We start from the raw sequence: 53,285 nt of genomic DNA, 5'->3' as shown, positions 1-53,285 counted from the left end.
AATCGACCCGGACCGGCTGACCACCGCCGACCTGGTGTTTTTCGGCAGCCGCGGCAGCGTCAGCCATGTCGGCATCTACGTTGGCGAGGGGCGATTCGTGCATGCGCCGACCACCGGCGGCACGGTCCGCCTGGACCATCTGGACGGCCCGTACTGGCGGGACCATTACAGCGGAGCGAAGCGCGTCCTCCACTAAACTGAATACGCGACGCGGCAAAAATGTGAACAAAAACATCCACTTCCGCGTATTCATAAAACAAAACCTTAACTTTCTACCGGGCTGCGTGGGGCACCATCACGCCACTTTGACGCCCGTGAAAGAAGCGTGACGAATAACGACCCTGCCTCCGGCCAACCGGCCGACCGCTCCGCCGCCGCGCATCGCACGCTTCCGCGCTCACTTCTCCTTGCTGTCCTGCTCTCCGTCCCAGCCCTGCCGGCGCTGGCCGACGATGCCGGCACCCTGAGCGCAGCGGCCGCCCTGACTCCGGTCGCGGTCAGCGATCCGATCCCGATGGCCGACCGCTCGATGCTGTTTGGCGCCGACCTGGAACAGCTGATCGCCAGCCAGCCCACTACGGCCAAGCCCGAACCGGCGCCCAAGGTCAGCGATCGCGTGCAGACGGTGCTGCGCCGCGCCCTGGCCCTGCTCGGCACCCCCTATCGGTGGGGCGGCACCTCCGAGAACGGCTTCGACTGCAGCGGCCTGGTCGGTTACGTGTTCAAGACCGCGCTGGGCATCGAACTGCCGCGGGTGTCACGCGAGATGGCCAACAGCGGCGAGCAGATCGAGCGCGCCGCCCTGAACGCCGGCGACCTGGTGTTCTTCAGCCGCCGCGGCAAGCGCGTCGACCACGTCGGCATCTACGTGGGCAACGGCCAGTTCGTGCATGCCCCGCGCACCGGCAAGGACGTGATGGTCTCCAGCCTCGACACCGGGTACTGGAGCCACAAGTTCCTGAAGGCGCGCCGCGTCGCCGGCATCTGAGATTTCCCGCGCATCGATCCTGGTAGGCCGCCGCAAGGCGGCCTTCTGCATTCCGGCTGCCGGACGGCGACCATTGCTGGCGCGCCATGTGGGAGCGACCCCGGATCAGGTCCGGGCAGGCTCTTGGTCGCGAATGCCCTGGCTCTTCGCAAACAGCATTCGCGCCTGAAGGCGCTCCCACAGGGCCAGGAGCTTGCCTCGGGCCGCCCCGCAAACGCAGCTGCACTACTCCGGGTCGCAGCGCCGGCCTTCGTACTCGTGCCGGTCCGGCACATATGCGCTGCCGTTCCAGCGCAGCACCGGGAAGCAGAAGCCTGGGCCTCCGACCGAAATATCCGGCCAACCGCCCTCGCCGACGGTGTCCAGGAACTCGGGGACACCGCTGTTGAAGTCGATGACCTTCCAGCTCGCGTCCGGCTGGCGTCCCAGCAGGGTGTAGCCGGTTCCGGCAGCACCGTGGCAGAAGCTTCCCTCCTCGACCACCACGGCTTCGGGACGTCCGTCGCCGTTGAGATCGCGCACCTGCTCGATGACCGCGCCACTGGTCGCGGGATCGTCGACACAGATCACCCAGCGGCCGTCGCGCTGGACCGCACCGGCTGCCTTGAAGATGGCGACCCGGTCGGCGCGGTCGATGGCCGGCTCCTGCGCGGATGCGCTGGACGGCAGGATCGCGCCCGCCATCGCGATGGCCAGTATTGCGGCCGAGCCGTGCATGCATATCCCCTGGGGCTTTCCCTTCCGCCACAACGCGCGGCACTGCCCGCGCCGGCCACGCGGGTTGCGGCCTAGGACGCCTTCTGCCCAGCCTCGCGGTAGCGCGCCACCGTTTCCTCGATACCCTTGCTGAGCTCCATCACCTTCATCGCGTACTCGGCCAGGCGCTGGTCCTCTTCATCCTGGGGCACCCAGGTCGGGACTGCGGTCGGCTTGCCTTCCACCCCGTCCAGGGCAACGAACACGATCACGCAGTGCGTGCACAGGCGTTCGCTGCCTTCCTGCATCGGGTCGCGGGCGCGCACGTCCACCGAAAAATGCATCGAGCTGGTGCCGGTATGCACCAGCTTGGTGGACACGGTCACCAGGTCGCTGATCCGCACCGGCGCCACGAAGCGGATCCCGCCCACCGCCACGGTCACGCTGTAGCGTCCGCTCCAACCGACCGCGGCCGCATAGCCGACCTGGTCGATCCATTTCATCACCACGCCGCCGTGCACCTTGCCGCCGTAATTGACGTCGGTGGGTTCGGCCAGGAAGCGGAATTCGAGTTCGCGCTGACGTCCGCTCATGCGATTCTCCGGTGGCTGCAGGGCGAAGGGCGGCCAGCATACTTGCAGCCGCGCGCGCACGGCGCGATGCTCTTGCCCACATCGACGGATCGAACGGAGCAACGGAATGCGCACCACACTGGGAATCCTCATCGGCATCCTGCTGGCCGCCGGCGCGCTGGCCGGTTGCGGGTACCTGCTCATGCAGCTGCATCCGCTGCCTGCGGGCTTCCAACCGCTGTCGTTGCGGCAGCTGTCCGATTATGTGGAAGGCGCGCCGCGCGGGGCATTGGCCGTGATCTGCGTCGCCGCCGGCGTGGCCGCACTGATCGGCGCCTGGCCGGCGGCCCGCATCGCACGCGGGCATCGCGGCGGCGCGGCCCTCACCATCGGCGCGCCACTGACGCTGCTGGTGATCGTGGGCGCCACCCTGGTGCCACAGCCCGAGTGGGTGCCGGTCCTGGGTATGTTGCTGCCGATCCCGCTGGCCGTGGCCGGATGGCGCATGGCCATTCCGCGGGCGGAAGTCTGATCGCCGTTAACGCGCAGCACTCCGTTGCGCGGTATGCGCGGGCCCGGCCGCAGACGGCCGCGGACGTGAGTCTGCCGGGCGAGCGCTTGCGCGCCGCGTTCGGCAGCGCGATGCTCGCGCCGGGGACATTGCCAGGGGATTCGAATGGGACGCACGCTTCTTGCCGTCATCGCAGGCGCCGTGGTCATGTGGCTGACAATCTTCGCGCTGGAATTCGTCGGGCACGCCCTGTTCCCACCGCCACCGGGTCTCGACCCGCAAAACCAGGCCGACCTGGCCGCGATCATGGCCCAGGCCCCGGCCGGCGCGATGGCCATGCTCGTCGTCGCCTGGATCGCCGGCGCATTCACCGGCGGATTGACCGCCGCCAAACTGTCGCACCGGCACAAGCGCGGCGCCGCGATCGCAGTGGCACTGCTGGTGATGGCCGGCGTGTGCGGAATGATCTACCTGGTTCCCGACCACCCCGTCTGGGTGTCGGCTCTCGGCCTCATCCTCCCGATCCCGGCGGCGCTGCTGGCAGCTCGAGTCGTTACGCGCCTGAAAGTCAGTGCGTAACGTTTACGCCTCGCGTTACGCCTTCAAATTTGGAACGTAATAGTAGTTAGGCCGCTATGGCAATTAGTCGTCAGCCAAGGATCATCCTATCGTTCGCCGCTCTCGGTGCAGTGATTGCGCTTGCTATCTGCATAGCGGGACAATTTCTTCCGTTCCATCCTTATTGGGTGTCCAACGTTGTTGTAGTTGCTTGCCCTCCATCGCTAATGCTCATGGCAACAGAAGGCTGTGCCGGGATTCTCAGCTGGTGTTCCATGCAGATAATTCTGCTCGTTATCCTGTCCAACGCGATCTTTTACGCCACTCTAGGCGTTATCTTTGTTTCACTTGTGTCTCTGGTAAGCAGGCTTCGTCGTGGCGCCGCCTAACAATTCGTTCAAGCCGACGCCGCTTCGTTCCGGCACCAGGCATGGCAGAGAAAGCCTGCCATGCCTGCAGCCTCCACTACGCAGCGCGGCTTAACTCAGGCGTTAGGCGGCGCCCGAACATTCTGCAGTCTGAAACCTATGAAGATCGGCGAACTCAAATCGTTTGGCCATAATGTCGCGGACTCTCTAGCTAGCGGGATCTGCTTCATGATCGGTATCTATGACGTGGACATCTACGCTGAAGCATCCTCCTCACCGGAAGGCCATGTAGTTGTGGATTTCATTACTGGCTCTACATCTGGCAGTCCTGTCTCTGCGGATCTGCAGCGCGCACTCGATTTCTACTCGGAGGCGTTGCCGGACCTTTGTAGAAAACATGGCATTGACCTGTCGGAGATCAAGGTTCTATCGGCCAGGTTCGGTACCGACTCCATAGCGGGTCGTCACTTCGCAGTGACAGTTGAAGCTTCTGATGGCCGGCGATCGATTGATCAATACGTAGGCACTCCCGGCAGGCGTTTCAGCAAGTCCCGCAAGAGTGGACGCGCCGCCTAACAATTCATTCAAGCCGAACCCGCTTCGCGGGTCGGCTTAATTCAGGCGTCAGGCAGCATGTCCATTGTCTCGAACATCCTAGAAGCACTTCGCCGAATCGGATCCCCTTCCGAAAAATCAGCCCTACGGCGACAAGATCAACAACTCCATGGCATGAAGGTCTTAGAGCGTGGACGCGTGATCGCCCGGCACGGAAAAGAGACCGCTACTGGATTTCATGCAACTGTCGAACCTTATCCAGAAGATGTAACTGAATTAACAAGCGCCGAGATCGAGCCAATCAATAGCAATGCTTCGCTTGCTTCATCGCTATATGAGCAATTCAATGTAGATCCTGCAGCGCACATGCTAGACAAGCTTGACCAAGCATTTGAGAACTGGCTCGATGCGCCCGATCGGTTCGGATTTCTAGATGAAGATGTCGTAGAGATTCTTGGCGCGTCTTTCGGGAACTACTGCAATGAAACCCTTGAAATGAAGTGGGTCAAAGTTTCTGACCAGTACGGCGTGAGCATCGCAATCGACGGAAATGAGTTTGAGTTTAGGGGATATCCTTACGACTCAATTCGTAAACGTATCGCTGATTCGGAGCACACATTCTTTCGGGGAGTTTATGTTGCTCTGGCACACCAAAAGCAGAGTTCTCGGCGGCGTGCAGATGCCGCCTAACAATTCATTCAAGCCGAAGCCGCTTCGCGGCCCGGCTTAGTTCAGGAGCTCGGCTTCGCATAACACCAGGAGGAGTCATGGAAGAAGAAGTTCTCGGTGGTATCGATAAAGATCGGGGCCATCCCCGTGCGATTCAAATCATTCCAGACGAGTTCTTCTGGGACTGCACCGATGAACTTGCTCCATTTGGCTCGGACGAGGGCGACACCGCTCTTTCCGAGTACCGCGATTGGCGCAAGGAAAACCCGGATGAACCGCTAGAGGAGTGCCTCATCTGGACAATTGAGTCGGTCGGAGAGATTGATGCATCCGAGTACTCAGACGCAATCTTCCATGAGCCAACCGTTCGCGAGCAGATCGAAGATCCTGATTTCGATGATCAACAGCTGATCTACACAACGGACGTGTCGGTAATAGCTACCGCTTTTGGTCAGCTCGCGGATGAGGGAAAGATTGATGCCGCCGCAAAACCGTATGCAGCACGCGCGCTCAAACGCCAGGCAGTTTGGGCCAAGCTTCAGCCAGATTGGGCGCACGCTGATGAGTACATCGGCAAGCTTTCGCGGCTTCAGGCAGCACTGGCTGAAGCTTGACATTTCATTCAAGCCGAAGCCGCTTCGTGGCCCGGCCGAATTCTGGCGCTGACCATCATCAGGATGGCGAGGGGAAATGAAGAAGGTCGATCTGAAGAAGGAACTGAAGGGCCTCTACAAAGCGTCCGCCAAGGATGTTGCGCAGGTCGACGTCCCTGCGTTCAAGTTCCTTATGTCCGACGGAGAAGGGGATCCGAACACGTCCGAGGAATACGCGCAGGCAGTGGAGGCGTTGTTCTCCGTGTCCTATACGACCAAGTTCATGGTCAAGAAGGGCCCGGAAAGGATCGACTATTCGGTCATGCCGCTCGAAGGGCTTTGGTGGGCCGACGAACTTTCGGCATTCGTTGCCAACGACAGGGCGAACTGGAAATGGACGATGATGATCATGCAACCCCATTTCGTTGCGGAGGAAGTCGTCGCAGCAGCCATTGCTGCGGTCCGAAGCAAGAAGCGGCTTCCCGGCCTCGACAAGCTGCGCCTGGAGGAATTCACCGAAGGTCGTTGCGCGCAAGTGCTGCACGTTGGCCCGTTCTCTGACGAGGGGCCGACGATTGAGCGCGTGCATGCGTTCATCGATGCCCGATCCGGCTTGAGCGGAAAGCACCATGAGATCTACCTGAGCGACATACGGCGTGCAGATCCGAAGAACTGGAAAACGATCATTCGCCAGCCGATGCGATGACGGCCAAGCAGTCGTTGCGGGGCACCGACCTCCGGCCAGTCGCTGAACTCCGTCGTTAGGCCGCAGAGGAAGCATCCTTGTCGTTTCTTGCAGAACTTCTCTTCGAGTTCGTCATCCAGTTCGTACTCGAGATCCTGGTTGAAATTGGGGCCCACACGGTCAAGCGCGATCGAGGGCCGATCCATCCTGCGCTTGCTGCAGCCGGTTGTATTTTCCTCGGGGGTCTGCTGGGTTGGGTCTCGTACCTGATCTTCCCGCAGCACCTGATTTCCCATCCCTATGCCCGGATCGCCAACCTGGCGATCACCCCCATCGCCGTCGGCCTGGCATTGGGTGCCCTTGGCGCCTGGCGAGCCAAGCGGGGTACGGAGCTGGTGCGACTGGACAAGTTCGCTTACGGCTACGCCTTCGCGCTCGCGTTCGCGTTGGCCAGGTTCTGGCCTGGCGCCGCCAGCTGACGATGCGCGGAAGGCATCGCAGTTCATTCGTGCCGAAGCCGCATCGCCGTGCGGCATAATTCTGGCATTGATCTGACACGCACTTACAGGGGAATCGAGCAATGAAGCGAGTGCTAATGGCGTTCATGGTGACGGCGGCCGGGGTAACCGCCGCTGCGCATGCCGCAGGATCGGCGCCCACGATCGAAGTGGCGAACGAACTTGTCAGCCTGGTCAAGCCTCACGAGCAGGAGGCGCTGGCGATCCGATTCATGATTGCGGTCACACCCATGGATATGCCACCTGGATTGGCGGACTGCACCGTGAAGGAAGCGACGCCTGTCATGCGTTCGTACTTCGCGTCGCAGTTCGCCGAGAACATGAGTGAGCGCGAGTTGCGGGAGTCCATCGATTTCTTCCAAAGCCCTGCCGGGCAGGCTGTTGTGGCGCTGCGCCTGGAGCACGAGCAGAGTCTGTTGGAAGCGGCAATGAGAAAAGAGCAGATCGCCGACGAGCAGCTGCATTACCCTGCCCCGTTGCAACAAGAGCTCGATGCCTTTGGCGCCACGGCGGCCGGGAAATTCTTCGTCGGGGATGAGCTGCTGGCGCGCGAAGCGATCAGGACGCACGCGTCGGACCTGCGCTCTGAGGCCATGGCGAAGTGCTTGACTTCGTCGAAGTAGCAACGGGCCCAGGGGTCCACTCAAGGTGAGTATGCGACCAGTTACGATTCCCACTGCTGTGCTTGTTGTTCCGTTGGCGGTGTCCGTCATCGCCATCGCTGCGCTCAGCGGCTTGCCGCATGGCGAGCTGGTCTGGCAGTTTGGTGCCTGGGCCTTGGTCGTCGCGGCACTCGTGTTGCTCGTCGGGCTGCCTGTCGCGGCGTACGCGCTGGTCAGGGACGCCAGGACGAGAACGTGGCCGCGAAGCATCGCGTTCGCGGCGGGCACGCTTTACATGACGCTGCTGGTCGTCGGCACCCTGCTCTGAGATTCTGGGGCCTGGGCCGGATGCAAGGTTTGCGGCAGGCTGGCCGTGTCCGCCCGCATCGCCCTCAGTCGTTGATCCAGGCGAACCTGCCGCAGAAGGCTTGCTTCAGAATCGGGAGTGATCCGTGCTGATTCGCCAAGCGACGCAAGCCGATGCCGCCGCGCTCGCCAGGCTCGGTCGGGCGCTGGAGCAACCTTGGGACGAGATCGGCGTGTCCACGGACATTGCCGCGTACGGCGCCGGCTTCTACGTGGCGGAGACGGAGGCCGATCTCGTCGGATGCATCGTGCTGCGCACCGGACATGTCCCCGAGGACGTCGATGGGCACTCGCCCATCCAGCTCTGGCGCATCTTCGTTGCCCCGGAACACCAGGGCACGGAGATTGCCTCAAGCCTTCTCGCACAGGCTTTCGCGCATGCACGCGTGAATGGTCACGACGCGATCTGGCTCGGCACGTCCGAGGACAATGCCCGCGCCATTGCCTTCTACCGCAAGGGCGGGTTTCACCCGGTCGGAACGGCAGAGTTGCATCATGGCCATGAGTCCCATCGGGATCTGATCATGTCGCGCAAGCTACCCTGACGATCGCCATCCGCGCCTCGCGAAGCGTTCGCGCGACCGGGCCCAGAGGAACCGCCATGCATCACTCCCGACTTTGCGCCGTGCTCATCGATTGCAATACGCCCGATGTCGACCAGGCGGCCGGCTTCTGGGCCCAGGCACTGGGGCGCGCGGTCGACCCTGATCATCCGGGCACGCGCGGCCCCTACCGGATGCTGGAAACGCCGCCCGACGAACCCATCGTCCAGATCCAGCGCGTCGGGCACGAGAGCCGGGTGCATATCGACATCGAAACCGACGACATCCCGGCGGAAGTCGCGCGCCTGGAGGCCCTTGGCGCCACGGTGGTGGACCGGTTGGAGCGCTGGGTGGTGATGCAGGCGCCCACTGGTCAACGCTTCTGCGTCGTACGGGTGCAGCGTCCGGGGTTTCCCAAGAACGCCAACCGCTGGGACTAGCGCATACGAATGGTGGGTGCACGCCATTTCGATGGCGCCATGCCGGAGCCGGCAGGTCCAACCCGCTTCCCTGCAGGCTTCATCCAGACGTCAGACGCGGGCGAATCCGATTGCACTGCTCGACGAGGAGGTGGCTGATGTACAGATATCCATGCGTTGCCGCGCTTTTCTTCTGCACTGGGCTTGCGCTGGCCCAGACTCCGCCCGCAGAACCTGCGCTCACCAGGACCTTCGAGGACCCAGCCCTGGCGTGGGGTCCGTGCCCGTCGTTCCTGCCGGAGGGCTGCGCGATCGCCGTGCTGCACGGCGATCCGGCGAAGGAGAATGCGGACATCTTCTTCAAGGTGCCGGGGAAATCCGCGATCGACCGGCATTGGCACACCTCTGCAGAGCGCATGGTGCTGGTCTCGGGCGAACTGCACGTGACCTATGACGGCCAGGAGCCGGCCATCCTCAAGCCGGGCACGTACGCCTATGGGCCCGCGAAGGCGCCGCACAAGGCGCTCTGTGCAAGCGCCGAGCCTTGCGTCCTGTTCATCGCGTTCGAGGCGCCGGTGGACGCGTTTCCCAGCGAGGACTAAGACCACGCGGCTTGCGCCCGGGGTGAGGTTGGGCAATGCGAGACACGGCCGGCAAGGTGCCGGCCGTGTCGGCTGCCGCAGGCGAGCGCAGCAAGCTGCATCCGTGCAGTATCTATTTGTCCTGCGTCTGGAAGGTGCCGTAGGGCTTGAGTTGGTCGTCGATGGCCTTGCCATCGCCCACGACCACGATCGAGTGCTGTTCCGGGTCGAAGTACTTCCTGCCCATCGCACCCACCTGCTCGGCGGTGACGGCGCGCACCTTGGGCACGTATTCGCCGAGGAATTCGGCCGGCAGGCTGACCAGCCAGTTGTTGGCCAGGGTGGTGGCGACCGCGGCCTGCATCTGGTTGCTGAGCAGGTAACCGCCGGCGACATAGCGCTTGTTGTCCTCCAGCTCCTGCGCGGGCACCGGCTCGCTGCCGATGCGCGCCAGTTCGCCCTGGAACTCCTTGAGCGCCGCGCCGGTGACTTCGTTGCGCACGTCGGCCGAAGCGCTGACGCGCCCACCCTGGCGGGCCACGGCGATGCCGCCGCGCGCGCCGTAGGTATAGCCCTTGTTCTCGCGCAGGTTCTGCATCAGGCGCGAGCTGAAGCCGCCACCGAGGATGGTGCCGGTGAGCTGGGCCGGGATGTAGTCCGGATGGGTAGCCGCGATGCCGGGTCGGCCCAGACGCAGCGCCGACTGCACGCTGCCGTCGCGCTGGATACGCACGAAGCTCGGCGCCGCCTGGCCGCGCGCCGGCGGCGCGTCGGGTAACGGATCGCCACTGGCCTTCCAGTCGCCGAAGGCGGCTTCGGCGAACTGCAGTGCCTGCGCTGCGTCGATCTTGCCGGTGATCACCAGCAGCGCACGGTCCGGGCGAAAGCGCTGCGCATGCGCATCGCGCAGCGCCTGCGGCGTGATCGCGGCAATCGAAGCTTCGGTCTGCTGCGAGCGCGCGTAGGGATGATCGCCGTAGATCGCCACTGCCAGCGCGCGTTCGGCCTTGAAGCCGGGCTGCGCCTCGGCGGCCTTGAGTTCCTGCAGCTGGTTGCCCTTGGCCAGTTCCACTTCCTTGTCCGGGAACGAGGTTTCGCGCGTGACCTCGGCCAGCAGCTCCATCATCGGCCCGGCATGCGAGGACAGCGCATTGGCCATCACCATCATGCCGTCGGTGGTGGCATTGCCGCCGACGCTGCCACCCATGCCCTGGGCAAGCTCGGCGATCTGTTTCGAATCGTGCTTCGACGTACCCTCGTTGAGCATGTAGGCCAGGGTGCTGGCGAAACCGGGGGCGTCCTTGGCGTCGTGCGCATAACCGGCGTTGCGGATCGCGAGCACGTAGTCGACGCGTGGCAGGCCGTCGCGCGGGACGACCCAGACTTCCAGCCCATTCGCCAGGGTCTGCTTCTCGATCTGGGGGACCGGCAGCGGCTTGTCGGCCGCGTAAGGTGGCAGGTCCGCTGGCAGCGGTGCTTCGGTGGCGGCCAGGGCCGGGCCGGCGATCAGGGCGCAGATCGCGAGCGCGATCGTCGAAGGATGCAGTTTCATGATCGGCACTCCTTAGTCGTTGCCGCTCGCGGGCTGCGCGGGCTTGGCGGCGGGCGCGCTCTGCAGCATCGCGGCCGGCTTGCGGTCGATCACGGTGCGGTTGGCGCTGGCGAGATAGGTGCGCGCCGCGCGCTGCACGTCCTCGGAAGTCACCGCTTCGATCCATGCAGGGATCTTGTTGACCACCTCGGCATCGCCCCACAGCAGCTGGAGTTTCGCCAGTGTGTCGGCACGGCTGATGAAAGCTTCCAGGCCGTCGTACCAGGACGCCAGCATGCCGGTCTTGACCCGCGCCAGCTCCTCGGCGCTCACGCCTTCGCTTGCGACCTTGGCGATTTCCTCGTCCATGGCCCTGAGCACGGCGTCGGCATCGGTGGTGGGCTTGTACAGCGCGAACACCGTGAACAGCGTGGGGCCGTCGTATTCCCATGGACTGGTCAGGCCGTAGAGCGACTCCACGTTGAGCGCCAGTTCGCGGCCCTTGACCAGCCCCAGGTAGAAACGCGAGGCCGAGCCGCCGGCCAGCACATCGCCCAGCACCGCCATCGGCGCCTGGTCCTTGCTGCCGCGGTCGGGCATCTTCCACGCAGCGGCGATGGCGGGCACCTGCGCCAGCGCGTCGGACTGCTGGATGCGCTTCTCCTGCGTGTTCAGCCCTTCGCTGTAGTCAGGCGCGGGTGGCGTCTTGCGTGCAGGGATGCCGCCGAAGTACTTCTCGGCCAGTGCGAAGCCCTGCTCGGGGGTGACGTCGCCGGCGATGCCCAGCACCGCATTGTTGGGGCCGTAATAATCGCGGTGGAAGCCGCGCACGTCCTCCAGGCTGGCGCCTTCGAGGTCCTCGAAGCTGCCGTAGCCATCGTGGTTGTTCTCCCATTTGGAGAACGCCTGCTGACCGATGTCGATCCACATGAAGCCGCCGTAGGGCTGGTTCTTCACGTTGACCCGGATTTCCTCCTTGACCACATCCTGCTGGTTCTTGAGCGTGGTGGGATTGAAGTCCAGGGTCTTCATGCGGTCGGCTTCCAGCCACAGCATCGGCTCGAGGGCGGACACCGGCGCCATCTCGATGTAGTTGGTGAAGTCCGGGCGCGTGGACCCGTTGTTGCGGCCGCCGCCACCGGTGATGACGCGGTCGAACACGCCTTCCTTCGCATTGGGCGTGCCCTCGAACATCAGGTGCTCGAACAGATGGGCGAAGCCAGTGCGGTTGCGCGGTTCCAGACGCATGCCGACGTGGTAGACCACGCTGACGCCGACGGTCGGCGAGCTATGGTCCTCGGACACGACCACGGTCAGGCCGTTGTCCAGCTTCCTGACTGCGACCGGCACGTCCCAGCGGTCGCTGCTCCTATCGGATGTGTCGGCGGCGCGTGCCGTGGAACCGGCGAGCGCGAGCCCAAGCAATACCGGGCCGGCCACGAGCGCGGCGATGGCGCACAGGCGCATGCGCATTCCCCTTGCGTTGGAAGACCGGGCCAGTGTAGCGCCCACCTGCGGGGCGACGGATGGCCGGAAGTCATGGAGACTATGCGTCCCCTCAAGACGGAATCCCGGATGGACCGCAAACGCAACTTCGTGCCCTGCGTGCTGGCCTTGCTGCTGGCGCCGGGCGTTGTATCCGCTGCCGAGCCGGTGCTTCCGCAACTCGAAGCTTATGAAGTCAAGGAGAGCTGGCGCCAGCCGGTGACGCCGTTCCGCATCGCCGATCACACCTGGTACGTGGGCACCGCCGGCCTGAGCGCGGTGCTGGTCAAGACCGATGCAGGCGCGGTGTTGATCGATGGCGGCATGCCGCAGGCGGCCGATATGCTGCTGGCGCGGTTGAAGGCGCTGGGCGTGGCGCCGGGCGAACTTCGCTACCTGCTGCACAGCCACGCGCACGCCGATCACGCGGGGCCACTGGCGGCGCTCAAGCGCGCGACCGGCGCGCAGGTGCTCAGCAGCGCCGAATCGGCCTGGCTGCTGGCGCGCGGCGGCAGCGACGATATCCATTTCGGCGACGCCATCGTGTTTCCGCCGGTGCAGGCCGACCGCCTGTTGCACGATGGGGAAACAGTGGCGATCGGCGACATCGCCCTCACCGTGCACTTCACGCCGGGGCACACGCCCGGCAGCATGAGCTGGGCCTGGACCGATACCCGCGATGGCAAACCGGTCCGCATCGCCTATGCCGACAGCCTGAGCGCGCCGGGTTATGTGCTGCTCGGCAATCCGCGCCTACCGCAGCTGGTCGACGATTACCGACGGGCCTTCGACATCGTGCGCGGCCTGCCGTGCGACGTGCTGCTGACGCCGCACCCGGATGCCACCGGCTGGGCGCCCGGCGATGCCGCGGCGCCACACGCCATCCCAACGACATGCAGGTCGTACGCGGACAAGGCCGAACAGGCCTTCGATGCGCAGTTGGACAAGCAGCGCGCGGACGCACGCTGATGCCGTATACGCCCATCGTCGCGACTCTCGGCTATGTGCTTTCTCCGGACGGGCGCCGGGTGCTGCTGGTCCATCGCAATGCGCGACCCGATGATCACCAGCTGGGCAAGTACAACGGTCTGGGCGGCAAGCTCGAGCCCGACGAGGACGTGCTGGCCGGCATGCGTCGCGAAATCCATGAGGAAGCCGGCATCGACTGCACCGCACTGCAGCTGCGCGGCACGATCAGCTGGCCTGGGTTCGGCAAACAGGGCGAGGACTGGCTGGGATTCGTGTTCCTGATCACTGCGTTCTCCGGCACCCCGTTCGAGCGCAATCCCGAAGGCACGCTGGAGTGGGTAGCGCTCGACAGCGTGCACACGCTGCCGATGTGGGAAGGCGACCGCGAGTTCCTGCCGCTGGTGTTCGACGGCGATCCGAGCCCGTTCCATGGCGTGATGCCGTACAGGGATGGGCGCATGGTGTCGTGGAAGTTCTCGCGATTGTAGTCACGTCGCTTCGGCACGATGCGAGGTGAGGCGCAGCCGGGGGATGTATCGAAATCGAAGGATGGGTCAGGCCGGTTCGCACGCCCCTTTCGCTGCAGCTTGGCTCCTGGAGCAAATGGTGAAGGCTCGCGACTGACGTCGCTCCTACGGGCACTTAGGACGTGCGCGGGGCGATGTATTCCATATTGACGGTATGCGGCGTGGTTTCGAGGAACCCGAACTTCTCGTACAGGTACTTCGCGTCGCCATCGGCGGCCAGCGAGACATAGGCCGAAGCAGGCACGTTGGCGCTCAGCCAGGCATCGAGCGCGGCCATGATCCGCTTGCCCAGGCCCCTGCCCTGGTACTCGGGAAGGACGGCGATATCGACCACGATGAAGAAGCAGCCGTTGTCGCCGATGATCCGGCCCATGCCGATTATTTCCGCCCGATCAGCCTGGGCCTGTAGAAGGGCGCCGCGGCGCAGGTGAACGCCGTACAGGGTGTTGGGCAGGCCGAGGCGCGCGGCATCCAGGGTCTTGGGCGACATGCCCGCAGCTGCACGCAGGGCACAGTAGGCCTCCGCATCCGGAAACCGTTCGACCAGCACGATCTCATCGTCCATCCTCTACGCTCCAATCGTTCATGCGCTAAAGCGTGTACGCCATCGCGACGGCGCGCTGCAGTTCCACGAAACCGAACTTCTCGTACAGGTATCTGGCATCGCCATCCGCGATCAGCGAGACGTGTGCCGTGGCCGGTGCATTGGCCCGGACCCAGGCGTCGAGCGCCTGCATGATGCGGCGCCCGAGGCCGCGGCCCTGCAGCCCCGGCTCGACCGCAACATCCACCACGAAGTAGAAGCAGCCGCCGTCGCCGATTACACGCCCCATGCCGACGACCTCGCCTTCGCGCAGCAGGCTGACGCCGTACAGCGTGCCGCGCAGGCCGCCTTCGGCTGCTTCGGCGCCCTTGCGCGAAAGTCCGGCGGCGGCGCGCAGGCGCCGGTAGTCGCCGGCATCCGGAAAGCGTTCGACCCGTGTTCATGCCGCCTCGCGGCCGGACTCGGCGACCTCGCCTTCGACCATCCCGACGTTACTCGATGCCGCTTCGTACACCTGCCTGTCGAGCAGGCCGGTTTCCCTGGCCACGAGTACCGGCACCAGCATCTGGCCGGTGACATTGGTCATGGTCCGCATCATGTCCAGCACGCGGTCGATGGCGTAGAGATAGCCGATGGTTTCCAGGGGCAGTCCCGCGGCGCTGAGCACCACCGTGGCCATGATCACCGCCGTGCCGGGCACGCCGGCGGTGCCGAAGCTGCCCAGCACCGAGGCGAGCATGACGATGAAATACTGGTCCGCGCTCAGCGGCATGCCGGTGTACTGCGAGATGAACAGCGCGCACAGGGCCGGATAGATCGCGCCGCAGCCGTCCATCTTGATGCTGGCGCCCAGCGGCACGGCGAAGCTTGCATAGTTCTTCTCGACCCCGAGGTTATGGGTGATCGAGCGCATCGCCGCCGGGATCGAGGCGAAGCTCGACGAGCTCACGAACGCCACCTGCATGCCCGGCGCGGCGCCGCGAAAGAACTTGAGCGGGTTCAGCCCGTGCACCAGCAGCAGCGCGCTGTACACCACCACGATCATGATCGTGCAGGCCACGTACAGCGCGATGACGAACTTGCCCAGCGGTAGCAGTTTGTCGAAGCCGTAGGCGCCGACCAGGGCGGCGATCAGGCCGAACGTGCCGATCGGCGTGACTTCGAGCACGAAGCGCGTCACCTGGATCATGACCTCGCTCATCTCGCTGACCAGTTTGCGTGCGCCGGCCACGCGTTCGCCCAGCTTGACCATGGCGAAGCCGAGCAGCGCGGCGAAGAAGATCACCGGCAGGATCGATCCGCGTCCCGCAGCCAGTACGGTTTCACCCGCGGCATTGGTCCTGGTGCCGATGCCGGCGAGCGCATAGAACGGATTGGACGGCACCACGTCCAGCAGCACCCTGACCGGGCTTGGAACATCGCGCGGCACGTAGGTGGGATCGACCTGCAGCGTGCCGACACCGATGCCCGGCTGCATCACCGTCCCCACCGCCAGGCCTACGCCAACCGCCAGCACCGCGGTCAGCGCGAACCAGGCGAAGGTGCGTCCGCCCAGCGCCGCGATCGACTTCTGCCCATGCAGCGAGGCGATCGCATTGATCACCGCGAAGAACACCAGCGGGATCGCGATCATCTTGATCAGGGTTACGTACAGGTCGCCCAGCGGCCCGAACCAGGTCTCGGCTGCGGGGCCCATGAGCCAGCCCGCGAGCGCGCCCAGGGCGAAGCCGGCCAGGACGCGCTTCCAGAATCGGATACGGAACCACCACTGGAACATCGGACCCGCCTGCGGATACGGAAACGTCGACGATAACGCAGCAGGCGCCCGCCCGCAGGCCGCGATGGGAAAATCAGTGTTCCGTGAGCCGGCACTGCGCGAGCCGATGGCTGGAAGCCCTGGCCAACGCGGTCCTGCGGATCAAGGGGAATCGATCAGCGCCTCGAGTGCGAGGAGGAGGACGCAGGAAGACACGGCAACGCAAGGCGCCGGCCACGAGCCAATGTCACGCTTCCGCAGTGCCCGTCCGCCATAATCGCCCGGTATCCCCACGGAACGCTCCATGCGCCTGCTGTCGATCGCCTGCCTCGCCACCTTGTGCAGTGCCTGCGCCACCTCCCCCGACTTCCATGATTCCACTTCCACCGCGGGCACCGTGCACGTGGAGGTACCCGCGATCACGCATCCTGAAGGCGAATCCGCCGCCTGGTGGTTCCGCGACGGCGCCGCGCAGGCCGCCGGACGCGGCGCGATGCGCGGGCGGGCGAAGAACCTCATCGTGTTCCTCGGCGACGGCATGAGCCTGACCACGGTCGCCGCGGCACGCATCTTCGAGGGCCAGCGCAAGGGTGGGCCGGGCGAGAACAACCGTCTGGCATGGGAAGTCTTTCCTGGGACCGGCCTGAGCAAGACCTACAACACCGATGCGCAGACGCCCGATTCGGCGGGCACCATGAGCGCCATCGCCACCGGCGTAAAAACGCGCGCGGGCGTGCTGAGCATCGGCCAGGGCGCGGTGCGCAAGGACTGCAAGGGCGCGCTGGCCGCACCGATGCTGACATTGTGGGAACTGGCCTCGACCGGCGGCATGGCGACCGGCGTGGTCACCACCGCGCGGGTGACCCATGCCACCCCGGCCGCCACCTTCACCCACTCGGCCGAACGCAACTGGGAGAAGGACGTGGATCTCCCCCCCGAAGCGCGCGCGGACGGCTGCGTCGACATCGCGCGCCAACTCGTGGAAACACCGTATGCGCGCGGATTCGATGTGCTGATGGGCGGCGGACGCAAGAACTTCATGCCGGTGTCGCAGCGCGATCCGGAATACGACGACAAGGTTGGCGAGCGCCTCGACGGGCGCGACCTGATCGCCGAGTGGCGGCAGCGCCACCCAGGTGCCGTGTATGCCTGGAACCGCCAGCAATTCGAAGCCGCAGCGCCCGACAAGCCGCTGCTCGCCCTGTTCGAGCCCGACCACATGCAGTTCGAACACGACCGCGCGCGCGATCGGGCCGGCGAGCCGTCCCTGGCGGAGATGACCCGGGCCGCGATCGCGCGCCTGTCGCGCAACCCCAACGGTTACGTCCTGCTGGTGGAAGGCGGGCGCATCGACCACGCACACCACTACGGCAATGCATACCGCGCGCTGACCGACACAGTGGCGATGAGCGATGCGGTGCGGGCCGCCGACGAGGCGACCTCGACAGAAGACACCCTGATCCTGGTCACTGCCGACCACGCCCACACGCTGACCTTCGCCGGTTATCCCAAACGCGGCAATCCGATCCTGGGCAAGGTGCGCGGGAGCAGCGGCGAGGACGAGGGCGGCGACCTGGTCACCGACGCGATCGGCCTGCCGTACACCACGCTCGGCTACGCCAATGGCCCCGGATATGCTGGCGCCAGCAGTGCGCAGCCTGCCGGGCCGAAACGGTATCTCCACACCGGTACCGGTTTCCAGCCGGCGGACAGCCGGCCGGAACTGCAGCACGTGGATACCGAGGATCCGGACTACATGCAGGAAGCGGCCATCCCGCTGCCCAGCGAAACCCATGGCGGCGACGATGTCGGCATCTGGGCACGCGGTCCGGGCAGCGACGCGGTGCGCGGCAGCGTGGAGCAGAACGCGATCTTCCACATCCTGCTGCAGGCCACGCCGCGGCTGCGCCAGCGTGCATGTGATGCCGGGCTGTGCAATGCCGATGGGGTGCCGGTGGAGTTGCCGGATATCGCGGACTTCGCACCGGAGCGGTGAAATTCCGTGCGGGAGCGCCTCTCTATCTCTGGCGCGACCCGCGGCGCGCGGGATCGTACGCACCATCGCTTGATCGTCGCCAGCCTGGCACGCGGAACGTTGATCGCGGATTGCACGGATCCCGCCTGAGCCGGTGGCGCCTGGGGAGGCGCTCCTGCAAGAGCCTGGTCTCATTGGACGAAAGGACATCGCCTTGCCTGCCTTCCTCGCTTATCGTGCTCACGTCACCTGAGGATTCGTACTCATGAACACCCGACTCAACGGTAAAGTCTGCGTCGTCACCGGCGCCGCCAGCGGTATCGGCAAGCGCATCGCCGAGGTCTATGCGCAGGCCGGTGGCAAAGTGGTGATCGCCGATCTCAAGCTCGATGCCGCCGAGGCCGCCGCGCAGGAGCTGCGTGACGCCGGCCACGAGGCGCTGGCGGTGGCGATGGACGTCAGCAACGAGCAGCAGGTCGTGGACGGCATCGCCAGGGCGGTCGCCACCTATGGCCAGGTGGACGTGCTGGTATCGAACGCCGGCATCCAGATCGTCAACAAGGTCACCGACTTCAGCTTCGCCGACTGGAAGAAGATGCTGGCGATCCATCTCGACGGCGCCTTCCTGACCACGCGCGAATGCATGAAGGACATGCTCGCCCGCGGCGAAGGCGGCGCGATCATCTACATGGGCTCGGTGCACTCGCACCTGGCCTCGAAGCTGAAGGCGCCCTATGTCACCGCCAAGCATGGCCTGCTGGGCCTGTGCCGCACCGTGGCCAAGGAAGGCGGCGAGCATGGGATCCGCGCCAACGTGATCTGCCCCGGCTTCGTGCGCACGCCGCTGGTCGAGAAGCAGATCCCCGAGCAGGCCAGGGAATTCGGCATCAGCGAGGAAGAAGTCGTCAGGAACGTGATGCTGAAGGACACCGTGGACGGCGAGTTCACCACCGTCGACGACGTCGCCAACCTCGCCCTCACGCTTGCTGCCTTCGAGACCAATGCGCTGACCGGACAGAGTCTTGTGGTCAGCCACGGCTGGTACATGCAGTAGGCGGGCGCCGTGCCGGCGACCGACATGGTCGAGGAAGCGATGCCTTCGAGCAGCAAGCGGCAGGCCAGGACCCGACCTGAAGGCAGGACGCAGGCTCCGCGTACATCGCTACCGGAGCTGGTCGCGCAGTATCCGGTCGTCGCACTGGTGCTGCAGGGCGGCGGCGCGCTCGGTGCCTACCAGTGCGGCGTGTACGAGGGCCTGCACGAAGCCGGGTTGCGGCCCAACTGGCTGGCCGGCACCTCGATCGGCGCGATCAACGCCGCGCTCATTGCCGGCAATCCGCCCGATGCGCGTATCGCACGCATGCGCGAATTCTGGGAGACGGTGTGCGAACCGGGCGGCGCCCTGTCGTGGCCAGCCAGCGCCTTACGCAGCGCCTTCGCCGCACTCCCCCAGACCCCGGAACTGGAAGCCGGCGCAGCTTCGCTCAGCGCACTCGCCGCGCTATGGCAGGGCCAGCGCGGCTTCTTCCAGCCGCGCGCGGTGTCGCCATTCATCCTGGCCGACGGCAGCGCGCACGCCACGAGCTTCTACGATCCGGCGCCGCTACGCGCAACCCTGGAGCGCCTGGTCGACTTCGACCGCATCAACGGCGACGGCGCAGTCCGCCTGAGCATCGGCACGGTCGAGATCGCCACCGGCAACGTGCGCTACTTCGACAGCCACAGCAGCCGCATCGGACCCGAGCACGTGATGGCCTCGGGCGCGCTGCCGCCGGCATTTCCGCCGGTCGAGATCGAAGGCCGCGCCTACTGGGATGGCGGGCTGGTGTCGAACACCCCGCTCGAATACCTGTTCGAGCAGTGCGCGCGACAGGACACCTTGGCGCTGCAGGTCGACCTGTGGAGCGCGCGCGGACCGCGTCCGAAGACCATGATGGACGTGCTCGAACGCATCAAGGACATCCAGTACTCGAGTCGTACCCGCCATGCGACGACCCACGCCACCCGCACCCAGCGGCTGCGCACCGCGCTGACCGACCTGATCGGGCGCCTGCCGGACGGCAGGCTGCCGGACGACCTCGTCGAAGCGTTCGCACCGTGGCTGGACGATCGCGTGCTCAACATCGTGCACCTGATCTACCAGGCCAAGCCGCACGAGGAGCCGTTCAAGGATTACGCCTTCGGCCGGATCGCGATGCAGGCGCACTGGCAGGCCGGACAACACGACACCCGCCTCACCCTGGCGCATCCGCAATTCTTCGCCCTGCCCGACCGCGACAAGGGGTTCGCGGTGCACGACGTGCACCGCATGGCACAGGCGCCCAGCTAGAACGGCTTTGCCAGCACCAGGTACACCACCACCACCAGCAACAGCACCGGCACTTCATTGAACCAGCGCAACGCCTTCGATGAAGGCAGCGGCCTGCCTGCCTGCACGCCCTTCAGCCACCGGCCCGCAAGCGTGTAGTGGGCCAGCAGCAGCGCGACGAAGACCAGCTTGACGTGCAGCCAGCCGCCGGCGATATCGAAGTGCAGCCACAGCGCCAGCCCTAGCACGAAGGCCAGCCCGAACATGATGTGACCGAACCGGTACAGGCGCCGCCCCATCAGCAAAAGGCGATCGCGCACGGCTGGCACGTCGCCGGCTTCGACCAGGTTCACCAGGATGCGCGGCAGGTAGAACACCGTCGACATCCATGCGATCACGAACACCAGGTGTGCGGTCTTGGTCCAGAGGTAGGCCTGCATGCGGGCATCCTTCGCGGGAATCGCGCTAGCATGACGCCCCGCACGAGGGACCTGCAATGACCGCACGCACGATGCCGGTGCTGTTCGTCGGCCATGGATCGCCGATGAACACGATCGAACACAACGCCTGGTCGGATGCCTGGCGGCTGGTCGGCGCCGCGCTGCCGCGGCCGCGCGCGATCCTGTGCGTGTCCGCGCACTGGGAAACCGCAGGTCCGCAGGTCACCGGAAGTGCGTCGCCCGCCACCATCCACGACTTTTACGGCTTCCCGCAGGCGCTGTTTGATGTGCGCTATCCGGCGCCGGGCGATCCCGCGCTGGCCCGTCGTGTCGTGGAACTGCTGGGGGCGGAAGCCGGCATCGATCCGGAACGCGGCCTCGACCACGGCGTCTGGAGCGTGCTGGTGCCGATGTTTCCCGAGGCCGATATTCCGGTCGTGCAGCTGGGCATCGACACCCGTCGCGACGGCGCCTGGCATTACGCCGTGGCGCGGCGCCTGGGTGCGCTGCGCGATGAAGGCGTATTGATCCTGTGCAGCGGCAACATCGTGCACAACCTGCGTTTGTACGATCCGCGCGCAGCGGAGGGCGCGGCGTGGGCAGTGCGGTTCCGCAACCAGGTCAACGCGCTCTTGCGCGATGGCAACCACCGGGCCCTGATGGACTGGCCGAGCCTGCCGGACGCGCAACAGGCGATCCCCACACCCGAGCACTACATCCCGCTGCTGTACGCGCTCGCCAACGGTCGCGCCGGCGACAAGGTCACCGTGTTCAACGACGACGTGGCGAGCACGCTGTCGATGACCTCGCTGCTGATCGATGTGGCGTGAGTGCCAATGCACAAGACCTATGACGCACAGTACTTCCAGCGCTGGTACCGCGACGGCGGGATCGGCGGAAGCCAGCGGCTGGCGCGCAAGGTGGCGCTGGCAGTGGCCACGGCCGAATACCACCTCGAACGCCCGATCCGCAGCGTGCTGGATATCGGATGCGGCGAAGGTCCCTGGCGTGCGCCGCTGCTGAAGCTGCGTCCGCGGGCGCGCTACCTGGGCTTCGACGGCAGCGAGTATGCGGTTGCGCGTTACGGGCGCAGCCGCAATCTGCACCTGGCCGCGTTCAGCGAATTCGCGCTGCTGCGCCCGTGCCCGCCGGTCGACCTGCTGGTGTGCAGCGACGTGTTGCACTACCTGCCGACGCGCGAGCTCGATCGCGGGCTGCCGGGGCTGGCCGAACTATGCGCTGGCGTGGCCTTCCTCGAGACCTTCACTGCGAAGGATGCGGCCGAAGGCGATGAACACGAGTTCCACGCGCGCAGCGCGGCGTTCTACCGGATGCGATTCGAGTCGCTCGGCTTTCGCCAGCTCGGCTCGCATTGCTGGCTTTCGCCTGCGCTGGCCAATACCGCGACCGAGCTGGAAACATCCGCGACGGCCGAGCGCAAGCGGCGGACGCGGCGGTGACCGATCCCGTGGCGCAGGGCGGCTGCCAGTGCGGAGCGATCCGCTACGCGCTGCATGCCCGGCCGCTGGCGATCTTCGTGTGTCACTGCACCGAATGCCGCAGGCAGTCGGCCTCGGCGTTCGGGATTTCCGTGCAGGTACCACAAGCGGCGCTGTTGCTGAAGCGAGGGGAGCCGAGGCTGTGGTCACGTCCCACCGCAAGCGGACATACGCTCGACTGCTGGTTTTCTGCCCCCACTGCGGTACCCGTCTGTGGCACCAGCGACGCGGTGCGACGGCGACGCTCAACATCAAGGGCGGTTCGCTGGACGAGGCGGTCGATCTGTCTGAGGCCATCCATATCTGGACGCGAAGCAAGCTTCCGGGCGTGGTGATTCCGGATGGCGCGCGTCAGTTTCCGCAAGAGCCCGGCTGACCCGCTCGCCGCAAATCCTCTGGGAACGGGCCTGGCCGCGATTGCAGTTGATCGTTGCCCCCGGCTAATCGTGAGACGGGACGAATCAAGGGCAGTCGCGGCCAAGGCCGCTCCCACAGGCCGCTCCCACAGGCATCTTCGGCTCAGGTTCCGCCGCGCTTCCGCGTCCGACTGCGCGCGGGCTTCGCAGTCGCCGCGCGCACCGCCGCTTCCAGCGCCAGGCGCGCCCACGGCTGCATCGCTTCGGCGGAATCGAGCGCGGCCTCTGGCACCGACCAGTAGCTCATCGGCACTTCGCGCCCCTTGGTGCGATAGACGAACGGCCGGCATCCGGCCTGCTCGAACACGGCGCGCGTTGCCGGATCGGTCTTCAACAGCAGCTCGCCGTCGATCACGATCGCAACCATCGGCCCGTCGGCGTAGACGCCCCAGCCGCCGAACATCCGCCGTGCGGTCAGGGGGCCAAAGGGCTCGAGCAGCTCGAGCAGATGATCGATTTCAGAGGTGTCCGTGGCCATTGACCCACCATACGCGCGGGCCGGGAGCGTTTACACGTCAGACAAGGCGATCCGGTATGCTGCGGTGCAGCATCAGCCCGGACCTCCCATGTTCCTGTATCAGTACCATGAACTCCTGCGCGCCTGGATGGCACCGGCCACCTTCTGGGCAGAGGCCGGCTCGCGCACGTTTTCGGCACCGGGCAGCTGGTTGTCGTCGGTGCCGGGCGCGCAGCGCCTGGCCGCCGGATACGAGCTGTTCTACCGGCTGGGCAAGGACTACGAGAAGCCGAAGTTTGACATCCACCAGGTCGAATCCGGCGGCCGCGAATACCCGGTGGTCGAGCGTCAAGTACTGGCGAAGCCGTTCTGCCGGCTGTTGCGCTTCAAGCGCTTCAGCGACGAAGCCGACGGTGTCCACGACCTGAAGTCCGACCCGAGCGTGCTGGTGGTGGCACCGCTGTCTGGTCACCACGCGACCCTGCTGCGCGACACCGTGCGCACCCTGCTGCGCGACCACAAGGTCTACATCACCGACTGGGTCGATGCGCGCATGGTGGCCAAGGAGCATGGCGCGTTCACCCTCGACGACTACGTCGCGTACATCGAGGAATTCATCCGCCATATCGGCGCAGACAACCTGCATGTGATCAGCGTGTGCCAGCCCACGGTACCGGTGCTGGCCGCGGTGTCGCTGATGGCCGCGCGCGGCGAGACCACGCCGCGTTCGCTGGTGATGATGGGCGGCCCGATCGACACCCGCGAGTCGCCCACGGCGGTGAACAACCTGGCCACGCAGAAGCCGCTGTGGTGGTTCGAGACCAATGTCATCCACACCGTCTCGGCCAACTATCCCGGACGCGGCCGACGCGTCTATCCGGGATTCCTGCAGCATGCTGGCTTCATGGCGATGAATCCCGAGCGCCATTTCCAGTCGCACTGGGATTTCTACCAGGACCTAGTCAAGGGCGACCTGGACGACGCCGATTCGCACCGCCGCTTCTACGACGAATACAACGCGGTGCTCGACATGCCTGCGGAGTACTACCTCGATACCGTCCGCGTGGTCTTCCAGGAACACCTGTTGCCGCGCGGGCTGTGGACAGTGCGCGGCGAGCGCGTCGACCCGGCGAAGATCACGCGCACCGCGCTGATGACCATCGAAGGCGAGCTGGACGACATTTCCGGTGAAGGCCAGACCCGCGCCGCGCACGCCCTGTGCACCGGCGTCGCCGCGAAGGAGCGCGAGCATCTGACCGTGCCCGGCGCCGGGCACTACGGCATCTTCAGCGGCCGACGCTGGCGCACCCAGGTCTATCCGCAGGTGCAGTCCTTCATCGCCCGGCATTCAGCGCCCGCCGCTCCGGCCAGAGGGTCGAAGCGCAAGGCGACAACGCGCAGAAAGCCTTAGGCCGGCGCTACGGCTCTTCCTCACGACCCTTGATCCAGGTCAGGCGGTTTGCGCCGACTTCACCAGCAGACGCTTGGCCAGCGATCCGTGCAGCCTGCCGATGCCGCGGGCCACATGCAGGGTCACGAACAGCAGCACGAATCCACCGACGAACAGCACCGGCAAGCCCCAGTAGGGCACGTTCGTGTACAGCACGTCGTTCTGGAGATTGATCAGGGTCCATCCGTCCACGCTCATGCCCACGTCGGCGAACCCGGTCCACACCAGCACCGGCGCGGCGATCGAGGCCAGCGACGTCACGATCAGCACCGTCGCCAGGGTGAAGTAGAAGATCCCCAGCGGCAGCATCAGCACGAAGTACAGCATCGTGCTCCACATGCGCGGATCGGTGAACAGCTCCTTGATGCGTTCCATCAGCGGCAGGCTGCGATCGGCATACAGCGGCCTGCGCGGCATGCGCTCGCCGAGCATGACTTCCACCAACCGGCCCTCGACCAGCGACAGGATCCGGACCGATCCGAAGAACAGGATCAGCAGCGGGATGCCGATGATCGTGATCGACAGGCCGAGCGAAAGCGACAGGCCGGTCACCACCCACACGAAATAGAAGATGCCGGTGGCCAGCGCCAGCACCATGTAGAACAGCGACGCGTAGGTGCGCGGATCCGCGACCACGCCGAAGAAGCGCCCGAGTGCGGACTTGCGCCGCGGCGGCGCCGGCGGCCGCAGCGCGGTCTGCACCTTCACCTCGGTATCGCGATAGATGTCGGCGACCTCATCCGGCGCGCCGTAGCTCGACGCGACCGCGGCGATGACCTCGGCCTCGGACTTGCCCGGGTTCTCGGCCAGTTCCGAGCGCAGGTATTCCTCGGCGTCGTAGAGCGCGTCCTGGACCAGGGCGGGGTCCGCGCCGGCCAGCGCCTCGCGCAAGCGATCGAGGTAATCGGGAATGGAGCGCGGAAGCGAAGCGTTCATGCGGAAGTCCCCTGCGGGAGGAGGTCGTTCAGGACCGAATCGACGGAGTCACGGGTGGCACGCCAGGCCGCCGCCCACTCACCCAGGGCGATGCGACCGATCGGCGTGATGCGGTAGTAGCGGCGCGGCGGACCGCTTGTGGAGGGCTCGACGAAGCTGTCCAGCAGCGCGGCGCCCTCCAGGTTACGCAGCACGGGATACAGCGCGCTCTGCTTGCCGGCCAGCACGCCTTCGCCCACCTGCTCCAGACGCTTGGCGATCTGGTAGCCGTACATGGGCTCACGCGCCCCCGCCACCACCGCCAGCAGCACCAGGGACACGGTGCCGGCGCTGAGCTCCTTCTGGAATTTCCTGAGGTGGTTGTCGGACTCGGCCATGGCGCAGGCCCAAAGCTAGGTTGGAGGGAATACTACTACTCAGTTCGATATAGTGAATATGCCACTAGTCACCCTGTCTTGCCGTCCTGCCCACAGGGCCCGCGCTAGGTTCGGAATCCCGCACGGAGCCAAGCCATGCCACGCGGCGACAAATCCGCCTATACCGACAAGCAGAAGCGCCAGGCCGAACACATCGAAGAGGGCTACAAGCGCGAAGGGATCTCCGACGACGAGGCCGAAGCACGCGCCTGGGCCACCGTCAACAAGCAGACCGGCGGCGGCAAGAAGTCGGGTTCGGGCCGCGGACGCTCCAAGGCCGCGACCAAGAAAGCGGCCAGCAAAAGCGCCAAGAAGGCCGCGAAGACGCGTGCGGCGAAAAAGGCCGGTAAGCCATACGGGCGCAAGAAGACCGCGGCGAAGAAAACGGCAAAGAAGAGCACCGCGCGCAAATCCACCAGGAAGGTCGCGAAGAAGAAAGTCGCAAAGAAGGCCACGCGCAAAGCGCCAGCCAGGAAGGCCGCACGCAAGACCACCAGGAAGGCGACGCGCAAGGCCGCGAAGAAATCCACCCGCAAGTCGCCTGCAAAGAAAACCGCGCGCAGGGCGACCAAGAAAGCGACGCGCAAGGCAACGAAGACAACTGCGCGCAAGTCGCCGGCCAGGAAGCGGACCGGTTAGACCCCGCGATTGTGTTCCGCGCCTTGCCCTGGCAGGCAGGAGAGGACGCAGATGACCAACAGGCAGGTAGCAACCGGCAAGAAGACGGCAACCAACAACGGCTGGAAAACCTGCAGCCGTGGGCACAAGTACCGTGGCCCGGGTCCCTGTCCGAAGTGCTGGCCAGGCGGCAAGGTGCGGCGAGCCTAGGGCGCGGGCTGCACTACACTCGGCGCACACAACCCGCGGGATTTCCCATGCGCCCTGCCCTGCTCGCCCTCGCCCTGTGCTTCGCCCTGCCGCTGACCCTCGCCGCGCAGGAGTCGGAGAAGCCAAAAACCCGCAGCGCGAAGGAGATCATCGACGCAGCCCCCGCGTCCGCATGGCGCACGCCGGATCCGGCCAACACGCTGTACATGGAACTGGAAGGCGGGCGCGTGGTGATCGAACTGGCGCCCGGCTTCGCCCCCGAACACGTGGCCAACATCAAGACCATGGCCAAGGGCGGTTTCTGGGACGGGCTGAACATCTACCGCTCGCAGGACAACTTCGTCGTGCAGTTCGGGGATCCGGACGGTGACGACGAAACCAAGCGCAAGGCGTTCCCGGCTGGAACCAAGGAAAAGCTGCCCGCCGAATTCACCCGCAACGCGGACGGTGTCGCCTTCCACCGCCTGCCCGACGTGGATGGCTGGGCGCCGGAAGTGGGGTTTGCCGACGGCTTCCCGGCGGCGCGCGATCCCAAGAGCGGGAAGCTGTGGATGACCCACTGCTACGGGATGCTGGGTGCCGGCCGCGGCAATCCGCCGGACAGCAGCATCGGCGCCGAACTCTACGTCGTCATCGGCCAGGCGCCACGCGCCCTCGACCGGCAACTCACCGCAGTCGGACGCGTGATCAAGGGCATGGACCTGCTCAGCGCCGTGCCGCGCGGCCCCGAGCCGATGGGGTTCTTCGAGGACCCCGGCAAGCGCGTGCCGATCAAGGCGATCCGCCTGGCCAGCGACGTGCCCGAGGCCGAACGCACGTCGATCCAGCTGCTGCGCACCGACAGCGCGGCCTTTCAAGAGGCGACCGAGGCGCGCCGCAATCGCGTCGACGATTTCTATTCCATCCCGGCAGGACACATCGACCTGTGCCTGGTGCCGCTGCCCACTCGCGATCCGGGCGCGAAGGCGGCCGCGAAACCCTGAAGATCGCGGCCTGTGGGAGCGGCCTTGGCCGCGATTGCTCTCGAGTTTCCGGCTTCCGGTGCCTAGGTATTCGCGGCCAAGGCCGCTCCCACCAGGGACGGCGCGTCATGCCCGATCGGCGTCGATTTTCGAAACGTCGCGCGTGTCCGGCATCCACAGGTACACCGCCAGCGAACAGGCGATGCAGGCGGTCACGTACCAGTAGAAGCCGGTTTCGTGACCTGCATCCTTGAACCATAGCGCCACGTATTCCGCGGTGCCACCGAACACGGCCACGGTCAGCGCATAGGGCAAGGCCACGCCCAGGGCACGCACCTCGACCGGAAATAGTTCCGCCTTCACCACCGCGTTGATCGCGGTGTAGCCCGAGACGATGGCCAACGCCCCCAGGATCAGCCAGAAGGCGTGCAGGCCGGTGTGGACCTGCTGCAGGGCGGACAGGATCGGCACCGTGAACAGCGTTCCGAGCACACCGAACCCGATCAGCACCGGGCGCCGGCCGATACGATCGGACAACGCTCCGACGACCGGCTGCAGCAGCATGTACACGAACAGCGTGCCGGCGTTGACCAGCGACGCCGTCGATTTGTCGATGCCGGCGCTGTTGACCATGAATTTGTGCACATAGGTCGTAAACGTATAAAACGCCAACGTGCCGCCCATGGTCAGGCCGATCACGGTCAGCACCGCGCGCGGATGCTTCAGCAGCTCGCGCAGCGTCCCCTGGCGGCGCTGGTGCAACGCTGACGTGTCTGCCTCGCTGGACGCGAACGACTCGGTTTCGCGCATGTTGCGCCGCAGCCACAGCGCGCTGAGCGCGGCCAGCGCGCCGATCACGAATGGGATCCGCCAGCCCCAGGCTTCCAGCTGTTCCGGCGTGAGCAGCCATTGCTGCAGCACGATCAACACGCTCAGCGCCAGCAGGTGGCCCATGACCAGGGTCACGTATTGGAAGCTGGACCAGAAGCCGCGGTGCTCGCGGGTGGCCATCTCGCTCAGGTAGGTGGCCGATGCGCCGTATTCGCCGCCCACACTCAGGCCCTGCAACAGCCGTGCCAGCACCAGCAGCGCCGGCGCGGCGACGCCGATGCTGGCGTAGCCGGGGGTGAACGCGATCATCAGAGAGCCGCCGCACATCATCATGACCGACAGCACCAGCGCGGCCTTGCGCCCGTGCCGGTCCGCGTAGCGGCCGAGCACCCAGCCGCCCAGCGGGCGCATCAGGAATCCCACCGCGAAGATCGCCGCCGTATTCAGCAGCTGCGCGGTGTCGTCGCCCTTGGGGAAGAACGCCTTGGCGAAATACAGCGAGAACGCGGCATAGGCGTACCAGTCGTACCATTCCACCAGGTTGCCGACCGAACCGCTGAAGATCGAACGCAGCCGATGCGGTACTTCGGGCGCGGAATGGTGTGCTCGATCCATGCGCCGGATTCTATCCGGCCCGCGCTCGCAGACACGACGCATCGGCGATCATCTCGCGCATCATCACGCACGCTTAGCCTGCGCCTGCATAGCCTGACGCCGCCCCCGACCCACACGAGATGTGCCATGCCCATGATGCGGATGCGCGTGACCGCCAGCGAAGACAACACCCGCGCGATCATCAACCTGCTGCAAAGCCTGGAGGGAATCGAGCACGTCGAGGAAATCCAGGACCTGATGCCGCACATGGACGACGACGATTCCAGTTCCGCCGGCCTGACCGACGACCAGGGACCGGGTTTCCATGTGCTGGAGATCGAAGCCCCCAACGACGCCACCGCCCGCAAGGTGCGCGAAGCGGCCGAAGCGCTCGCCTTCGACCTGGACGCGATGGTGGAGTTCGAGGAAGAGGACGAGTAGCGCCGACCGCCGCCGTCGCGTCCAGAAGCCCGTCGATGCCTCGCGGGAAAACCGCCTACGGGATCGCCTTGATCGCAGCCAGCACCGCCGGCTGCAGCGTGCGGATCTTCGGATCCTGACTGTTCCCGGCTTGCAGGTAGATGTTATGCAGCAGGCCGGTCAGGTCGTGCCTGCGCGCCAGCCAAGCGACGTTGCGGTAGGCCTGTTTGGCATCGCCGATCCTGGGCACCAGGGCGGCGAACCAGGCAGCCCATTCTGCGTCCGAATGCAGGCCGCGCTGGGCCACGAACAGAACCGGTCGCGCCAGGCGCTCCGGCTCGCCGAATACGTAGGCGTGTCCGGAAGCCGGCACCGCCTGCGCGACCACCGCTGCGAGGATGCGATCGGCCTGGGCACGGTCGAGCGCGGGATTCAGCGCCAGCTGCATCAGCCAGTCGGCACCATGGGCCACGCCGTGGCGCCAGCCCTGCACGTCGTCGTAGCCGCGATAGTCGCGCACGCCCTCGACGTAGGCCGCGGCCTTGTCGACCATCGCGGCGCGCTCGGCCACCGACATCCACGGCTTGATGCGATCGGTGCGCGCCACTTCGGACAGCACCAGCGCGGCGAAGGGGCGCGCGTAGCCTTCGCCTTCCGGACCATCGAGCAGGCCATACAGCCGGTCGCGGAGCGCGCCCATCTGGGCGGCATCGAAGGCGTCGGCACGCATCCACTGGCTCAGCGCTTCGAAGGCGATGCCGTCGCGCAGCTCCGGATCGGGATCGCCGAGGCAGGCGACCAGCGCCTGGGCGAGTTCACGCCTGCGCGCAGGGTCGGCCACCGCGAACCCGTTCTCCTTGAGCGCCTGCAGCGCCGGCTTGTCGTATCCCGGTGGCGGGCAGGCCATCGCTGGCGCCGCCGCAAGGATGAACAGCACAATCAACATCAACCGCATGATGTTCCCCCCGGAGTTGCGACGCGCGGCATTGTCAGACGCTGGCGCCGTCGTAAGGAATCACTTTCAGGCTGGCCAGGTCCACGTCCGGCAGGCAACGCACGTTAACCATGGTCATCGCCTTGCCGTCTCGGCCCTTGCCCTCGCTGAAGGGCGAGATGCCGCAGGTGAGGCAGAAATGGTGGTCGATCAGGTGCCTGTTGAACTTGTAGGTGCCCATGTCCGCCTCGGGCGTCTTCAGGGTCAGGGCCTCGCGCGGGAATGCCGCAAGCAGCGCGCCCTTGCGCCGGCACATGGAGCAGTTGCAGTCGATCACATCGCCAACCTCGCCTTCCAGCGTGAATGCGATGCGTCCGCAGTGACAGCTACCTTCGTGGGTCATGATCCTGCTCCGGTTGCGATCCGGGCCGGAGCATAGCGCAGCGCGGCATGCGCGCTGGCGGCAGGCCGACTATCCTTGCCCCTCCCCCTGCTGCCGGATCCCCGAATGCGCGTCCGCCCGTTCGCTGTCGCACTCATGACCGCCGCCCTGACCCCCGCCACCCTGATGTCGTGCAAGCCCTCCTCCCCGCCCGCCGATGGCGCGCAGCCGCCGGCCGCCGACGCGGGCCCCTCATCCACGCAGACCGACACCGCGTTCGCTGCGCTATCGAAACGCTTCCTCGACGAAGGCCTGGCGCTCAATCCGGTTTCGGCCACCCAGATCGGCGAGCACCGCCACGACAGCGAAATCGATGACCTGAGCGAGGCCGGGCGCAACAAGGCGATCGCGTGGAACAAGGCGATGCTGGCCGAGCTCGGCAAACTCGACATCCAGGCGCTCTCGCGCGAGAACCAGGTCGACGCGCTGATCATGCGCAACAACCTGGAAGGCAGCCTCTGGGATCTGGAAACCATGCAGAGCTGGGCCTGGGATCCGCAGGTCTACAGCGGGCTGGCCGGCGGCGCGATCTACAACCTGATGGCGCGCGAGTTCGCCCCCATGCCGGAGCGCCTGAAATCCGCGACCGCGCGCATGGAGAAGCTGCCGGCACTGCTGGCGCAGGCGCGCGAAAACCTGGACCCCGCGCGCGTGCCGAAAACGCACGCCGAAACCGTGGCCAAACAGAACAAGGGCGTGCTCAGCCTGATCGACACGTTCATCACCCCGAATGCGGGGCAACTCACCGGGGAGGACCGCAAGCGCATGGATGCGGCGATCGAAACCACGCGCAAGGCGGTGGAGGAACACCAGCAGTGGCTGGACGGGACCCTGGTACCGAACGCCAAGGGCGAGTTCCGCATCGGCGCCGAGCGCTACGACCAGAAGCTCAAGTTCTCATTGAATTCGTCTCTCTCGCGCGCGGAAATCAAGCAGCGGGCCGAGGCCGAGCTCAAGCGCGTGCGCGAGGAGATGCACAAGGTTGCGCAGACCGTGTTGAAGGACAAGCCCGGCGCGCCCGAACTGCCCGACGCGCCGACGCCGGACCAGCAGCAGAAGGCGATCGAAGCAGCGCTCGAGCTGGCCTATGCCGACAAGCCCGGCCGCGAGGAAGTGGTCGACTTCGCCAAGCACACCCTCGACGTGGCGACGAAATTCACCCGCGAGAAGGACCTCGTGACGGTCCCGGACGATCCGGTGAAGATCATCCTGATGCCCGAGTTCCAGCGCGGCGTTTCGGTGGCGTACTGCGATTCACCCGGTCCGCTCGACAAGGGCCTGGACACCTACTACGCGATCTCGCCGATTCCCGAGGACTGGACCGACACCCAGGTCGATTCGTTCCTGCGCGAGTACAACAAGCGCCTGATCCACGTGCTCACCATCCACGAGGCGATGCCTGGGCACTACCTGGAGGGCGTACATTCGTCCAAGTTCCCCTCGACCCTGCGTGCGGTGCTGCGTTCGGGCGTGTTCGCCGAAGGCTGGGCGGTCTACACCGAGCGGATGATGGCCGACGCCGGCTACATGGACAACGATCCGCTGTTCCGGCTGATGCAGCTGAAGTTCTACGCACGCGCCGTGGCCAATGCCATCCTCGACCAGGGCCTGCACGTGGACAACTGGACCAAGGAACAGGCCATGGACCTGATGGTCAAGCAGACCTTCCAGCAGGAGCGCGAGGCCGAAGGCAAGTGGGTGCGCGCGCAGCTGTCCTCGGGCCAGCTGGCGACCTACTTCGTCGGCGCGCAGGAGCACTTCGACACGCGCAATGCGTGGGAGGCGAAGCTGGGCGACAAGTTCGACCTGAAGCAGTACCACGACAAGGTGCTCTCCTATGGCGCGCCGCCGGTACGGTTCGTGCGCCAGCTGATGCTTCAAGAGCCCATTCAATGATGCTGAGTAGGAAACGATTCCTCTTCATCTAGGAGATTCGCACATGGCTTCGACCATCATTCCCTGCCTGCGTTACCGCGACGCGCTGCACATGGTCGACTGGCTGTGCGAAGCATTCGGCTTCGAGAAGCAGGCCGTCTACGCCGACGGCGATACGGTGCACCACGCGCAGCTGACCTATGGCGACGGCATGATCATGCTCGGCTCGTCCGGTGGCGACAGCGAATGGGGCAAGCTCATTGCGGACCTGGAGGACACCGGTCGCCGCGAGACCCAGAGCCCCTGCGTGATCGTGGCCGATGTCGATGCCCATTACGCGCGGGCCAAGGCCGCAGGCGCGCAGATCGCGATCGAGATCGCCGACCAGGGATACGGTGGCCGCGGCTACGCCTGCCGCGATCCCGAAGGCCATCTGTGGTGGTTCGGCAGCTACGATCCATGGCAGGACACCGCGCAGGCATGAGCCCTCGCACGACAGAACCGGAAGAATGGGTCGATCGCTCGGTGCCGCCGGTCGCGGGCATCCGGGTCGGCATCGGCGGCTGGACCTTCGCGCCGTGGCGCAACAACTTCTATCCGAAGGGGCTGGTGCAGCGCCGCGAGCTGGAATACGCCAGCCGGCACCTGTCCGCGATCGAGATCAACGGCACCTATTACGGCGCACAGAAGCCGGCGACCTACGGCAAGTGGCGCGACGAAACCCCGCCGGGCTTCGTGTTCTCGGCCAAGGCGCCGACGCGGATCATGCAGTCGCGTGCGCTGGAAAAGACCGGTCCGCAGATCGAGGATTTCGTCGGCGGCATCGTCGAACTGGGTGATCGTCTGGGTCCACTGGTCTGGCAGTTCGACAAGGGTCAGCGCCTGGAACGCGCGGGCTTTGCCGCATTCGTCGAGCTGCTGCCCAAAACCTGGGACGGCAGGCCGCTGCGGCATGTGGTGGACGTGCGCGACCCGGCCTTCGTCGATGCGTGGTTGATCGGCCTTGCCCGCCAGCACGGCATCGCCACGGTGTTCACCGATTCCGAAGAACATCCTTCGTTCGCCGATGTCACCGCCGACTTCGTCTACGCGCGCCTGATGCGGGCGCGGGCCGCAACGCCCACCGGATATCCGCAAGCCGAGCTGGCGCAATGGGCAGCCCGCGCGCACCTGTGGGCATCGGGAAGCGAGCCGGACGACCTGCCGAAGACCGTCGCCGGACCGGCACCTGACGCGGCGCAGCGGGATGTCTTCATCTATTTCATCAGTGCCGCCAAGGAGCGCAATCCGGCTGCGGCGATGGCGCTCACCAGGATGCTGTAGATCGTCGGTCCGCCCTGCGCGAGAGGGGCGCACACACGCCTTCCGGCACTGTCCGCTCACGTCCACTTAGCCAATCCTGCGGCAAGGTCGCGATTTCCAGCCACGAGGAGCAAGCCATGGCCACCCGTCGCCGCTTCCTGTCCGATTCCGCCTGGTCCGCCGCTGCGCTGACGCTTGCGCCGCTGGTTGCCTGCAGCCAGGAACCGCCACCCGCCGTCCCTGCGCCGCCGCCGGCCGAGCCAAAAGCAGCGGCTGCGCCAGCGACCGCCGGTGCGCTGATCATGCGCACGATCCCGTCCAGCGGCGAGCAGATCCCGGCGATCGGCGTAGGAACGTCCGGTAGCTACGAAGTCCCGATGGATTCGCCGGAATTCGCGGCGCTGAAGGACGTGCTCAAGGTGTTCTTCGCCGGCGGCGGCCGCGCGATCGATACCTCGCCCAACTACTCCAACGCCGAGGATGTGGTCGGCGCCTTGCTCAAGGAAGGTGGCTGGCGCCAGCAGTGCTTCCTGGCCACGAAACTGGCGGCCGACGACCGCGATGCGCTGGAACGGCAGTGGGCCGATTCCATGCGCCGGCTGCAGACCGACACGGTGGAACTGCTGCAGGTGCACAACCTGCGCAACATCGGACAGGCGTTGCCGTACGCGCGCGAACTCAAGCAAGCCGGCAAGACCAAGTACATCGGCCTGACCCACTACGTCGAAAGCGGCCATGCCGACCTGGCGCGCCTGATGCGCGCGGAGAAGCCCGATTGGGTGCAGATCAACTATTCGGTCGCCGCGCCGCAGGCGGCGAAGACCATCTTTCCGATCGCACAGGAGCTGGGCATCGCGGTGATGGTCAACCGCGCCTTCGACGACGGCAAACTGTTCTCGGTCGCCGGCGACAGGCCGCTGCCGGATTGGGCCGCGGAAATGCAGGTCACTTCGTGGGCGCAGATGTTCCTGCGTTTCGTGCTGAGCCATCCGGCAGTGACGGTGGTGATTCCGGCGACGGGCAAACCCGAACGCCAGGCCGACAATCTGAAGGGCGGGGCCGGTCCGCTGCTCAGCCAGGCGCAGCAGGATGAGCTGGTGAAGATGTTCGCGTGAGACCGGGAACACTGCGTGTGAACCCTGAGTGGCCATCCCCGCGCAGAGCTTGCCTCCCGCGAAAGCGGGTGCGGAAATCCCATGCTGATGTATCGGAAATCAACACCAACCCGTTTAAGGGCGTAGAGCGGTTTCGCCTGCCGGCGAGTTCCTTTTCTTTGCTGGTGCAAAGAAAAGTAACCAAAAGAAAGCACCTTCCTCGACAGATCGCTCAAGGCGTGTGGGTGGCGAAGGAATTTTCGGACTCGGCCTCCTGCCTCGGTCCGAAAACGGCGGCCATCCATGGCCCATCGTTGGCGGCTACTGCGGGACTGCGAAAGTCAAGGCGCGGAATCTGGATCATCAGATTGCGCTCCGTCTCACCGGCTCGATTCTCAGCCTTTGACGTTCTCGATACTGCGTATGCGACCCGCATCCAGACACCCGGAGGGCGGCCGGCATGGATGCCGGCCGTTTTCGGATCGAGCCATGGATGGCGAGTCCGAAAATGGCGATGGGTTCCGGCCGGCTTGAATGAAGTGGATCCACCTGGGTGCTTTCTTTGGTTACTTTCTTTGCACCAGCAAAGAAAGTAACTCGCCGCAAGGCGAAAGCTCTACACCCCCCGTTCCGAAGGACGAACAATCTTGCGCAAGAGCGCTACCACCGTGACGACCAACCGCGACAGCCAGACCGCCACCGTTACCGGCGGCCATCTTCCAGGGGAAGTTCCATGCGCCGCTGGCTGACGCGCCTGTTCAATCTGCACGACGAGGAAGTCGCACCGGTCGCAGCCGGATTCCTGCTGTTCTTCCTGCTATTCGCCGGCTATTTCATGCTGCGACCAGTGCGCGAGACGATGGGCATCACCGGCGGGGTTGACAACCTGCAGTGGCTTTTCACCGGCACGTTCGTGGCCACGCTCGCGGCGATGCCATTGTTCGGCTGGGTGGCGGCGCGGGTCCAGCGCCGGCGCATCCTGTACTGGGTGTTCGGATTCTTCGCCGCGAACCTGCTGCTGTTCGCGTTCGGCTTCCTGGCGCGGCCGGACGAGGTGTGGCTGGCGCGTACGTTCTACGTCTGGCTGTCGGTGTTCAACATGATCGCCATCTCGGTGGCGTGGAGCGTGCTGGTCGACCTGTTCGCGGTGGCGCAGGCCAAGCGGCTGTTTGCGCTGATGGCTGCGGGCGCCAGTGCCGGCGGCCTGGTCGGCCCGCTGCTGGGCGTGGCCCTGGTGCGGCCGATCGGACATGCGGGGCTGCTCTTCCTGTCCGCCGCCCTGCTGCTGGCGGCGGCGTTCTCGGCCCGCATCGTGCAGCGCTGGCGCGACGCGCGGCCGCTGCACCCCGACCAGATCGCGATGCGTCGCCGCGCCCTGGGCGGCAGCCCGCTTGCCGGCGCCGCCGACGTGCTGCGTTCGCCGTTCATGCTCGGCATCGCCCTGTTCGTGGTGCTGCTGGCCAGCGTCACCACCTTCCTGTATTTCGAGCAGGCGCGGCTGGTCGAAGCCGCATTTCCGGACAAGACCCGCCAGACCCAGGTCTTCGGCACGATCGATGCGATCGTGCAGGCGATCGCGATCCTGACGCAGCTGTTCCTGACCGGGCGCATCGCGCAGCGGCTGGGAATCGGCGTGCTGCTGGTTGCGGTGCCGCTGGCGGCCGCGGCCGGCTTCCTGTGGCTGGCGCTGGCGCCCACGTTCGCGGTGTTCGTGGTGGTGATGGTCATCCGCCGCGCGGGCGAATACGCCTTCGTGCGGCCCGGTCGGGAAATGCTGTGGACCGCGGTCTCCGACAGCGCCAAGTACAAGGCCAAGAACTTCGTCGACACGGTGGTGTATCGCGGCGCGGACGCCGTCAGCAGCTGGGTGAAGGCGGGCGTGGACATGCTGGCCTCGCAGCCGGCGATCGCCATGTTGATCGGCGCCGGCATCGCGCTGGTCTGGGCCGCGAACGGCAGGGCGCTGGCGAGGGCGCATCGAACGATCGCGGAGAAACCGGCCTCGCCCGTGTAGGAGTTTGCGACCCCACGGCGCGGGCATCGCCGATAATCCGCGCATGCCCACGCCCGAAGCCCGCCGCGCCCAGCTGCAGATCCACCTGTGCGTCCTGCTGTGGGGATTCACCGCGATCCTGGGCAAGCTGATCACCCTGCCCGCCCTGCCGCTGGTGTGGTGGCGCATGCTGCTGGTGGTGGTTGCGGTCGCCCTGCTGCCGCGGTTCTGGCGCGGCCTGCGCGCCATGCCGCTGCGCATCGGCCTGGCCTATGCGGGCATCGGCATGCTCGTCGCGCTGCATTGGCTCACGTTCTATGGCGCGATCAAACTCGCCAACGCTTCGGTCGCTGCCACCTGCATGGCGCTCGCGACGGTGTTCACGGCGCTGATCGAACCGCTGGTGGTGCGCACCCGGCTGTCGTGGCGCGAACTCGCGCTCGGGATCGGCGTGCTGCCGGGCGTCGCGCTGGTGGTGGGCGGCGTACCCACGGGCTTGCGCGGCGGCATCGCAGTCGGCGTGATGTCGGCGGCTCTGGTTGCGATCTTCGGATCGCTCAACAAGCGTTTCGTGGGGCGCGCCGATCCGCTGACGGTGACCGGCATCGAACTGGGCGCCGGCACCGTGCTCCTGACCCTGCTGGCGCCCGCGATGGCCACGCTGTTTCCCGTGTTCGACGGCCCATTGCTGGAGGTGCCGGGCGCGCGCGACATGGCGTGGCTGCTGGTGCTCGCGCTGGCCTGCACCCTGTTCCCGTTTTCGCTGGCCCTGGTGGCGCTGCGGCACATGAGCGCCTTCGGCGCGCAGATGGCACTGAACCTGGAACCGGTCTACGCAATCGTCCTGGCGATGCTGCTGCTGGGTGAGCAGCGCGACCTGTCGCCACAGTTCTATCTGGGGGTGGCGATCATCCTGCTGGCGGTGTTCGCGCAGCCGCTGCTGGGGCGGCCGCGCAGCCAGGCGCACCTGGAGAACCTGGCGACGGCCGAGGCCAGGCGCGTGGAATAACGCGCTGTGGGCGCGTCAGGCCGTCCGCTCAGCGCCGGCGCCCCGGACCCACCGGATCCCCGTCCGCATCGAATGCCGGCGGATAGTAGAAGTTGAGCGTCTTCAGCACAGTGCGCCCGGTATTGCGCACCTCGTGCCGCTCGCCGCGTTCGATCACCAGCAGGCGTCCCGGCTTCAGCGGCACGCGCACGCCCTCCACCACCGCCACGCCGCTGCCCGACACCACGTACAGCCATTGATCCGCGCCCCGGTGGCGGTTGTTGGCGTCGCCCTCGCTGGCACCGGGTTCGAGCACCATTTCCGCGGCCTGGGCCTTGCGGACATCGAAGGCCACGCGGAAACCGCGGCCGAAGCGCAGTTGCTTGCTTTGCATCGCTCACCTCCGCGCAGGCAGTATCGCGGCATCGCCGTGAAGCCGGCGGCGATTCGTGGCACGCTTGCCGCCCCGCATCTGGCGCCTGCGCATGGTACTCGAGCATTACGGCCTGGCCGAACCGCCGTTCTCGATCACGCCCGACCCGCGCTTCGTATTCCTCAGCGAGCGCCACCGGGACGCACTCGCGCACCTGCTGTTCGGCATCGGCCAGGGCGGCAGCGGCGGTTTTGTGCAGCTCACCGGGGAAGTCGGCACCGGCAAGACCACCCTGAGCCGATTGCTGCTGGAGCAGATTCCCCAGAACACGCGCGTGGCCCTGGTGCTGAACCCGCGCGTATCGGCGATCGAACTGCTGGAAACGATTTGCGAAGAATTGCATATCGACGTCGGCGACAGGCGTGGCAGCGTCAAGGCGTTGATCGACGCGCTCAACGCCTACCTGCTCGACGCCTACGCGCAGGGCCTGCGCGTGGTGGTGGTGATCGACGAGGCGCAGAACCTGTCGGTGGAAGCGCTCGAACAGGTGCGCCTGCTCACCAACCTGGAAACCGACACGCAGAAGCTGCTGCAGATCGTGTTGCTGGGCCAACCGGAGCTGCGCGCGATGCTGGCGCGCGAGGACCTGCGCCAGCTTTCCCAGCGGATCACCGCGCGCTTCCATCTCACGCCGCTGGATGCGGATGAAACCGCGGAGTACCTGCGCCATCGCTATCGCATCGCCGGTGGCCAACGCTTCCCCTTCACCGCGCGCGCGCTCCGGCGTATCCATGCCCGCTCCGGCGGAGTGCCGCGCCTGATCAACGTCATCGCCGAACGCTCGCTGCTGGCCGGCTATGCGCGCGATGCCACCGCCCTGGACGAGCGCATCGTGGACCTGGCCGCGGACGAGGCGTTGCCCGCGCGCACCGGCAGCAGGCGCGTGCCATGGCCCTGGATCGTTGCGGCGGGTGCCGCTGTGCTGGCGCTCGCAGCATGGTGGCGGCCATCGCCACTACCGGCGCCGGCTCCCGCGCCTGCGGCGACGAAAGCGCCCACGCCGTCCGCGGCCGCGGCGATCCGTCCTGCCGCTGTGCCCCGCCTCGAACCGCCAGCACTCGCCGCGCGCCTGCAGGCGGAAGCGCCTTCGCCGCGACCGACGTGGCAACGACTGCTCACGCTGTGGCACCAGCCCGCTGCGGCCATCACCGTCGACGATGCCGGGCGCTGCACGGCCATTGCCGCGGGAGTGCACTGCGCCGCCGGACGCGCACCGCTCGATCGCCTGCTGGCGCTGGATCGCCCGATCCTGCTCGCGTTGCGCGCGCAGGATGGCGCTCCACGCTGGGCCCTGCTGCTGGGTGCGGACGCGCGACGGGCGCGGCTGGGACTGGCGACAGGTACGATCGATATCGACCGGAGCACGCTGCAGACCGTCTGGGATGGCCGCTACTTCGCACTGTGGCTTGGTCCTGCCGAACTGGCGCAACCGCTGCTCCCGGGTGGTACCGGCCCCGGCGTGGCCTGGCTGCGCGAACGACTCAAGCAGCCGGACATCAATCCGCCCCGCTACGACACCGCGCTGGCGTCCGCAGTACGTGGGTTCCAGCAGGCGCGCGGCCTGCCGACCGACGGCGTGGCCGGCTCCGAAACGCTGATCGCGCTGGCCGGCGAAAATTCCGGCCCGCGGTTGCAGCGCGAGCTGTAGGCCTGTGAGCCCCGACCCATGTCCCTGATCCTCGAAGCCCTGCGCAAGTCCGAAGCCGAGCGGCGCCGCGGCCTTCCGCCCGACCTGCACACCGAGCTGCCGCCCACGCCGCTGCGCCGCGGGCGCGCCCTCCCGGGATGGTGGTGGCTGGTGCCGTTGGCTGCAGTGCTCGGGCTGGCTGCGTGGCTGGTGCTGGCGAACCGGAGCCCGGCGCCGATCGCCAGCGTTCCGCCGCCTGCACGAACGGCGACACGGCCGCTCCCTGCCGAGTCACCGACGCCCGAGCCGCTCCCCGCTCGTACGCCCATGCCTGCCAGGCCCGCTGCAGCCGTGGCGACCGCACCCTCCGCAACCGTGGCTGCGCCGCCTGTGCCCGACGTCGGAGACGACGCGCCCACCCGCACCGCGATCCCTGCGCCAGCGCCAGCGTCTCCGCCAACGCCTGCGCCTCCACCCGCCCCCATTGCGCCGGTCGCTCCCGCCGACAGCGGCCGCGTGCTGCTGGTCGGCGAACTGGATGCGGAGACCCGCAATGCATTGCCGCCGCTGAAGCTGAGCATGCACCTGTGGAACGAGGATCCGACACGGAGGTTCGTGATCCTGGACGGACAGCGTCTGGGCGAAGGCGACCGCGTCGGCGAAGCGAGCATTGCCCGGATCGAACCCGATGGCGTTCTTCTTGAGTGGCACGGGCGCCGGGTCCGGGTCCCGGTACGCTGAAGCGGCCGGTCCAGCCGCATTCCAGCGCGGGTGGAGGGGCCGAGCATCCAACGTGAATCACAGCTGATGCTGCGGCGTGGAACGGGTACGGATCGAGGCCGCGAAGTAACCTTTCTGCTGCGGACGTCGTATACCCATATGAAGCCACAGGCAGAGACTCGCCGTGCGACCCGCCCTAGCCCCTCCTCTTCACTCCCCAGGCCGTCGCCGTTTCCTCACCGGCGCTGCCTTGTCGCTCAGTGCGCTGGCATTGGGCTGCAGCCGTGACAGCGTCGCCGCGTCGGGCGCACCCAGGGCGCTGCCCGAATCGGTGGAGATCGTCGAATTTTCCAATGACGGCAAACGCGTGCGCGTCGCCACCGTGCCGATGGTGGTCAAGAGCGACGCCGAATGGCGTCGGCAGCTTTCCCCGCTCGCCTACCAGGTCACGCGCCACGAGGGGACCGAACGCGCCTTCAGCGGGGAGCTGCTCAAGGTGCACGGGAAAGGCGTGTTCCGCTGCATCTGCTGCGACACGGCGTTATTCGATTCGAAGACCAAGTTCGAATCGGGAACCGGGTGGCCAAGTTTCTGGAAATCGATCGCGCGCCAGAACGTGGTGGAGCGTCGCGACACCAGCTACGGCATGACGCGCACGGAAGTGGCCTGCGCACGCTGCGACGCTCACCTGGGCCACGTGTTCGACGATGGTCCCGAGCCGACCGGTCTGCGCTACTGCATGAACTCCGTATCGCTTCGCTTCGCCAAGGCCGCCTGAGGCCGCCTCACTATTCCGCTGGAGATCCCCATGCACATCGGCACCCTTCGCGTCGCCCTGCTCGCCTTCGCACTGGTCGCCGCCAGTGCCTGCAGCCCGGGCCAAGCCAACGGCCAGAAGGCCGCGACATTGCCGGATCCGCAGTCCGATGCGGACGTGCCCGACGACACGACTGGCAAGCCGGCGGTCGCGGTATTCGCCGGCGGCTGCTTCTGGGGCGTGGAGGCTGTCTTCGAACAGCTCAAGGGTGTCGGCCAGGTCACCTCGGGATATGCGGGCGGCAGTACCCGGCCGCCGGTAAATTACGACGATGTCAGCAGGGGCCGCACGGGCTATGCCGAAGCCGTGCGGGTCGAATACGACCCCTCGGTCATCAGCTACGGCCAGCTGCTGAAGGTGTTCTTCTCGGTCGCGCACGATCCCACCCAGCTCAACCGCCAAGGCCCCGATGTCGGCACCCAATACCGCTCCGCGATCTTCTATGGCAACCCGGAGCAGAAACGCGTTGCGCAGGCCTATATCGCGCAGCTCGATGCGGCGAAGGCCTATCCGAAGCCGATCGTGACCCAGGTGGCGCCGCTGACGCGCTTCTACCAGGCCGAGGACTACCACCAGGACTACATGCGGCACCACCCGAACGAGCCGTACATCGTCTATCACGACGCCCCGAAGCTGGTGAACCTGAAACGGCAGTTCCCGCAGCTCGTGAAGGGCGGCTAGCGCACAGGTCGGGGCTACGCCCCCGACGCCCCAATGAGCCGATCTTCGTCGGCGCCGCAGCGCCGACTACCGCACGCTGTATCCGGCTACGCGCCAGATGCGGTCCTCGTCGAACCGGAACGAGACCAGCTCCCGCACGGGTCCGGGCGACTTCAGGAAACGGGTCGGCATTGCCACGTTGACGTACATGCCCTGCGGCACCCGCGCGCCGGCCGGGAACTGGGTGCGGCTTACGCCCGGCTCGCCGCGCTCGAGCGCCTTGCCCAGGCGATCGCGATCGCTGCCGACCTGGTTGATGAACTCGTCGCGCGGGACCAGACGCTTCATCACTGCCGACGCGCCATCCCACACCTCACCGGCGCGACCCGCATCGACCAGCGCCACGACCTGCTGCGCCGCATCGGCCATCTCGGCATTCTGCTTCTTCACCGCCGCCTGTTGCTGTGGGCTCAACTGCTGGCCGGAGACCGGCTGGGCGGGCGGCTGCGTGGGGATCTGATGTGCCGGCGCGGGTTGTCCCGCACCTGCGGGTACGGTGGATTCCTGCGCGACGGCAGCGGACGCTGCCAGCCACGTCGCCAGCAGCATGCAATGCAAGACCTTCATCGGGGGGTAGGTGTTGCGGGGGCGGACCGAATTCTACCCCTGGGGTGTCCACCATCGCCGCGCGCCGGCGGGCATCATGCGCCTACGCATGTGAGAAACCGTCCATTGGTCCGAATCATGTCTGCGAGCGGCGCGCGGGCGCCGGACCCGCGGACACGGAACAGGCAGGATGGACAGCGTGATGCCCAGGGAAAAAACGGACGCCAGCGCGCGCGAAGCGTTCAGCGACCTGCTCGAACGCCATCGCGCGATCGTGTTCAAGGTGGCCAATACCTACTGTCGGCATCCGGAAGACCGCGCCGACCTGGTACAGGAGATCGCCGCGCAGTTGTGGCGCGCCTGGCCCGGCTACGACCCGGCGCGCAGCTTCACCACCTGGATGTACCGGGTCGCCCTGAACGTGGGGATCGACTTCGTGCGCGGCCATGCCCGGCAACAGCGCCATACGGTGCCACTGGACGAAGACCTGCACGACCTGGCCGACGCCCAGCCGACCGACCACGAAAGCGCGCAGCTGTTGCGCCTGCTGCAGGGTTTCGTGGACCGGCAGCCGCCCCTGGACCGGGCCCTGCTGCTGCTCTATCTCGACGAACGGCCGCAGCGCGAGATCGCGGAGATCCTCGGCATCAGCGAAACCAATGTCTCCACCAAGATCGGACGCCTGAAACAGCGCATCCGCGACGAACTCTGACCTTTTCACTCATAGACACGACACGATGGACACCACCATGGAACTCGACGACTTCAAAAGCGCCTGGCAGACACTGGACGCACGCCTGTCGCGGCAGGACCGGCTGCAGCTGGAACTGCTGCGCGAACGCAAGCTGGACAACGCGCGTAGGGGGCTGCGATCGCTGGTGTTCGGGCAATGGCTGCAACTGCTGCTCGGCGTGGGGATCATCGTGCTGGGCGTCGCCTGCTGGTCGCGCAACCTCGACGTGCCGGCCCTGTTCGCATCGGGCGTGCTGCTGCACGCCTTCGGCGTGATCACCGCGGCAATGGCCGGATTGACCCTCGGCCTGGTGGCCATGATCGACTACTCGGCGCCGGTGGTCGTGATCCAGAAGCAGATGGCCCGGCTGTTGCGCTTCCACACCGTGAACTCCAATGTCTGCGGGCTGCCGTGGTGGATCATGTGGGTGATCGTGGTGCTCGGCTTCGCCGGCCTTGGCGATGTCGACCGCAGCCTTCCGACGCCCGCGTGGATCTGGCTGAGCCTGGCCGTCGGCATCGCCGGACTGCTGGGGACCTGGGCGTGGACCGCATGGCGGGCGCATCGCGGGCCCCTTCCGGATCGCGACATGGCCGACGGCTGCGATGGCATCCGCCGTGGCCGGCGTCTGCTCGACGAGATCGCACGTTTCGAACAGGAATGACGGCCGTGCAACGCATCGACTTCGAACTGGAACGCGACTTCATCGAGCTCAACCAGCTGCTCAAACTGGCCGGCGCCTGCGACAGCGGCGGCGCCGGCAAGCAGCTGGTGGCCACCGGTGCGGTGCGGGTGGATGGCGAAGTCGAACTGCGCAAGACCTGCAAGATCCGCGCCGGGCAGGTGGTGACGACCGGCCAGCTCGAGATCCACGTGCGCGCAGGCTGACGGACGAACGTGCGGAAGAACGGGTAGCGGGCGCCCGCCACAGCTGACTGGTGCCCGGCCACCGGCGCGGCAGCGCATGCCGGGGCGAGTGGCGCTACTGCAGCGAAAGATCGGCCTCGGGCATCGGGGTCTCGTCCGGACACGCCTTGTCCGGGAAGCCGAAGCGCTCGCGCAGCTTGCGGCTGCAGTCGTTCATCGCCTCCACGTGCTGGCCCTGGCGCGCGCAGCTCTGGCCGAACTCGCGCATGAAGCCTTCCTTCCTGCGCACGAAGTCCTGGCCGCAACTGCGCAACAGGGCGATACGTTCCAGATCCTCCTGCACCGCATTGGCACCGGACAGACCGTATTCGCGCAGCTCTTCCTGGGTGAGCATGCGCAGATCGCGGCTGGGCACCGTCATCATCAGGTCGGCAATGGCCAGTGCAGCGCCGTTGCGCTCCAGGTAGTCCTGCAGCTGCTTCTGCACTTCGCGCAGTTCCTTGTTGAGCTCGGCGCGGGTGCTGGCGGTGGAGCTCATGCGGATCATGCGATGGATGCCGACGTCGCCGGAGATCAGCCGGTTGTCGCCCGCCGCCAGGATCAGCACGCAGGCGCTGTGGCACACGGCGCCCTCGCGCACCCACAGCGTCCAGTGCCCGGCGCCGATGGCATCGCCGGCACGGATCGCGTCTTCGACCTGGCCACCCGCCGAATCCAGGTCGAGGATCCGGTTGTCGATTTCCATGCGCTCGGACATGGCGGCTACGCGCTCGACCAGGTCGGCGAAGCCGGCATCGATCTTGCCGCGGTAATGCAGGCGCACCAGACCCTCGTCGCGGCATCGATCCATCGCGTCGAGCACGCTGAAGTACTCCAGGTTCGCCAGCGGCATGCCGTCGCCCAGCTCGTAATCGGTGCTGCAGCTGATATTCGCCTCCCCTTCGCCGACCCGCGCCGCAGGCCAGTGGGTGCCGTCCAGCACGTCCTTGGGCGTGGGCAGAACATCGGTCACGGGGCGCGGAGTACTGATGGCCCCGCTGTCGGCCGTGGTCTTGCCGCGCACTGGAGCGGCCGCGGAAGCCGGCTGCTCGCGCTGACAGCCCACGAGCAGGGCCACAACCAACATCAGTCCCGCGAAAACGGGGATTTGCATCGACTTTCTGACAAGGACCGGGAGACCGGCCACCAGTCTAGGCGCATTGCCGCGCAAGCGGACGAATCGGCGATGAACCCGCGACCACTCGCTGCCGGATGGCCGCCGGCATGAGCGGGCACGTTTAACATCCCATATCCGCACCTGGAGCGATTGGATCATGTCGATTTGGCTGCTGCTGCCCGCCCTGGCGCTGGTGGCGTGGGGCGTACTCGCATTCAACCGCCTGGTCCGCCTGCGCAACCAGACCCGCACGGCCTGGGCCGACATCGACGTGCAACTGCAACGCCGTCACGACCTGGTGCCGCAGCTGGTCGCCGCGGTGCAGGGCTACGCGGGGCACGAAGCCGCGACGCTGCGCGCGGTCACCGAACTGCGCGCACAGGCAGTCGGTCTGCGCGAGCCGTCACGGCTCGGCGAGGTCGAGGAGGCGCTGGAGCAGGGTCTCGTGCGCCTGCTGGCACTGCAGGAAGCCTATCCGGACCTCAAGGCCAACCAGAATTTCGCCCAGTTGCAGCGCGACCTGGTCGATACCGAGGAACAGCTGCAGTACGCGCGCCGCTTCTACAACGGCGCCGTGCGCGACTACACCGATGCCACCCAGCGCGTGCCCGACGTGCTCGTAGCGAAAGCCGCCGGCTTCGGCGCGATCGAGTTCTTCCAGGCGCAAGCCGACAGCCGCGCCGCGGTGAAAGTGGAGATGGCGCGATGAAAACGTTGCTGACCGCTCTGCTGCTCGTGCTGGCCGCCTGCTGGCATCAGGCGCATGCCCAGGAACGCATCCTGGCCTACGACAGCGAGGTCCAGGTCAATGCCGACGGCAGCCTCGAGGTCGCCGAGCGCATCCGGGTGCGTGCCGAGGGCAGCCAGATCCGGCGCGGGATCTATCGCGACTTTCCCACCCGCTATCGGGATCGCCACGGCAACCGCGTCGTGGTCGGGTTCGAGATGATCGAGGTGCTCCGCAACGGCAGGACCGAGCCCTGGTTCACCGAGAAGCTCGGCAACGGCGTGCGCATCAATACCGGCAACGACGATTTCCTGCCGGTCCCGGCCGACTACACCTACACCCTGCGCTACCGCACCACCCGGCAGCTGGGCTTTTTCGCCGGACATGACGAGCTGTACTGGAACGCGATCGGCACCGGATGGGCATTTCCGATCGAATCCGGCCAGGTCGACGTGCGCCTTCCGCAGGCGGTGCCCGAAGCGCAGCTGCACGCCGAGGGCTATACCGGCCCGCAGGGCGCGCAGGCGCAGGGCTACCAGGCGCGGATCGTGGCGCCGGGCGCGGCGCAGTGGCGCCTCACCCAGCCGCTGGCGCCCGGGGAAGGCATGACCATCGTGCTCACCTTCCCAAAGGGCATCGTCGCCGCGCCGACCCGGGCGCAGCGGGTCTGGTGGCTGCTCAAGGACAACCGCGGCGTACTGATCGCACTGGCGACGCTGGCCGCGCTGCTCGTGTTCTGCCTGCGCCGCTGGCGTGCGCTGGGGCGCGATCCGCGCGCCGGCATCGTCATCGCGCGCTACGAGCCGCCACCGGGCTATTCGCCGGCGGCCCTGCGCTTCATCCAGCGCATGGGCCACGACCCGCGCTGCCTGTCCTGCGACCTGCTGGACCTGGCGGTGAAGGGTTTCCTGCGCATCGAGCGCAACAAGGGCCTGCTGAGCGACAGCTGGAAGCTCGTCCGCACCTCGACCGAAGGCGAGCCGCTGCCGAAGTCCGAACGCGCGCTGTTGTCGCTATTCGGCGGCGGCAAGGAAATCGAGCTGAAGAAGACCAACGCAACGCGGCTGCAGGCGGCCGGACAGGCGCAGGCGGCGGCGCTGAAGCAGGATTACGACGGGCGCATGTTCCGGCACAACGGCAAGAGTGTGGCGATGGCCGCGCTCATCGCGGTCGCCGGCTTCGCGCTCGCCATGTTGCTCGGCGGGGGCGGCGGGGTCCTGCTCATCTTCCTCGTCGGCGCGCTCATGGTCGCGACCCTGATCGTGTTCGCGATCCTGATACGCGCACCGACACCCGAAGGGCGCAAGCTGATGGACGAGATCGCCGGGCTCAAGCTCTATCTGAGCGTGGCCGAACAGGACGAGCTTGCGCGCCTGCCCGGGCCCGACGCGCCGCCCGTGCTGAACGCCGAACGCTACCAGCAGCTGTTGCCCTATGCGGTGGCGCTGGAGGTCGAGGAAGCCTGGACCCGTAAGTTCACCTTCGCGGTCGGCGCTGCGAGTGCGGCCGCTGCCACGGCCGGCATGGCCTGGTATCGCGGCGGCGGCGCGGACAGCCTCGACAGCCTGACGCGCTCGATCGGCAGCGCGTTCACCTCGCAGATCGCGTCGTCATCGACGCCGCCGGGCAGTTCCTCGGGCAGCGGTGGCGGCGGGTCTTCCGGCGGCGGCGGCGGTGGCGGCGGTGGTGGTGGTCGCTGAGCGCTTCCGTGCCCGTATCGCATCCTGTGGAAGCAAACCCGGATCGGGTCCGGGGCAGGCTCTGGTCGCGAACGCCTCGTGGTGCCTGATTCCGCGTGCCGGACAGCACGCGGCTCAAGCCGCTCCCACAAGGCGGCAGTGGATCGCGCACAATCGATCATGCTTGATCGAGCATGCTCAATCGATCCGGTAGACGCGGGCCTTGGGCAGGTCTTCGTCGACCTGCAGAAACCAGCGGCCGGCGATCCCCGGCACCACCACGATGTCCGGCGTCTCGAACGGCGTGCGCAGCTTCATGCTGCCCTTGAGCACCTTCCACTGCTGGCCGTTTTCCAGCTCGAAGACGGTACCCGGCGCCCAGCCCGCGACGCTGCCTTTGAGCCGGCTCCGGATCGGCTGGTCGCTGAAGCCCATCAGCGAGGTCGGATCACGTCGGGGTTTGCCCTGCGCGGTTTCATAGCGCGCAGTCTCGACCGGCGGCGCCGCAGCTTCGGCCTGGCGCAGATAGCGGTTGAGCAGCTCGAGCTGCTTCGGGCTCAGGCCGACTTCGCGCAATTGCCCCGGGGTCAGCTTCTGCTCGATCCCCGTGTAGGCCTGCTGGGCGATGGCCAGGCAGGAGGCCGACAGCAATACCAGCAGCACGATTCCGGTGTTCACCCGCATGACGTTGCAACCCTGTCGACGCCGTGGCGGCGCGATGGCGAGCATGCGACGGTTTCGTGACAGTCCTGCGACAGGATCAGGCGCGCCGCAGCGACCAGAACGGAATGGTGCGGCGCAGCCGGTAGCCCATCCCTTCGTACAGGGCCATCGCGCGCGCATTGGCCTGACTGACATGCAGGAACGGCAGTCTGCCGCTATGCAGGGTGTCGTTGCTCAGCATGGCGGTCAGACGCCGCGCATAACCGCGGCCGAGGAAATCAGGATGGGTGCAGATGGCGCTCATCTCGCGGAAGCCGGGTGCGCCCAGGCGCTCGCCGGCCATCGCCGCGAGCCGGCCTTCGACATAGATGCCGAAATAACGGCCGAGCTCCATCGTGCGCGGACGGAAATAGTGCGGGTAGACCAGCGCGGTCAGCGCGAGCGCATCGGCGCGGTGTTCCGGGCCCAACTCAATGATCGGTGGTCCCTCCGGCACGGCCACTTCGCCGTCGCAGGCCATCTGCGCCAGGTCGTCGAACGCCTCCAAGGCCCAACCCTGCGGCACGCGCGCAGGCGCCACGCCCATCAGCAACACCGAGTCTCCCGGCGGCACCAGGCTGTCCAGCACGCCGCCGGTGTCCACTCCGGCGTGCGCCACGCCCAGGAACGGCGCGACGTCGGCGGGGAAGCGCCGCACCTCATCCGAGCCCAGCGCGAAATGCGCATGGAGGCTGTGCAGCGCGGACCAGAACGGATTGTCGAGCGGATGGTCGGACGACATGGGTAAATTCTATCGGCGGCCGGCGCGGCGCCACACCCCGGGCAGGCATCTGGCCGTTGCCCGCGGTCGCGCGCGTTGGCAGTGCTGACCTCTTGCAGGAGCGTTTCCCATGTCCTCGACCATGACCCGCCGCCGGCTGCTCACCGTCCCGATGGCGCTGGGGGCCTCCGCGCTGGTTCCCGGGTCGTTGGCCGCCGCGCTGGCTTCCGAATCGCGCCCCTTGCCGGACCTGTCCGACTGGAATCGCGTACGTGCGCAGTTCGCGCTGGATCCCGGCTACGCGCATTTCGCCAGCTTCTTCATCGCCAGTCATCCGGCGCCGGTCCGCGATGCGATCGAGGCGTGGCGCAAGGCCATGGATCGCGATCCTTTCCAGGTGATCGAGCACGGCATGTTCGGCAGCGATGCGGACAACATCCCGATGCAGGTGACAGGCTCGATCGCGCGTTATCTGGGCGGCAATGCGTCGGACATCGCCCTCACCCGCAGCACGACCGAAAGCCTGGCCATCGTCTATCACGGCCTGCCGCTCAAGCCCGGCGACGAGGTGCTGGCCACCGTGCACGATCATTATTCCCACCACGAGTCGATCCGCCTGGCCACCGCACGCGCTGGCGCCACGCTGCGCAAGATCGCGCTGTTCGACGAGGCCGCGGACGCGAGCACGGCGGCGATCATCGAGCGCCTGCTGCAGGCGGTCGCGCCGCGTACCCGCGTGGTCGGCCTGACCTGGGTGCATTCGAGCACCGGCATCCGCCTGCCGATCCGCGAGATCGCCGCCGCGCTGAAGGCAAAGCATCCGGACGTGTGGCTGGTGGTCGATGGCGTGCACGGGATCGGTGCAGCCGACGAAACCATCGCCACCATGGGCGCGGACTACTTTTGCGCCGGTTGCCACAAGTGGATGTTCGCGCCGCGCGGCACCGGACTCATCTGGGCGAACGCGGAGAACTGGGCGCGGCTGCATCCGACGATTCCCAACTTCAGCGAACTCGAGTCCTACACCGCCTGGACCGAGGACCGCGCACCGTCGACGCCCGCAAACGCGGCGCGCATGACCCCGGGTGGCTTCCACGCCTTCGAACATCAATGGGCGATGGGCGCCGCGTTCGACATGCATCAGGCGATGGGCCGCGCGCGCGTGGCCGCGCGTATCCGCGAACTCAACGACCGGCTCAAGGCCAGCCTGGCGGGCAACCGCAAAGTCAAGCTGCATACGCCGATGTCCGGGGACCTGTCCGCGGGACTGGTCGCGTTCGAGGTCGAGGGCATCTCGCCCGCCGATGTGGTCCGCCGACTGCTTGAACGCCGGATCATCGCCAGCACCAGCCCTTACGCGGTCACCTATGCGCGGCTGGCGCCGAGCCTGGTCAACACGCCCGAGGAAGTCGACCGCGCCGCGCAGGCGGTGCATGCCATTGCGGCGTGAGCCAGAGCAAGTAAACCCGTGCGGCCCGGTTCACGGGTCCGTGCACACGCATCGCGCACATCGCGTGGGCTAGTTTGTCGACACACACGCCTTGGAGAGCCGCCATGCGCATCCTGCTCACCGGCGCCACGGGCCTGGTCGGCCAGGGCGTATTGCGCGTCTGCCTGGACGACCCAGAAGTCGTCCACGTGAGCGCGCTGGGCCGCCGCGCGAGCGGCCAGGTCGACGCGAAGCTTGAGGAGCTGCTCGTCGCTGATTTCGCCGACCTCGCGCCGGTCGAAGACCGGCTGCAGCCTTTCGATGCCTGCCTGTACTGCGCCGGCGCCCTGCCGATCGGCGCGGAAGCCGAATACCGCCATGTCACCGTCGATCTCACCCTGCACGTCGCGCGCGCGTTCGCGGCACGCAATCCGGCGGCGCGCTTCGTCTACATCTCCGGCGCCCACTCCAACCCCGACAGCGCGATCATGCCGCTCAAGGTGAAGGGCGAAGCCGAAGCGGCGCTGGCCGCGCTGCCGATCCGCACCATCATGTTGCGCACCGGCGGCGTGCAGCCGGTGCACGGGGTGCGCTCGCCGCATCCGGCGATGGCGGCGCTGTATACCGTCGCGGGACCGCTGATGGGGTTGGGGCTGAAGCTGGTGCCTGGCCTGCTCACCAGCACCGAGAACGTGGGCATGGCGATGCTGCAGCTGCTGCGGATGCCCGACCCGCCGGCGATCGTCGAGAACGATGCCATCAATGCGCTTGCCGATGCCTACCGCGCGTCTTCCGGCTCGCCTAGCGCGCAGGATTCGTCCGCACCGTAACCAGCCCCGCGGCGATCCGCCCGACTTCAGCGATCACCGCATCGCGTTGCGGGCCGGCGGCCTCATCGGGCGCGTCGTAATACGCGGCCACAAGCAACGGCCTACGTCCCGGCGGCAGCAGGATGCCCACATCGTTGGTCGCGCCGCGTTCGCCGGTCCCGGTCTTGTCGCCGACGAGCCAGTCCGCGGGCACCCCGGCCCGCAGGCGGCGTCCGCCGGTGGAGCTGGCGAGCAGCCAGTCGCGTAGCTGGGTGCGCGAGGTCGCCGACAACGCATCGCCCACCAGCAGCGCGCGCAGGGAAACGAGCATCGCCGCCGGCGTGGTGGTATCGCGCTCATCGCCCGGCGGCACGTCATTGAGTTCGGGTTCGATCCGGTCGAGCCGGGTGGCCGCATCGCCGAGCGAGCGCGCGAACGTGGTCAGCGCCGGCGGGCCGCCGAAGCTGGCCAGCAGCAGATTGCCGGCGGTGTTGTCGCTGACGGTCACGGCCGCCTGGCACAACTCGGCAAGCGTCATGCCCGCGCCGACGTGCTGTTCGGTCACCGGCGAATAGGTCACCAGTGCGTCCCGGTCGTAGACGATGCGTCGATCGAGCTGTTCCTCGTCGCGATCGACCCGTGCCAGTACCAGCGCCGCCGCCAGCAGCTTGAACGTGCTGCACAGGGCGAAGCGCTGCTCGCCCCGGTGGTTGATCCGCCGGCCGCTGTCGACATCGAGGATCGCGACCCCGAGGCGGCCGCCGTGGACGCGTTCGAGCGCCATCAGCTTCGCAACCGGACCTTCCGGATCGACCTCCGCAGCGGCGGCGTGACGCAGGCCACCGGCCCACGTCGCGGCGCCCAGGCCGGCCAGCAGCAGTTTGCGACGCGAGCAATACGGATCCATCGCATCACTCTAACCGGGCGTGGATCAGGCTTGCGCCCACGAAGCTGAATTCGGCGGGGCGCCGGTTGGATCGACATGTCGATTGCCGCCTTGCCGGTTCGTCGTACCAGCAAGGCAGGCCGATGCACCGCGGTCGCGATGCCCTGCCCTTGCAACCCAAAGGAGATGAGACATGCCCTATATCGACGGTTTCGTGCTCGCAGTCCCCACCGCCAACAAGCAGAAGTTCATCGATCATGCCAGGACCGGCGATTCGGTCTTCGTCGAGTACGGCGCCAGCCGCGTGCTCGAATGCTGGGGCGACGAGGTCCCCGACGGCAAGCAGACCGATTTCAAGCGTGCGGTGCAGGCCAAGGACGACGAGAGCGTGGTCTTCTCGTGGATCGAATGGCCGGACAAGGCCACGCGCGATGTCGGCATGGAGAAGGCGATGAAGGATCCAAGGCTCACGCCCGAAAACAACCCGATGCCGTTCGACGGCATGCGCCTGATCTACG

At 66.6% G+C, this 53,285-nt stretch carries 63 protein-coding genes (2 of these 63 only partly in view); 43 read left to right on the top strand and 20 right to left on the bottom strand.

Annotated elements, in window-relative coordinates:
• A protein-coding gene (locus MC375_RS09755; protein ID WP_242103168.1) for a C40 family peptidase crosses the window boundary here: on the top strand, nucleotides 1–196 show its end. 368 nt of this gene lie to the left of the window's left edge; only the last 196 of its 564 coding nucleotides appear in the window; its start codon lies beyond the left edge, outside the window; its stop codon occupies nucleotides 194–196.
• 129 nt (nucleotides 197–325) lie between these two features.
• Nucleotides 326–988 carry a C40 family peptidase gene (locus MC375_RS09750; RefSeq protein WP_242103167.1) on the top strand — a complete coding sequence of 221 codons (663 nt, stop codon included), beginning with the start codon at nucleotides 326–328 and terminating at the stop codon, nucleotides 986–988.
• 225 nt (nucleotides 989–1,213) lie between these two features.
• Here MC375_RS09750 and MC375_RS09745 read toward each other — a convergent pair whose 3' ends face one another.
• Together MC375_RS09745 and MC375_RS09740 are read right to left on the bottom strand one after the other, a co-directional pair.
• Nucleotides 1,214–1,705, bottom strand: coding sequence for a hypothetical protein (locus MC375_RS09745; protein ID WP_242103166.1), 492 nt, complete (start codon nucleotides 1,703–1,705; stop codon nucleotides 1,214–1,216).
• Between the two features lie 71 nt (nucleotides 1,706–1,776).
• Nucleotides 1,777–2,277: an acyl-CoA thioesterase gene (locus MC375_RS09740; RefSeq protein ID WP_242103165.1), complete on the bottom strand. Its 501-nt coding sequence runs from the start codon at nucleotides 2,275–2,277 to the stop codon at nucleotides 1,777–1,779.
• Nucleotides 2,278–2,383: 106 nt separating this feature from the next.
• Between MC375_RS09740 and MC375_RS09735 the strand changes: the two genes are divergently transcribed.
• The 12 genes from MC375_RS09735 to MC375_RS09680 all read left to right on the top strand — a co-directional run bounded on the left by MC375_RS09735 (nucleotide 2,384) and on the right by MC375_RS09680 (nucleotide 9,244).
• Nucleotides 2,384–2,788, top strand: coding sequence for a hypothetical protein (locus MC375_RS09735; protein WP_242103164.1), 405 nt, complete (start codon nucleotides 2,384–2,386; stop codon nucleotides 2,786–2,788).
• Between the two features lie 144 nt (nucleotides 2,789–2,932).
• Nucleotides 2,933–3,346, top strand: a complete 414-nt coding sequence (locus tag MC375_RS09730) for a hypothetical protein (RefSeq protein ID WP_242103163.1) — start codon at nucleotides 2,933–2,935, stop codon at nucleotides 3,344–3,346.
• Nucleotides 3,347–3,774: 428 nt separating this feature from the next.
• Nucleotides 3,775–4,269 (top strand): hypothetical protein, encoded by a 495-nt coding sequence (locus MC375_RS09725; RefSeq protein ID WP_242103162.1) that lies wholly within the window; start codon nucleotides 3,775–3,777, stop codon nucleotides 4,267–4,269.
• Nucleotides 4,270–4,326: 57 nt separating this feature from the next.
• Nucleotides 4,327–4,938 (top strand): DUF3806 domain-containing protein, encoded by a 612-nt coding sequence (locus MC375_RS09720; RefSeq protein ID WP_242103161.1) that lies wholly within the window; start codon nucleotides 4,327–4,329, stop codon nucleotides 4,936–4,938.
• 77 nt (nucleotides 4,939–5,015) lie between these two features.
• On the top strand, nucleotides 5,016–5,531 hold the full coding sequence (locus MC375_RS09715) for a hypothetical protein (RefSeq protein WP_242103160.1): 516 nt from the start codon (nucleotides 5,016–5,018) through the stop codon (nucleotides 5,529–5,531).
• Nucleotides 5,532–5,607: 76 nt separating this feature from the next.
• Entirely contained in the window at nucleotides 5,608–6,216 is a 609-nt protein-coding gene (locus MC375_RS09710; RefSeq protein ID WP_242103159.1) for a GyrI-like domain-containing protein, read from the top strand.
• 77 nt (nucleotides 6,217–6,293) lie between these two features.
• Entirely contained in the window at nucleotides 6,294–6,674 is a 381-nt protein-coding gene (locus MC375_RS09705; protein WP_242103157.1) for a hypothetical protein, read from the top strand.
• A 101-nt stretch (nucleotides 6,675–6,775) separates the two neighbouring features.
• Nucleotides 6,776–7,336, top strand: a complete 561-nt coding sequence (locus MC375_RS09700; protein WP_242103156.1) for a DUF2059 domain-containing protein — start codon at nucleotides 6,776–6,778, stop codon at nucleotides 7,334–7,336.
• Between the two features lie 73 nt (nucleotides 7,337–7,409).
• On the top strand, nucleotides 7,410–7,643 hold the full coding sequence (locus MC375_RS09695; protein ID WP_242103155.1) for a hypothetical protein: 234 nt from the start codon (nucleotides 7,410–7,412) through the stop codon (nucleotides 7,641–7,643).
• 124 nt (nucleotides 7,644–7,767) lie between these two features.
• On the top strand, nucleotides 7,768–8,226 hold the full coding sequence (locus MC375_RS09690; protein WP_242103154.1) for a GNAT family N-acetyltransferase: 459 nt from the start codon (nucleotides 7,768–7,770) through the stop codon (nucleotides 8,224–8,226).
• Between the two features lie 56 nt (nucleotides 8,227–8,282).
• Nucleotides 8,283–8,663, top strand: a complete 381-nt coding sequence (locus MC375_RS09685) for a VOC family protein (RefSeq protein WP_242103152.1) — start codon at nucleotides 8,283–8,285, stop codon at nucleotides 8,661–8,663.
• 137 nt (nucleotides 8,664–8,800) lie between these two features.
• Complete coding sequence (locus MC375_RS09680; RefSeq protein ID WP_242103151.1) at nucleotides 8,801–9,244, top strand: cupin domain-containing protein; 444 nt, start codon at nucleotides 8,801–8,803, stop codon at nucleotides 9,242–9,244.
• Between the two features lie 112 nt (nucleotides 9,245–9,356).
• On the opposite strand, the gene MC375_RS09675 is transcribed toward MC375_RS09680, so the two are convergent.
• Both MC375_RS09675 and MC375_RS09670 read right to left on the bottom strand, forming a co-directional pair.
• On the bottom strand, nucleotides 9,357–10,775 hold the full coding sequence (locus MC375_RS09675) for a pitrilysin family protein (protein WP_242103150.1): 1,419 nt from the start codon (nucleotides 10,773–10,775) through the stop codon (nucleotides 9,357–9,359).
• 12 nt (nucleotides 10,776–10,787) lie between these two features.
• Complete coding sequence (locus MC375_RS09670) at nucleotides 10,788–12,221, bottom strand: pitrilysin family protein (protein ID WP_242103148.1); 1,434 nt, start codon at nucleotides 12,219–12,221, stop codon at nucleotides 10,788–10,790.
• Between the two features lie 108 nt (nucleotides 12,222–12,329).
• Between MC375_RS09670 and bla (MC375_RS09665) the strand changes: the two genes are divergently transcribed.
• Entirely contained in the window at nucleotides 12,330–13,208 is an 879-nt protein-coding gene (gene bla, locus MC375_RS09665; RefSeq protein ID WP_242103146.1) for a subclass B3 metallo-beta-lactamase, read from the top strand.
• Nucleotides 13,208–13,696, top strand: a complete 489-nt coding sequence (locus MC375_RS09660) for an 8-oxo-dGTP diphosphatase (RefSeq protein ID WP_242103145.1) — start codon at nucleotides 13,208–13,210, stop codon at nucleotides 13,694–13,696. Before bla (MC375_RS09665) ends, MC375_RS09660 begins: the two co-directional genes overlap by 1 nt.
• Nucleotides 13,697–13,850: 154 nt before the next feature.
• Here MC375_RS09660 and MC375_RS09655 read toward each other — a convergent pair whose 3' ends face one another.
• From MC375_RS09655 to MC375_RS09645, 3 genes are read right to left on the bottom strand one after another with little or no spacing between them, the layout of a single operon-like run.
• Nucleotides 13,851–14,300, bottom strand: coding sequence for a GNAT family N-acetyltransferase (locus MC375_RS09655; RefSeq protein ID WP_242103144.1), 450 nt, complete (start codon nucleotides 14,298–14,300; stop codon nucleotides 13,851–13,853).
• A 25-nt stretch (nucleotides 14,301–14,325) separates the two neighbouring features.
• Nucleotides 14,326–14,676 (bottom strand): GNAT family N-acetyltransferase, encoded by a 351-nt coding sequence (locus MC375_RS09650; protein WP_242103188.1) that lies wholly within the window; start codon nucleotides 14,674–14,676, stop codon nucleotides 14,326–14,328.
• Between the two features lie 42 nt (nucleotides 14,677–14,718).
• Complete coding sequence (locus MC375_RS09645; protein WP_242103142.1) at nucleotides 14,719–16,056, bottom strand: dicarboxylate/amino acid:cation symporter; 1,338 nt, start codon at nucleotides 16,054–16,056, stop codon at nucleotides 14,719–14,721.
• A 283-nt stretch (nucleotides 16,057–16,339) separates the two neighbouring features.
• On the opposite strand from MC375_RS09645, the gene MC375_RS09640 reads away from it, so the two are divergent.
• The 3 genes from MC375_RS09640 (at nucleotide 16,340) to MC375_RS09630 (ending at nucleotide 20,339) form a co-directional block, all read left to right on the top strand.
• Nucleotides 16,340–18,031 (top strand): alkaline phosphatase, encoded by a 1,692-nt coding sequence (locus tag MC375_RS09640; RefSeq protein ID WP_242103141.1) that lies wholly within the window; start codon nucleotides 16,340–16,342, stop codon nucleotides 18,029–18,031.
• Nucleotides 18,032–18,275: 244 nt separating this feature from the next.
• A complete protein-coding gene (locus MC375_RS09635; RefSeq protein ID WP_242103140.1) occupies nucleotides 18,276–19,064 on the top strand; it encodes a 3-hydroxybutyrate dehydrogenase in 789 nt (262 codons plus the stop codon).
• A 9-nt stretch (nucleotides 19,065–19,073) separates the two neighbouring features.
• Nucleotides 19,074–20,339 (top strand): patatin-like phospholipase family protein, encoded by a 1,266-nt coding sequence (locus MC375_RS09630; RefSeq protein ID WP_242103139.1) that lies wholly within the window; start codon nucleotides 19,074–19,076, stop codon nucleotides 20,337–20,339.
• On the opposite strand, the gene MC375_RS09625 is transcribed toward MC375_RS09630, so the two are convergent.
• A complete protein-coding gene (locus MC375_RS09625; RefSeq protein ID WP_242103138.1) occupies nucleotides 20,336–20,758 on the bottom strand; it encodes a CopD family protein in 423 nt (140 codons plus the stop codon). The two genes, MC375_RS09630 and MC375_RS09625, sit on opposite strands and share 4 nt — an antisense overlap.
• A 56-nt stretch (nucleotides 20,759–20,814) precedes the next feature.
• Here MC375_RS09625 and ygiD point away from each other — a divergent pair, with 56 nt between their 5' ends.
• Together ygiD and MC375_RS09615 are read left to right on the top strand one after the other, a co-directional pair.
• Nucleotides 20,815–21,588, top strand: a complete 774-nt coding sequence (ygiD, locus tag MC375_RS09620) for a 4,5-DOPA dioxygenase extradiol (RefSeq protein ID WP_242103137.1) — start codon at nucleotides 20,815–20,817, stop codon at nucleotides 21,586–21,588.
• A gap of 6 nt (nucleotides 21,589–21,594) precedes the next feature.
• Nucleotides 21,595–22,218 carry a class I SAM-dependent methyltransferase gene (locus MC375_RS09615; protein ID WP_242103136.1) on the top strand — a complete coding sequence of 208 codons (624 nt, stop codon included), beginning with the start codon at nucleotides 21,595–21,597 and terminating at the stop codon, nucleotides 22,216–22,218.
• A gap of 558 nt (nucleotides 22,219–22,776) precedes the next feature.
• Here MC375_RS09615 and MC375_RS09610 read toward each other — a convergent pair.
• Nucleotides 22,777–23,151, bottom strand: a complete 375-nt coding sequence (locus MC375_RS09610; protein WP_242103135.1) for a TfoX/Sxy family protein — start codon at nucleotides 23,149–23,151, stop codon at nucleotides 22,777–22,779.
• An 88-nt stretch (nucleotides 23,152–23,239) separates the two neighbouring features.
• Here MC375_RS09610 and phaZ point away from each other — a divergent pair, with 88 nt between their 5' ends.
• Entirely contained in the window at nucleotides 23,240–24,541 is a 1,302-nt protein-coding gene (gene phaZ, locus MC375_RS09605; protein WP_242103134.1) for a polyhydroxyalkanoate depolymerase, read from the top strand.
• 39 nt (nucleotides 24,542–24,580) lie between these two features.
• Here phaZ and MC375_RS09600 read toward each other — a convergent pair whose 3' ends face one another.
• Nucleotides 24,581–25,516, bottom strand: a complete 936-nt coding sequence (locus MC375_RS09600) for a sensor domain-containing protein (RefSeq protein ID WP_242103133.1) — start codon at nucleotides 25,514–25,516, stop codon at nucleotides 24,581–24,583.
• The gene (locus MC375_RS09595; RefSeq protein WP_242103132.1) at nucleotides 25,513–25,893 is read right to left on the bottom strand and encodes a PadR family transcriptional regulator; all 381 of its coding nucleotides are present in this window, start codon (nucleotides 25,891–25,893) and stop codon (nucleotides 25,513–25,515) included. The genes MC375_RS09600 and MC375_RS09595 overlap by 4 nt, the downstream gene beginning before the upstream one ends.
• Nucleotides 25,894–26,028: 135 nt before the next feature.
• On the opposite strand from MC375_RS09595, the gene MC375_RS09590 reads away from it, so the two are divergent.
• Entirely contained in the window at nucleotides 26,029–26,571 is a 543-nt protein-coding gene (locus tag MC375_RS09590; protein ID WP_242103130.1) for a HupB, read from the top strand.
• Nucleotides 26,572–26,807: 236 nt separating this feature from the next.
• Complete coding sequence (locus tag MC375_RS09585) at nucleotides 26,808–27,743, top strand: peptidylprolyl isomerase (RefSeq protein ID WP_242103129.1); 936 nt, start codon at nucleotides 26,808–26,810, stop codon at nucleotides 27,741–27,743.
• 105 nt (nucleotides 27,744–27,848) lie between these two features.
• On the opposite strand, the gene MC375_RS09580 is transcribed toward MC375_RS09585, so the two are convergent.
• Nucleotides 27,849–29,168, bottom strand: a complete 1,320-nt coding sequence (locus MC375_RS09580) for an MFS transporter (RefSeq protein WP_242103128.1) — start codon at nucleotides 29,166–29,168, stop codon at nucleotides 27,849–27,851.
• 126 nt (nucleotides 29,169–29,294) lie between these two features.
• Here MC375_RS09580 and MC375_RS09575 point away from each other — a divergent pair, with 126 nt between their 5' ends.
• A complete protein-coding gene (locus MC375_RS09575; protein ID WP_242103127.1) occupies nucleotides 29,295–29,588 on the top strand; it encodes a hypothetical protein in 294 nt (97 codons plus the stop codon).
• Nucleotides 29,589–29,643: 55 nt separating this feature from the next.
• Here the strand turns inward: MC375_RS09575 and MC375_RS09570 are convergent, their stop codons facing one another.
• Both MC375_RS09570 and MC375_RS09565 read right to left on the bottom strand, forming a co-directional pair.
• Nucleotides 29,644–30,513 carry a DUF2785 domain-containing protein gene (locus tag MC375_RS09570; RefSeq protein ID WP_242103126.1) on the bottom strand — a complete coding sequence of 290 codons (870 nt, stop codon included), beginning with the start codon at nucleotides 30,511–30,513 and terminating at the stop codon, nucleotides 29,644–29,646.
• A 43-nt stretch (nucleotides 30,514–30,556) separates the two neighbouring features.
• Complete coding sequence (locus MC375_RS09565; RefSeq protein ID WP_242103125.1) at nucleotides 30,557–30,904, bottom strand: GFA family protein; 348 nt, start codon at nucleotides 30,902–30,904, stop codon at nucleotides 30,557–30,559.
• 105 nt (nucleotides 30,905–31,009) lie between these two features.
• Between MC375_RS09565 and MC375_RS09560 the strand changes: the two genes are divergently transcribed.
• The 6 genes from MC375_RS09560 to MC375_RS09535 all read left to right on the top strand — a co-directional run bounded on the left by MC375_RS09560 (nucleotide 31,010) and on the right by MC375_RS09535 (nucleotide 38,216).
• The gene (locus MC375_RS09560; RefSeq protein WP_242103124.1) at nucleotides 31,010–32,839 is read left to right on the top strand and encodes a DUF885 domain-containing protein; all 1,830 of its coding nucleotides are present in this window, start codon (nucleotides 31,010–31,012) and stop codon (nucleotides 32,837–32,839) included.
• A gap of 43 nt (nucleotides 32,840–32,882) precedes the next feature.
• Nucleotides 32,883–33,302, top strand: coding sequence for a VOC family protein (locus MC375_RS09555; protein ID WP_242103123.1), 420 nt, complete (start codon nucleotides 32,883–32,885; stop codon nucleotides 33,300–33,302).
• A complete protein-coding gene (locus tag MC375_RS09550; RefSeq protein ID WP_242103122.1) occupies nucleotides 33,299–34,141 on the top strand; it encodes a DUF72 domain-containing protein in 843 nt (280 codons plus the stop codon). The genes MC375_RS09555 and MC375_RS09550 overlap by 4 nt, the downstream gene beginning before the upstream one ends.
• Before the next feature lie 116 nt (nucleotides 34,142–34,257).
• Nucleotides 34,258–35,235 (top strand): aldo/keto reductase, encoded by a 978-nt coding sequence (locus MC375_RS09545; RefSeq protein WP_242103121.1) that lies wholly within the window; start codon nucleotides 34,258–34,260, stop codon nucleotides 35,233–35,235.
• A gap of 712 nt (nucleotides 35,236–35,947) precedes the next feature.
• Entirely contained in the window at nucleotides 35,948–37,228 is a 1,281-nt protein-coding gene (locus tag MC375_RS09540) for an MFS transporter (RefSeq protein ID WP_242103120.1), read from the top strand.
• Between the two features lie 43 nt (nucleotides 37,229–37,271).
• A complete protein-coding gene (locus tag MC375_RS09535; RefSeq protein ID WP_242103119.1) occupies nucleotides 37,272–38,216 on the top strand; it encodes a DMT family transporter in 945 nt (314 codons plus the stop codon).
• 28 nt (nucleotides 38,217–38,244) lie between these two features.
• On the opposite strand, the gene MC375_RS09530 is transcribed toward MC375_RS09535, so the two are convergent.
• Nucleotides 38,245–38,589 carry a cupin domain-containing protein gene (locus MC375_RS09530; protein WP_242103118.1) on the bottom strand — a complete coding sequence of 115 codons (345 nt, stop codon included), beginning with the start codon at nucleotides 38,587–38,589 and terminating at the stop codon, nucleotides 38,245–38,247.
• 91 nt (nucleotides 38,590–38,680) lie between these two features.
• Between MC375_RS09530 and MC375_RS09525 the strand changes: the two genes are divergently transcribed.
• The 4 genes from MC375_RS09525 (at nucleotide 38,681) to msrA (ending at nucleotide 42,473) form a co-directional block, all read left to right on the top strand.
• Nucleotides 38,681–40,276: an ExeA family protein gene (locus tag MC375_RS09525; protein ID WP_242103117.1), complete on the top strand. Its 1,596-nt coding sequence runs from the start codon at nucleotides 38,681–38,683 to the stop codon at nucleotides 40,274–40,276.
• Between the two features lie 18 nt (nucleotides 40,277–40,294).
• The gene (locus tag MC375_RS17720) at nucleotides 40,295–40,996 is read left to right on the top strand and encodes a general secretion pathway protein GspB (RefSeq protein WP_277929420.1); all 702 of its coding nucleotides are present in this window, start codon (nucleotides 40,295–40,297) and stop codon (nucleotides 40,994–40,996) included.
• Between the two features lie 229 nt (nucleotides 40,997–41,225).
• A complete protein-coding gene (gene msrB / locus MC375_RS09510; RefSeq protein ID WP_242103116.1) occupies nucleotides 41,226–41,753 on the top strand; it encodes a peptide-methionine (R)-S-oxide reductase MsrB in 528 nt (175 codons plus the stop codon).
• Between the two features lie 30 nt (nucleotides 41,754–41,783).
• Entirely contained in the window at nucleotides 41,784–42,473 is a 690-nt protein-coding gene (gene msrA, locus MC375_RS09505; RefSeq protein ID WP_242103115.1) for a peptide-methionine (S)-S-oxide reductase MsrA, read from the top strand.
• Nucleotides 42,474–42,539: 66 nt separating this feature from the next.
• Here the strand turns inward: msrA and MC375_RS09500 are convergent, their stop codons facing one another.
• Nucleotides 42,540–43,079 carry a DUF4019 domain-containing protein gene (locus tag MC375_RS09500; protein WP_242103114.1) on the bottom strand — a complete coding sequence of 180 codons (540 nt, stop codon included), beginning with the start codon at nucleotides 43,077–43,079 and terminating at the stop codon, nucleotides 42,540–42,542.
• A gap of 181 nt (nucleotides 43,080–43,260) precedes the next feature.
• Between MC375_RS09500 and MC375_RS09495 the strand changes: the two genes are divergently transcribed.
• From MC375_RS09495 to MC375_RS09485, 3 genes are read left to right on the top strand one after another with little or no spacing between them, the layout of a single operon-like run.
• Nucleotides 43,261–43,770, top strand: a complete 510-nt coding sequence (locus MC375_RS09495) for a sigma-70 family RNA polymerase sigma factor (protein WP_242103113.1) — start codon at nucleotides 43,261–43,263, stop codon at nucleotides 43,768–43,770.
• Between the two features lie 25 nt (nucleotides 43,771–43,795).
• A complete protein-coding gene (locus tag MC375_RS09490) occupies nucleotides 43,796–44,455 on the top strand; it encodes a serine/threonine protein kinase (protein WP_242103112.1) in 660 nt (219 codons plus the stop codon).
• Between the two features lie 5 nt (nucleotides 44,456–44,460).
• Nucleotides 44,461–44,679, top strand: a complete 219-nt coding sequence (locus MC375_RS09485) for an RNA-binding S4 domain-containing protein (protein ID WP_242103111.1) — start codon at nucleotides 44,461–44,463, stop codon at nucleotides 44,677–44,679.
• A 94-nt stretch (nucleotides 44,680–44,773) separates the two neighbouring features.
• Here the strand turns inward: MC375_RS09485 and MC375_RS09480 are convergent, their stop codons facing one another.
• A complete protein-coding gene (locus MC375_RS09480) occupies nucleotides 44,774–45,811 on the bottom strand; it encodes a hypothetical protein (RefSeq protein WP_242103110.1) in 1,038 nt (345 codons plus the stop codon).
• A 160-nt stretch (nucleotides 45,812–45,971) separates the two neighbouring features.
• Here MC375_RS09480 and MC375_RS09475 point away from each other — a divergent pair, with 160 nt between their 5' ends.
• Together MC375_RS09475 and MC375_RS09470 are read left to right on the top strand one after the other, a co-directional pair.
• Nucleotides 45,972–46,523, top strand: coding sequence for a LemA family protein (locus tag MC375_RS09475; RefSeq protein ID WP_242103109.1), 552 nt, complete (start codon nucleotides 45,972–45,974; stop codon nucleotides 46,521–46,523).
• Nucleotides 46,520–48,241 carry a DUF2207 domain-containing protein gene (locus tag MC375_RS09470; protein WP_242103108.1) on the top strand — a complete coding sequence of 574 codons (1,722 nt, stop codon included), beginning with the start codon at nucleotides 46,520–46,522 and terminating at the stop codon, nucleotides 48,239–48,241. The genes MC375_RS09475 and MC375_RS09470 overlap by 4 nt, the downstream gene beginning before the upstream one ends.
• A 177-nt stretch (nucleotides 48,242–48,418) precedes the next feature.
• On the opposite strand, the gene MC375_RS09465 is transcribed toward MC375_RS09470, so the two are convergent.
• Together MC375_RS09465 and MC375_RS09460 are read right to left on the bottom strand one after the other, a co-directional pair.
• A complete protein-coding gene (locus tag MC375_RS09465) occupies nucleotides 48,419–48,949 on the bottom strand; it encodes a hypothetical protein (protein WP_242103107.1) in 531 nt (176 codons plus the stop codon).
• A gap of 31 nt (nucleotides 48,950–48,980) precedes the next feature.
• Nucleotides 48,981–49,664 (bottom strand): GNAT family N-acetyltransferase, encoded by a 684-nt coding sequence (locus tag MC375_RS09460; RefSeq protein WP_242103106.1) that lies wholly within the window; start codon nucleotides 49,662–49,664, stop codon nucleotides 48,981–48,983.
• Between the two features lie 109 nt (nucleotides 49,665–49,773).
• Here MC375_RS09460 and MC375_RS09455 point away from each other — a divergent pair, with 109 nt between their 5' ends.
• Together MC375_RS09455 and MC375_RS09450 are read left to right on the top strand one after the other, a co-directional pair.
• Entirely contained in the window at nucleotides 49,774–51,093 is a 1,320-nt protein-coding gene (locus MC375_RS09455; RefSeq protein WP_242103105.1) for an aminotransferase class V-fold PLP-dependent enzyme, read from the top strand.
• A 104-nt stretch (nucleotides 51,094–51,197) separates the two neighbouring features.
• Complete coding sequence (locus MC375_RS09450) at nucleotides 51,198–51,902, top strand: NAD-dependent epimerase/dehydratase family protein (RefSeq protein ID WP_242103104.1); 705 nt, start codon at nucleotides 51,198–51,200, stop codon at nucleotides 51,900–51,902.
• Here the strand turns inward: MC375_RS09450 and bla (MC375_RS09445) are convergent.
• Nucleotides 51,874–52,788: a class A beta-lactamase gene (gene bla, locus MC375_RS09445; RefSeq protein ID WP_242103103.1), complete on the bottom strand. Its 915-nt coding sequence runs from the start codon at nucleotides 52,786–52,788 to the stop codon at nucleotides 51,874–51,876. The genes MC375_RS09450 and bla (MC375_RS09445) overlap by 29 nt on opposite strands.
• A 172-nt stretch (nucleotides 52,789–52,960) precedes the next feature.
• On the opposite strand from bla (MC375_RS09445), the gene MC375_RS09440 reads away from it, so the two are divergent.
• A protein-coding gene (locus MC375_RS09440) for a DUF1428 domain-containing protein (RefSeq protein WP_242103102.1) crosses the window boundary here: on the top strand, nucleotides 52,961–53,285 show its 5' portion. Its footprint extends 38 nt past the window's final position; the window shows 325 of its 363 coding nt (coding positions 1–325); the start codon lies at nucleotides 52,961–52,963; its stop codon lies off the right edge, out of view.

This window comes from Lysobacter sp. M2-1 (genome assembly GCF_022662495.1).
In the GTDB taxonomy this organism is placed as follows: domain Bacteria; phylum Pseudomonadota; class Gammaproteobacteria; order Xanthomonadales; family Xanthomonadaceae; genus JAKPBU01.
This window is presented reverse-complemented; position numbering and strand designations above follow the sequence as displayed.

What these genes read in the sequence shown, in the direction of transcription:
- MC375_RS09745 (WP_242103166.1), bottom strand. Translation starts at nt 1,705, where the DNA reads ATGCACGGCTCGGCCGCAATACTGGCCATCGCGATGGCGGGCGCGATC.
- MC375_RS09740 (WP_242103165.1), bottom strand. Translation starts at nt 2,277, where the DNA reads ATGAGCGGACGTCAGCGCGAACTCGAATTCCGCTTCCTGGCCGAACCC.
- MC375_RS09735 (WP_242103164.1), top strand. Translation starts at nt 2,384, where the DNA reads ATGCGCACCACACTGGGAATCCTCATCGGCATCCTGCTGGCCGCCGGC.
- MC375_RS09730 (WP_242103163.1), top strand. Translation starts at nt 2,933, where the DNA reads ATGGGACGCACGCTTCTTGCCGTCATCGCAGGCGCCGTGGTCATGTGG.
- MC375_RS09725 (WP_242103162.1), top strand. Translation starts at nt 3,775, where the DNA reads ATGCCTGCAGCCTCCACTACGCAGCGCGGCTTAACTCAGGCGTTAGGC.
- MC375_RS09720 (WP_242103161.1), top strand. Translation starts at nt 4,327, where the DNA reads ATGTCCATTGTCTCGAACATCCTAGAAGCACTTCGCCGAATCGGATCC.
- MC375_RS09715 (WP_242103160.1), top strand. Translation starts at nt 5,016, where the DNA reads ATGGAAGAAGAAGTTCTCGGTGGTATCGATAAAGATCGGGGCCATCCC.
- MC375_RS09710 (WP_242103159.1), top strand. Translation starts at nt 5,608, where the DNA reads ATGAAGAAGGTCGATCTGAAGAAGGAACTGAAGGGCCTCTACAAAGCG.
- MC375_RS09700 (WP_242103156.1), top strand. Translation starts at nt 6,776, where the DNA reads ATGAAGCGAGTGCTAATGGCGTTCATGGTGACGGCGGCCGGGGTAACC.
- MC375_RS09685 (WP_242103152.1), top strand. Translation starts at nt 8,283, where the DNA reads ATGCATCACTCCCGACTTTGCGCCGTGCTCATCGATTGCAATACGCCC.
- MC375_RS09680 (WP_242103151.1), top strand. Translation starts at nt 8,801, where the DNA reads ATGTACAGATATCCATGCGTTGCCGCGCTTTTCTTCTGCACTGGGCTT.
- MC375_RS09675 (WP_242103150.1), bottom strand. Translation starts at nt 10,775, where the DNA reads ATGAAACTGCATCCTTCGACGATCGCGCTCGCGATCTGCGCCCTGATC.
- MC375_RS09670 (WP_242103148.1), bottom strand. Translation starts at nt 12,221, where the DNA reads ATGCGCCTGTGCGCCATCGCCGCGCTCGTGGCCGGCCCGGTATTGCTT.
- bla (WP_242103146.1), top strand. Translation starts at nt 12,330, where the DNA reads ATGGACCGCAAACGCAACTTCGTGCCCTGCGTGCTGGCCTTGCTGCTG.
- MC375_RS09660 (WP_242103145.1), top strand. Translation starts at nt 13,208, where the DNA reads ATGCCGTATACGCCCATCGTCGCGACTCTCGGCTATGTGCTTTCTCCG.
- MC375_RS09655 (WP_242103144.1), bottom strand. Translation starts at nt 14,300, where the DNA reads ATGGACGATGAGATCGTGCTGGTCGAACGGTTTCCGGATGCGGAGGCC.
- MC375_RS09645 (WP_242103142.1), bottom strand. Translation starts at nt 16,056, where the DNA reads ATGTTCCAGTGGTGGTTCCGTATCCGATTCTGGAAGCGCGTCCTGGCC.
- MC375_RS09640 (WP_242103141.1), top strand. Translation starts at nt 16,340, where the DNA reads ATGCGCCTGCTGTCGATCGCCTGCCTCGCCACCTTGTGCAGTGCCTGC.
- MC375_RS09635 (WP_242103140.1), top strand. Translation starts at nt 18,276, where the DNA reads ATGAACACCCGACTCAACGGTAAAGTCTGCGTCGTCACCGGCGCCGCC.
- MC375_RS09625 (WP_242103138.1), bottom strand. Translation starts at nt 20,758, where the DNA reads ATGCAGGCCTACCTCTGGACCAAGACCGCACACCTGGTGTTCGTGATC.
- ygiD (WP_242103137.1), top strand. Translation starts at nt 20,815, where the DNA reads ATGACCGCACGCACGATGCCGGTGCTGTTCGTCGGCCATGGATCGCCG.
- MC375_RS09615 (WP_242103136.1), top strand. Translation starts at nt 21,595, where the DNA reads ATGCACAAGACCTATGACGCACAGTACTTCCAGCGCTGGTACCGCGAC.
- MC375_RS09610 (WP_242103135.1), bottom strand. Translation starts at nt 23,151, where the DNA reads ATGGCCACGGACACCTCTGAAATCGATCATCTGCTCGAGCTGCTCGAG.
- phaZ (WP_242103134.1), top strand. Translation starts at nt 23,240, where the DNA reads ATGTTCCTGTATCAGTACCATGAACTCCTGCGCGCCTGGATGGCACCG.
- MC375_RS09600 (WP_242103133.1), bottom strand. Translation starts at nt 25,516, where the DNA reads ATGAACGCTTCGCTTCCGCGCTCCATTCCCGATTACCTCGATCGCTTG.
- MC375_RS09595 (WP_242103132.1), bottom strand. Translation starts at nt 25,893, where the DNA reads ATGGCCGAGTCCGACAACCACCTCAGGAAATTCCAGAAGGAGCTCAGC.
- MC375_RS09590 (WP_242103130.1), top strand. Translation starts at nt 26,029, where the DNA reads ATGCCACGCGGCGACAAATCCGCCTATACCGACAAGCAGAAGCGCCAG.
- MC375_RS09585 (WP_242103129.1), top strand. Translation starts at nt 26,808, where the DNA reads ATGCGCCCTGCCCTGCTCGCCCTCGCCCTGTGCTTCGCCCTGCCGCTG.
- MC375_RS09580 (WP_242103128.1), bottom strand. Translation starts at nt 29,168, where the DNA reads ATGGATCGAGCACACCATTCCGCGCCCGAAGTACCGCATCGGCTGCGT.
- MC375_RS09575 (WP_242103127.1), top strand. Translation starts at nt 29,295, where the DNA reads ATGCCCATGATGCGGATGCGCGTGACCGCCAGCGAAGACAACACCCGC.
- MC375_RS09570 (WP_242103126.1), bottom strand. Translation starts at nt 30,513, where the DNA reads ATGTTGATTGTGCTGTTCATCCTTGCGGCGGCGCCAGCGATGGCCTGC.
- MC375_RS09565 (WP_242103125.1), bottom strand. Translation starts at nt 30,904, where the DNA reads ATGACCCACGAAGGTAGCTGTCACTGCGGACGCATCGCATTCACGCTG.
- MC375_RS09560 (WP_242103124.1), top strand. Translation starts at nt 31,010, where the DNA reads ATGCGCGTCCGCCCGTTCGCTGTCGCACTCATGACCGCCGCCCTGACC.
- MC375_RS09555 (WP_242103123.1), top strand. Translation starts at nt 32,883, where the DNA reads ATGGCTTCGACCATCATTCCCTGCCTGCGTTACCGCGACGCGCTGCAC.
- MC375_RS09550 (WP_242103122.1), top strand. Translation starts at nt 33,299, where the DNA reads ATGAGCCCTCGCACGACAGAACCGGAAGAATGGGTCGATCGCTCGGTG.
- MC375_RS09545 (WP_242103121.1), top strand. Translation starts at nt 34,258, where the DNA reads ATGGCCACCCGTCGCCGCTTCCTGTCCGATTCCGCCTGGTCCGCCGCT.
- MC375_RS09540 (WP_242103120.1), top strand. Translation starts at nt 35,948, where the DNA reads ATGCGCCGCTGGCTGACGCGCCTGTTCAATCTGCACGACGAGGAAGTC.
- MC375_RS09535 (WP_242103119.1), top strand. Translation starts at nt 37,272, where the DNA reads ATGCCCACGCCCGAAGCCCGCCGCGCCCAGCTGCAGATCCACCTGTGC.
- MC375_RS09530 (WP_242103118.1), bottom strand. Translation starts at nt 38,589, where the DNA reads ATGCAAAGCAAGCAACTGCGCTTCGGCCGCGGTTTCCGCGTGGCCTTC.
- MC375_RS09525 (WP_242103117.1), top strand. Translation starts at nt 38,681, where the DNA reads ATGGTACTCGAGCATTACGGCCTGGCCGAACCGCCGTTCTCGATCACG.
- MC375_RS17720 (WP_277929420.1), top strand. Translation starts at nt 40,295, where the DNA reads ATGTCCCTGATCCTCGAAGCCCTGCGCAAGTCCGAAGCCGAGCGGCGC.
- msrA (WP_242103115.1), top strand. Translation starts at nt 41,784, where the DNA reads ATGCACATCGGCACCCTTCGCGTCGCCCTGCTCGCCTTCGCACTGGTC.
- MC375_RS09500 (WP_242103114.1), bottom strand. Translation starts at nt 43,079, where the DNA reads ATGAAGGTCTTGCATTGCATGCTGCTGGCGACGTGGCTGGCAGCGTCC.
- MC375_RS09495 (WP_242103113.1), top strand. Translation starts at nt 43,261, where the DNA reads ATGCCCAGGGAAAAAACGGACGCCAGCGCGCGCGAAGCGTTCAGCGAC.
- MC375_RS09490 (WP_242103112.1), top strand. Translation starts at nt 43,796, where the DNA reads ATGGACACCACCATGGAACTCGACGACTTCAAAAGCGCCTGGCAGACA.
- MC375_RS09480 (WP_242103110.1), bottom strand. Translation starts at nt 45,811, where the DNA reads ATGCAAATCCCCGTTTTCGCGGGACTGATGTTGGTTGTGGCCCTGCTC.
- MC375_RS09475 (WP_242103109.1), top strand. Translation starts at nt 45,972, where the DNA reads ATGTCGATTTGGCTGCTGCTGCCCGCCCTGGCGCTGGTGGCGTGGGGC.
- MC375_RS09470 (WP_242103108.1), top strand. Translation starts at nt 46,520, where the DNA reads ATGAAAACGTTGCTGACCGCTCTGCTGCTCGTGCTGGCCGCCTGCTGG.
- MC375_RS09465 (WP_242103107.1), bottom strand. Translation starts at nt 48,949, where the DNA reads ATGCTCGCCATCGCGCCGCCACGGCGTCGACAGGGTTGCAACGTCATG.
- MC375_RS09460 (WP_242103106.1), bottom strand. Translation starts at nt 49,664, where the DNA reads ATGTCGTCCGACCATCCGCTCGACAATCCGTTCTGGTCCGCGCTGCAC.
- MC375_RS09455 (WP_242103105.1), top strand. Translation starts at nt 49,774, where the DNA reads ATGTCCTCGACCATGACCCGCCGCCGGCTGCTCACCGTCCCGATGGCG.
- MC375_RS09450 (WP_242103104.1), top strand. Translation starts at nt 51,198, where the DNA reads ATGCGCATCCTGCTCACCGGCGCCACGGGCCTGGTCGGCCAGGGCGTA.
- bla (WP_242103103.1), bottom strand. Translation starts at nt 52,788, where the DNA reads ATGGATCCGTATTGCTCGCGTCGCAAACTGCTGCTGGCCGGCCTGGGC.